The sequence below is a fragment of the Bacillus cereus group sp. Bc010 genome, assembly GCF_027716745.1.
GTDB classification, from domain to species: Bacteria; Bacillota; Bacilli; order Bacillales; family Bacillaceae_G; genus Bacillus_A; species Bacillus_A pacificus.
This window is the reverse complement of sequence record NZ_JAQFUY010000002.1, coordinates 1-56,811: the sequence shown is the minus strand read 5'-3', so window position 1 is coordinate 56,811 and position 56,811 is coordinate 1. Positions and strand designations below refer to the sequence as shown.

Below are 56,811 nucleotides of genomic sequence, written 5' to 3'. Positions count from 1 at the left end.
GTGCTGTAACAAGTACGGATTTAATAATCATTGGCATTGTAGCAATTGTTGTTATTGTAACGATTACTTTATTATACAAAGAGCTATTTTTACTATCGTTCGATGAGGAATACGCTGTATCAACCGGTTTGAGTGCAAAGTGGATTCACTTTATTTTCATTATATTGGTTGCGCTTGTCATTGCGGTATCAATGCGTGTAGTAGGGGTTCTTCTCGTATCATCATTAATGACGTTACCAGTTGCAGCAAGTATTCGTATTGCGAATGGATTTAAACAAACAATTTTCTTCTCCATTTTATTTGGTGAAATTGCAGTAATTGGTGGAATGTTTGCTTCGTATCAACTTGATTTAGCACCAGGTGGTACAATTGTTATGATAGCGGTTCTTATTTTAATTGGTGCGATTTTATGGAAAAAGAAAAAAACTGCATAAAGTAGGGATAGATATGAATCTAACAGAAGCTTTACGCCTAATGAAAGATAAAGGATACAAACATACTGGGAAAAGGGAAGAAATGCTCAGGTTATTTGCAGCTCACAATCGTTATTTAACGGCGAAAGACGTTTTAGAGCATATGAAGGATGATTATCCAGGTCTTAGTTTTGACACGATTTATCGTAACTTAACGGTGTTTGCTGAAATCGGTGTTTTAGAACAAACGGAATTAAACGGTGAAAAACATTTTCGTTTTACATGTTCTATTATGGAACATCATCATCATTTTATTTGTTTAGATTGTGGAGGGACGAAAGAGATTACTTCTTGCCCGATGGATTTTATGAATAAAGATTTTAACGGTTATGAAGTAACTGGTCATAAGTTTGAAATATATGGCCGTTGTCCAAAATGTGCAAAGTAAAAGCTCGTCAGTTCTATAACTGACGAGCTTTTTTACGTAGAAAAGAAGGTTGCTCACAAATGTTGTGGGCAACCTTCTTTTTATTTTATTGTTCTTGTGTTTCTTTTTCTTTTTCTCGTTCAGCAGCCATTTCAGCAGCAATTACGTCGATTTCTTTTTTCAGTTCTTCTACCATTATTTCTTCTGGTACTTTACGAACGACTTGCCCTTTACGGAATAATAGTCCTTCTCCGCGCGCGCCGGCAATACCGATATCAGCTTCACGAGCTTCACCAGGACCATTTACAGCGCAGCCAAGTACTGCAACTTTAATTGGTACTTGTAGTGTAGAAATATACTCTTCCACTTCGTTAGCGATACTAATTAAATCAATTTCAATACGACCGCAAGTTGGACAAGAAATAAGTGTTGCTGCATTAGATGCAAGGCCGAATGACTTTAATAGTTCACGCGCAACTTTTACTTCTTCAACTGGGTCAGCACTTAATGAAATACGTAGTGTATTTCCGATGCCTTTACTTAAGATTGCTCCAAGACCAGCGGCACTTTTTACAGTTCCGGCAAATAACGTTCCAGATTCTGTGATACCTAAATGTAGTGGATAATCAAAAGCACGTGCAGCTTTTTCGTATGCTTCAATTGCCAAGTTAACATCAGAGGCTTTCATAGATACGATAATATCATGGAAATCTAAGTCCTCTAAAATTTTAATGTGATGTAGGGCGCTCTCAACCATACCATCTGCAGTTGGGTATCCGTACTTTTCCAAAATGTGACGCTCTAATGAACCTGCGTTTACACCGATACGGATTGGAATACCACGTTCTTTTGCTGCATTTACAACAGCTTCTACTTTATGGCGACGACCAATGTTACCTGGATTGATACGTACTTTATCAATGCCGCCTTCAATTGCTTTTAAAGCAAGGCGATAATCAAAATGAATATCAGCAACAAGTGGAATGTTGATTTGTTTTTTAATATCAGCAATAGCATTTGCTGCGCGTTCGTCTGGAACAGCAACACGCACGACTTGACAGCCAGCTTCTTCTAAACGTTTAATTTCAGCAACTGTTGCTTCAACATCATGTGTTTTTGTTGTTGTCATACTTTGTATAATTAATTCATTATTACCGCCAATTGTTAAATTACCGACTTTAACTGGACGTGTTTTTGTACGATGAGTCATTTCATTCACGAATAGATCGCTCTCCTTATAAAAGAAGTTTCTTATTTAGTCCCTTATATCAATGATAGTATACGTGATACAGGGCTATAGAAACCGAAGTGCTCGGTTTCACTTTTACTATTGTATCAGCGCCTTTATGTAATTGACAAGGATTAAGTGATTGCTTATTGATATAACGGGAATTTATAAGACTTTCCAAGTTGTATTTTTGTAGCAGGTGTATTTTTATTTAATTGTTTAAAATCATCAATTACTTTTTCGATAGAAGGAATTTTTTTCTTATTAATCGCTTCTGTAATGGAAAGAACCGTATCACCTGTTTTGACTTCAATTGTTTTATAAGTGACATCTGTTTCTTTTTCCGCTTTGTTTTCTTTTTTTTGTTTTGTATTTGTACTTTCTTGTTTTATCGTTTCGGCCGCATTTGTCTTTTTATATGAACTTAACATCGGCAAAGTGCCAATCTTTATATCGTAATAAAATATATAACCAAGAACAAGCACAAATAAGAATATACCTAATCTCTTCATATTCTTCACTCCTTTGCTAGGAATATATGCTTGTCCAAAAAAAAAATGCCTATTTAGACATTTTTTTCGTTCGGTTTTGGAATTTCTTTAATTGTTAAGTATAGAACAATTAAAACAACTGCGATATAAATGAATGTTGAACCAGGTACAACGATTTTGAATAAATCCATAATCATAAAGAAGATTGTTGGAATTGTGTAGCTGTAAGCAGTTAACGTCCATACTTGCTTATAAGATAATTTACGTTGACCACTCATAGCAGAACCGATAAACGCAAGTAAAGTAATTCCTAAGAAAGTAATGAACAATTGGAATAGATATACTAACACGCCGATAACAGCTAGTAAAATTGGATAAATACTATCGAATACTGAAATGAAATCTTGCAAATCTTTTTTCTCAAGAGATGTGCCTAATAAATCATTGTAGGAGTATGTTTGCGTCTGGCCATTTCCTATAGAAACTACTTTATCTTTTAAAATAAATAAACCAGTTTTATTTTGATACTTTTCGATATCTGTTGTATTTGGATCAAATACGAAAAGAGCATCTCCCTCTTCTTTTTGAATAGGTTGTTCAATATCAGCTTTTAGTTCACCATTTTCGATTTTAAAATCAGGTAAATCTTTTTCAATTGCTTGATTTACCATAGTAACACTATCTTGGATAAAGCTACCGTAAAAGAATGTTCTTGGAATAGTAGTGATTAGACAAAGTAGCATAATATACAAAATGGTTTTTCCGATTTTTTGAAAACGGAATAGCGCCATATCTTTAGGCGAATATACGCTTTTGACTAATTGGGTAAATATGGACATAGATTCACTTCCTTTATGTATGTATAAAATCATTGTAACGTAGGAATCTAGGGAATCTCAAGATATATTATATTTACATATAGTAGAGACAACTAAATTTCTTTTTATTAATTTTCTTCTTTTAAATGAGAAAAATACAATTGACACTTTTCTTTTCTATATGGTAAATTTATCTTACATTTCTTAAAGGATATATCCGATAGGAATTCCTTTATTTGATGTATTGTTACATACATAATTGTGGACCCTTAGCTCAGCTGGTTAGAGCAGACGGCTCATAACCGTCCGGTCGTAGGTTCGAGTCCTACAGGGTCCATATCCATTTCACGTGTTTATTATGTCAGTAGGAAGCTTCCTTGTAGAAGGGGGCTTTTTTTATGAAATATATGAGCATTTTAATTGAAAAGAAGTGGGAATTTTGCTACTTTAATGATAGCAAGACAATGTGATTTATTTGTTTGCACCCTATGGCAATTAGGGTAGAATGTAGTTGTATGTCACTTAAGTGGCAATACATAAACTGGGAGGAATATAACAATGGCAAAACACGAATTACCAAATTTACCTTATGCGTATGATGCTTTAGAGCCTCACTTTGACAAAGAAACAATGAACATCCATCATACAAAACACCATAACACGTACATCACAAACTTAAACGCTGCTTTAGAAGGTCATGCAGAATTAGCTGACAAAAGCGTAGAAGAATTAGTTGCAAACTTAAACGAAGTACCAGAAGCAATTCGTACAGCAGTACGTAACAATGGTGGCGGACATGCTAACCACACATTCTTCTGGACGATCTTATCTCCAAACGGCGGTGGACAACCAGTAGGCGAACTTGCAACTGCAATTGAAGCGAAATTCGGTAGCTTCGATGCATTCAAAGAAGAATTCGCAAAAGCTGGCGCAACTCGCTTCGGTTCTGGTTGGGCTTGGTTAGTAGTAAATAATGGTGAGTTAGAAGTAACAAGCACGCCAAACCAAGATTCTCCTCTAACTGAAGGTAAAACTCCAGTTATCGGTTTAGATGTTTGGGAACATGCTTACTACTTAAATTATCAAAACCGTCGTCCAGACTACATCGGTGCATTCTGGAACGTTGTAGATTGGAACGCTGCTGAAAAACGTTACCAAGAAGCAAAATAATTGTAATAACGATAGAAAAAGCTAGGAGAATGCTCCTAGCTTTTTTCTATGCTTTCCTTTTACATAATTGGGCTTGTCTTTGGAAGACTAGAACATGAAGTAAAGGAGAGTTGTGTATGAAGTGGAAACATATAATTGGTGATGTTGAAGTGAATCGGGATTTAGTGTTATTACTCCTTATTGGAGGTTTATACACGCTCGCAATTTCTTTATCGAATACGTTTGTTAACATTTATTTATGGAAACAAACACAAAATTATGTGAATCTCGGCTTGTATAATTTGGCCAGCGTTGTATTGCAGCCCCTCACATTTCTTATAGGTGGGAAATTAGCGAAGCGTATTGATCGCTCGATCTTGTTACGAATAGGCGTAGGCACGTTAGCAATTTTTTTTATCGTTGTTTTAGTAGCGGGAAAAAGCGCTTCTCACTATATTTTATTAATGGGGGCTCTTTTAGGAGTCGGATATGGTTTTTACTGGCTCGCGTTTAATTTATTAACATTTGAGATTACAGAACCAGAAACAAGAGATTTCTTTAACGGGTTTCTTGGGCTTCTTACATCCTTCTCTGGCATGATTGGACCGATAGCAGCTGGATACACAATTTCACGTATGGAAAAGTGGAGTGGTTATACGGTCGTATTCTTCCTCTCGTTACTGTTATTTGCAATTGCTGTCGTTTTAAGCTTTTTTGTATCTAAGAGAGAATGTGAAGGTCGTTATGAGGTTACACAAGTTTTGAAAGAGCGACGGATTGATAAAAATTGGGGGAGAATTACACGTGCTCATTTTTTCCAAGGATTGAGAGAGGGAACATTCATTTTTGTTATTTCAGTATACGTGTACTTAGCAACCGATAGTGAGCTTGCATTAGGGAAATATAGCTTAGTAAATTCTGCTGTATCATTTGTATGTTACTATTTAGTTGCTCGTATGTTAAAGAAAGAGTGGCGAAAAAAAGCAATTTTACTTGGAGGCATTATTTTATATGCTGTCGTATTTTTAGTTATATTCAATGTTACATACACAAAATTACTTATTTATGCAGCATGCATTGCGATTGCATACCCTATTTTACTCGTTCCATATGGATCGATGACATATGATGTAATTGGTAGAGCGAAAAATGCGAGAGAGTGGCGTGTAGAGTATGTTGTTGTCCGAGAATTATGGTTAAATGCTGGGAGAATTTGTTCAGTTTTAAGTTTTTTATGTGCTGTATTATTCTTTCCGCCTGAAAAGAGTTTACCTTTCTTACTATGTATTTTAGGTGCTGGACATTTTCTTATTTATTTTGCAGTTAAAAATGTCAAATATGATGAAGGAAATGCAGGGAACACAAGTGTTGTAGCACAAGGAACCACGCAGAATCAAACAGAACCAGAAGGTTAACTTATCGTTTGTTTTATGCTAGAATAGAAAAAGATGTAAGACAGCAGTGAGGACACCTGTATGAAGGTGTCCCTTTCAAATTACATAGCTGTTGGTAGAGGGGGTTTGTATGGGTAAGAAGCAGAAACAACAAAAGAAAAAGACTCACGTTCCTTTTCGGTTAAACGTGCTGTTTTTCTGCGTGTTTTTAATGTTCTCCGCGGTTATTGTAAGGCTTGGATATGTACAAATTGTTCGCGGTGAGGAATATAAGAATGAAGTGGAGAGGAAAGAAAACTCGACGATAAGTAATCCTGTACCACGTGGGAAAATATTTGACCGTTATGGGCGACCTGTAGTAGATAATGCAGCTGTACGTACGATTACATTTACAAAAATGAAAGGATCAACTGCAGAGGCTCGCTTAGAAACAGCGAAAAAATTAGCAGATTTGATTGAAGTACCGACAGATAAATTAACAGATCGCGATAAAAAAGATTATTGGCTTGCTATTCATAAAGAAGAAGCGCAAGAAAAAATTACGAAAAAGGATCGTCAAGAGTTTAAAGATAAAAAAATTGACGATAAAGAATTAGATGAGCGTCAACGAAATCGCGTGACGGAAGAAGAAGTGAATCAATTATCTGCAAAAGATTTAGAAGTGCTAGCGATTAAAAGCAAAATGGACGGCGGATATGCGATGACGCCACAAGTCATTAAAAAGGATGCTACAGATGAGGAATATGCGATTATTAGTGAAAATTTAGCGCAATTGCCGGGAGTAGATACAAGTGTCGATTGGGAACGAAAATATGCATATGATGGCGATTTGTTCCGAAGTGTACTTGGAGGTGTAACAACTTCTGACGAAGGTTTACCGAGAGAAAGACTAGATTACTATCTTGTTCGTGATTATAATCGAAATGACCGCGTAGGGAAAAGCTATCTTGAGCAGCAATATGAAGATAGTTTGCACGGTAATAAAGCGGAAGTGAGAAATATTACGGATAAAAACGGTAATATTTTAGAAACGATTAATGTATCAAAAGGGCAAAGTGGTAACAATCTGAATTTAACAATTGATATGGAATTACAAAAGCGTGTAGAAGAAATTATCACGAAAAATTTATTGAGATATAAAGGGGGACAACCTCTTTTAGATCGCGCATTCGTTGTAATGATGAATCCAAAAAATGGTGAAGTTTTATCTATGGCAGGGAAACAGTTAGTAGAAGAAAATGGCGAGACGAAAGTGCAAGATTTCGCATTAGGAACGATGACAAGTTCTTATCCGATGGGATCAACTGTAAAAGGTGCGACAGTACTTACTGGGTATCAGACAGGTGCCATTCAACCAGGTTCAGTTCAACTTGATGAACCAATCAGATTAAAGGGAACGCCACAAAAATCTTCTTGGAAGACGATGGGATACATTAATGATTTAACAGCATTAAAAATGTCTTCTAACGTATATATGTTTAAAACAGCGATGAATATCGCAGGTGTTCAATATGTAAGAGGTGGTACGTTAGATATACCACAAAAAGCATTTGATACGATGCGTTATTATTTCGGACAGTTTGGACTTGGTGTAAAAACAGGTATCGATTTACCAAATGAATCTGCGGGTCAAACAGGTAGAGGAAATCAGCCAGGTTTCTTATTAGATTTATCAATTGGGCAGTATGACACGTACACACCACTTCAATTAGCACAGTATGTTTCAACAATTGCAAATGGTGGTTACCGTATGCAGCCGCAAGTTGTAAAAGAAATTCGTCAACCGGAAGCGAAACAAGGCGAAGTTGGAAAAGTCGTTCACTCAATGGAACCGAAAGTACTAAACCGTATTGATATGCCTGAATCACAAATTAAACGTGTTCAGGAAGGATTTAGACAAGTATTTAATGAGTCTGGTGGTACAGCTGCGAAATACTTTACAGGCGCATCATATAAAGCTGCTGGTAAAACAGGTACAGCTCAAACTGTGTATGGCGGAGATAAAGAGATTGGTAGAAAAGCAAACGGTGAGCGTAAAGAAACATATAACTTAACATTAGTAGGTTATGCGCCACTTGAAGACCCTGAAGTAGCATTTTCTGTTGTTGTACCTTGGGTAGATGATAAATCAGGTATTAACGGTTATATTAGTCGTGACATTATGGACGCGTACTTTGATTTGAAAAAGGTAGAAAATGGCGAAGCTACACAAGAGGAAATAGATAAGAAAAATAAAAAGCAAGATGATGAATAAAAAAGTTGTAAAAAAAGCACACTATCTGAAAAGATAGTGTGCTTTTTTTTATGGTTCATGCATACGTTTTAATAAAGTGGACAAGCAGATTATATCGGAATTTTAAGGGACCTCGCAAATAATACGTATGCATTCACTATGGGAGTTATGGACCAATCCTTAGTGAAGATGAACGGTGGCTACAGATTAATAATTTACCTAATGTTGATTCTTGTGGAACTTTACAAAACTTTTACAAACAATTAAAACCGAATTAATAGTTTAGCAGTATTCTTATATCTGTAATCCTGTTATTTCCGGTTACTTCTAGGAGGAAGAACACGTGAAATGGATAAGTGCATCGATTAAAGTTTTCATACTGTCGACATGTTTCTGTTATGTTGGCACGTCTACTGCATTTGCTGTGAATGAAATGGGAGAAGTGAGAGTTGATGGATCCTCAACGGTTTTTCCTATTATAGAAGCAGTAGCGGAGGAATATACAAAGGTGCATCCGAACGTGAAAATTTCCATCAGTGTTTCTGGAACAGGAGGAGGATTTAATCGTTTCAGTAAAGGAGAAGTGGATATAAATAATGCTTCGAGGGTAATGAAACAAGTGGAAGAAAATGAAATGAAGAAAAACTCCATTCAGTTTACACCGTTTGAAGTTGCCTACGATGGTCTTACAATCGTTGTGAATCGCCAAAATACTTGGGTAGACAATATGACGGTAGACGAGTTACGTCTATTATGGAGTGAAGATGCAAGTGAAAAGCGATGGTCACAAATTCATTCATCATGGCCACGTGAACAGGTAAAGTTTTATGCGCCAGGTGTAGACTCTGGCACGTATGATTATTTTCAAAACGTCATCTTACAAAATAATCGCATTGTAAAAAAAGTCTCTTTGTCTGAAGATGATCAAGTTATTATGCAAGGGGTAATGAATGATAAAAATGCCATTGCTTTTGTAGGATATGCTTATTATATGGCCAATCGAGATAAGGTGAGAGCAATAAAAGTAAATGGTGTACTTCCGACGAAAGATACGATTCAATCAGGTGAGTATAAGCCGTTATCTAGGTCGCTATTTGCTTATGTGAATCATGCATCTATCCGAAATAAAATGAATGTAGCAAACTATATTGAGTTTATGATTCAGCATGTTGGCAATCTTGCTGAAGAGGTTGGATATGTAAAATTACCAAAAGAAAAATACAATGAACAGCTGCGGATGTTAACAGAAATAAAAAGGTAATGTCAGGGTGGAAAGGGGTTTTCATCTTTGGCTTATAATGACAAAAGTCAAACTACATTTTCTGTACAACATTTGATTGAAAGAAATACAAAACATAGAAAAAAAACGCAGCGAATCAATCGAATCGTTCCATTATTACTAAAAATAATTGCTAGCGTGTCGATTGTGACGACACTTGGAATTATTTTCACGCTTTCTAATGAAACAATAATGTTTTTTCAAAAAATACCATTACACTCCTTTTTGACGGGAAAAGAATGGTTACCTTTTTTTGAAGATTCTAAATTCGGTATATTACCACTTATATGTGGAACGGTACTTGTAACAGCAATCGCTATGTTCGTAGCAATTCCTATCGGTTTAGCGTGTGCCGTATTTTTAAGCGAATATGCTTCAAACAGTGTGAGAAAAGTATTAAAACCGATGTTAGAACTATTAGCAGGTATCCCGACAATTGTATATGGCTTTTTTGCATTAACAGTTGTTACACCGCTTTTACAACGGATTATACCTGATTTACAGTTTTTTAATGCGATTAGTCCAGGTATTGTGATTGGCTTTATGATGATACCTACAATTGCATCTCTGTCTGAAGATGCAATGAGAGCTGTAGCAAAAGGAACGAAAGAAGCTTCGTTGGCACTTGGAGCAACTCGGTTTGAGATGGTAAAACAAGTCGTGTTTCCTTCAGCTTTCGCAGGGATTATGGCAGCAATTATATTAGCTGCTTCCAGAGCAATCGGTGAAACGATGATCGTTGTAATTGCAGCAGGGTCCACACCGAACGTATCGCTCGATCCGACACACTCTATTCAAACGTTAACAGCTTATATTGTGCAAGTGAGTTTAGGTGATGCTCCGCATGGAACACTTACTTATTACAGCATGTACGCTGTAGGCGCAACGTTATTCTTGTTTACTTTTATAATGAACATCATTTCGCAGTTTATTATGCGCCGCTTTAGGAGGGTGACATAATATGCGCATGTTGAATCATAAAAAAATACAAGAAAATATGGCATCACGTTTTTTAAAAGATCGAATTTACAAATTGTTATTTTATATGGCAATTTTGTTTTCAATAGTAATTCTGCTTATTTTACTTTTTCAAATTTTTGAAAAAGGTGTCAGTTACCTTTCGTTAGATTTCTTTACAAACTTCGCTTCGCGTAATCCGAAAGAAGCTGGGATTGCTGCAGCTTTGTCAGGAACAATATTATTTATGAGTATTGTTATACCACTCTCCTTTATATTTGGGGTCGGAACTGCTCTTTATTTAGAGCAATATGCGAAGGAATCTATATTTAAAAAGGTAATAGAAATTAATAATCAAACGTTAGCGGGAGTACCTTCCGTCGTATTTGGATTACTCGGCTTAACCATTTTTGTATACGCTCTTCATTTAGGTGAGAGTATTATTGCAGCGGCACTGACGATGAGCTTACTCGTCTTACCGACAGTTGTTGTAGCGAGTCAAGAAGCGATACGATCTGTACCGAGGTCATTATTAGAAGCTTCTTACGGGTTAGGTGCTACGAAGTGGCAAACGATGTATCAAGTTGTATTGCCATATGCGTTCCCAGGAATTATAACAGGTTGTACGTTAGCGATATCAAGAGCGATTGGAGAAGCGGCACCGTTATTAGTTATCGGGGCACTTGCATTTGCAAATTATGTTCCGTTTAGTATGTTTGATAGATTTACAGTTTTACCAATTCAAATTTTTAATTGGATGAGTAGACCACAGGAAGAATTTCAGTATGTAGCAGCTGCTGGGATGATTGTTTTGTTAGGTTTGTTGCTCTTGATCAATATAGTTGTCCTATGGTTACGAAATCGAAAATAAGTTGGAAATGGATGAAAGGGGAATTCAAATGGTAGCAACAGTAGTAAATGTACAGGTGAAAAACGAGGAGAAAATTGAGACTGCGCCAAAGAAAGTAGTATTTGATACGAAAAACTTAAATTTATGGTATGGAGAAGACCATGCTTTAAAAGATATTAACTTAAGTATTCATGAGAATGAAGTTACAGCAATTATCGGGCCAAGTGGTTGTGGTAAATCAACGTACTTAAAAACATTAAATCGTATGGTAGAGTTAGTACCAATCGTGCGAACTACAGGCGTAATTGAATATAGAGAGCGCAATATATTTGATAAATCATATCCAGTTGAAGAATTACGAACACATGTAGGAATGGTGTTCCAAAAACCAAATCCATTTCCAAAATCTATTTATGAAAATGTAGCATACGGCCCGAAAATTCATGGTATTAGCGACAAGAAAACGTTAGATGAAATTGTTGAAAAAAGTTTACGTGGAGCAGCGATTTGGGATGAGTTAAAAGATCGTTTGCATGATAATGCATACGGTTTATCTGGTGGACAGCAACAGCGTCTATGTATCGCACGTTGTTTAGCGATTGAACCAGACGTTATTTTAATGGATGAGCCAACATCGGCACTAGATCCAATTTCAACATTAAAAGTAGAAGAATTAATTCAAGAGTTAAAGAAAGATTTTAGTATCGTTATCGTAACGCATAACATGCAACAAGCTGCGCGTATTTCAGATAAAACTGCTTTCTTCTTAAGTGGAGAAGTTGTGGAGTATACAGATACAAATAAATTATTTACGACACCTTCAGATAAGCGTACAGAAGATTATATTACAGGCCGATTCGGTTGATGTCGCTAGCAAGGCTAAGAGCAAATACCCTCTTAACAGAGGGTATTTCTTATTTTTACCTCATTTAAATTAGAGAAGTAATACTTCTCCTATCTTAAGGCTTATTATAAGTAGGCTAGGTAGGAGAGTTATATATAGTGGCACATAATATTGAGGGGGAAGAAACAATGGTACGAGAACAATTTCAATGTGATTTAAAAACGTTACAGCAAAAGGTGATTGAGCTTGGTGAACTAGCGAGAGAAGCTTTATTGCTTGCTATGGAAGGGCTTCATAAAAAGGATGTAGAGAAAGCGTTAGAGGTAATAGATGGTGATTATCGTATGGATAATTTAGAAGAGGAAATAAATGATCTTGCGCTTATGCTCATTACGAAGCAGCAACCTGTAGCAAGTGATTTAAGAAGGATTTTCATTTCAATTAAAACAGCGACAGATTTAGAACGTATTGCAGATCATGCTGTTAATATTGCGAAATCAACCATTCGTCTCGGGGAAAAAGACGTGTCTGTTAGTTTGCACAATCTTGATGAGATGTTTGCGATTGCAAATAAGATGTTACAGTTAGCGCTAGATGCATATGAGCAAGAAAATTTAACTTTTGCGAAGCAAATTGCCGAAATGGATGATTCTGTTGATGAAATATATGGGAAAGCGATTCGTGAATTTATATCTTCAGTTCCAGAACAACCAGAAGCAATTACACAAATTACACAATTATCCTTTGTAGCGAGATATATCGAACGTGTAGCAGACCATATTACAAATATTGCTGAAAATGTTTTTTATTTAGTAAAGGGAAAGCATTACTTATTAAATGAATAAAGAAAAAAGCAGGTGAAACATCACCTGCTTTTTTTAGTCAAAACATGACAAAAAAAGCTCGTTGTTTCCTTTAGTTTATGATGATAAGATGTATCATAATATAATGGAAAAAATAGGGCGTATATGTTATTCGCTTATTAAGTAATATTTTAAAAGTTAATAGTAAGCGCTTTCTTCAGTTGTTGAAAGGTGAATGTATATAAGGGGAACTTTACTGCCTGTCGGCCCGATTGGTCAAGGCTAATAATCAGTAGGGGATGAAGAAAACCCCCACTGATTAAAGTTTCACTTTATTTTATACTGCTAGTTAATGCTGGGTAGATAATATACATATCGTATATGAAGTTACTGAACATTATATAAGTGGAGGCTGAAGTATATGAAGGGGGTTATTTTAGCTGGAGGAAAAGGACGACGCCTTAGACCATTAACATGTAATACTCCAAAGCCGATGTTGCCATTATTAGAAAAGCCAGTTTTAGAATACAACATTGAATTATTGCGTCAGCATGGTATACGTGAGATTGCAATTACTGTTCAGTATATGAGTACGGCTATTAAGCAATATTTTGGTGACGGTAGCAAATGGGGCGTTAACTTGTACTACTTTGAAGACTCTCCACCGCTTGGAACTGCAGGGAGTATTAAACAAGCGGAAAAATTTTTGGATGAACCGTTTGTTGTCATAAGTGGGGATGCGTTAACTGATTTTCAATTATCAGAAGGAATTACGTTTCATGAACAAAAGAAAAGAATGGTAACTATGTTTGTAAAGGAAGTAGAAAATCCACTCTCATTTGGTTTAGTTGTAATGAACAAAGAACAAGAGGTTACACGATACATAGAAAAACCGAGTTGGAATGAAGTAGTCTCTAATATTGTGAATACAGGTATATATATTATGGAGCCAGAAATTTTTTCTTACATACCGCCCCGAGAATTTTTTGATTTTAGTCAAGATGTGTTTCCGTTATTGGCAAATAAGAACGCATTATTTGCATATTTGTCAGAAGGTTACTGGTTAGATATCGGTACATTTGATCAATATCGACAAGCACAATTTGATTTGTTAACGAAAAAATTGCAAGTACCTATTCCATATACGGAAGTATTACCGATGGTATGGATGGGAGAAGGGGTAACGATTGGAAAAGGAACGAAAATTCACGGTCCTTCTTTTATTGGTGAAGGAGCAAGAATTGGTGCTGGATCTGTAATTGAGCCATACTCTATTATCGGGAAAAATAGTGTTGTTTCAAGTTATTCTCATCTTCAAAAGAGTATTATTTTTGCAAATGCGCACATTGGGAAATATTGTGAGTTACTAGAAACGACAATAGGAGAACATACAATGGTGGAAGATGACGTTACATTGTTTCAAAAAAGCATTGTAGCGGACCATTGTCATATAGGGAAAAGTACGGTAATTAAGCAAAAGGGAAAACTATGGCCATATAAGGCGATTGATAGTCATTCGGTAGTCGGATCGGCTGGTGTTCAAGAAAGTGAGAAGAGTGCAGGATGGTTGCAAAAAAGCCGCATTGTAGGAAGAGGTAATGTGGAGATTACGCCTCAATTTATTGTAAAGGTTGCGATGGCGTACGGATCTCTTTTTGCCAAAGGGGAAAGTATATTAATCGGGAGTCAAGAACATATAGAAACGACTTCTTATAAAAATCTTTTTCTTCATGCAATTCATGGTATTGGGATTCATACGATGGAATGCAAAGAAATGAACGAATCACTTTTTCAGTACAGCATTCAAGATTTGCAATGTGCGGGCGGGGTTTTCATTCAAGCGGAAAAAGAAAAAGAGATTGTTATAAAGTTGTATGGTAAGGATGGGGCACAGTTAACGTATAAGCAGCAAAAAGCGATAGAACAAGTGTATATGTCTGAGTCGTTTTATTACGTATGTGAGAAGGAAATGGGGCGGAATAAGCTAGTACACGTTTCTTTACATAATTATATAGAGGCTGTATTAGAGCGTATTGATATTGAGAAAATAAAAAAACAGAAGTTTCATCTTCTTATTAATAAGAGAAATGATATGTTACAACATTTGCTTATGCTCTTTTTGCAAAGGCTCGGATGCACAGTTACGTGGATTTATGCGGGCGAACAAAAGGATCATGTGAAAGCTTTGATGAAATCAAGTAAAGCAAATATGGCGCTTATGTTTTCAGAGCAAGGAAATTATTTCGAGTTATATGATAATCATAGTAATATTTACCAAGGGACGGATTTTGAAGAGATTGATATTCCAGATTTATTACTGGAATCGGCAGGAAATATTTACCCAATGTCTTTGAAATTAGGAGAATGTTATCTTCTATTTTATACGCAGGATGAAAAAAAATCGTTTCAAGCGAGATGGAAGCGAGATATTTTATATCGAATTGGAAAATTATTCGAGTTAATAGCATTGCAGGGAAAAACCTTTCTCAGCATAGTAGAGCAATCACCGCCGCTTTATTTACTTTGTGATGAAGTTGTATGTTCATGGAATGAAAAAGGGAAAGTGATGAGGAAATTATTGGCTGATATCGAAAGGAAGGAAGAAGGCATATTTGAAGGAGTACAGTTCAAATATACCGAAAAAGAGTGGTCTTATATCGTTTCTGACACAAAACAACCGAAATTTTTAGTGTATTCACATGCTAGAAACCCAGTAATAGCAAGGGAAAACATGAAAAATCTTATAGAAAAAATTAGACAATATCAAAAGGTGTAGAATTTTTATTTTAAAAGTGGTATTATAGTATAGTCTGATTTAAGTTATTAGTACTGGAGGGAAATAAGAATGCGTGTGAATATTACTCTAGCATGTACAGAATGCGGAGATCGTAACTATATCTCAAAGAAAAACAAACGTAACAACGCTGAGCGTATCGAGCTTAAAAAGTATTGCAAGCGTGACAAGAAGTCTACGTTACACCGTGAAACAAAGTAAGCAGTAGGAATATTTTCCTACTGTTTCTTTTTTTATTCGATTCCTCTCTTAAAAGTGATACACTATCATCGTAGAGCAAAGTATCACTGTGAGGGGGGAAATGTGTGAGAGAAGAGAAACTACGTTTACGTAAACAAATAATAGAGCACATGAATTCTTTATCAAAAGAACGGTATACAACTTTATCAGAGCAAATAGCATTTTCGTTGTATGAGCAAAAAGAGTGGGCTGAAGCTAAAACAATTGGAATCACTCTCTCAATGGAAAATGAAGTGAATACATATCCTATTATCGAAAAAGCTTGGGAAGAAGGAAAGAAAGTTGTCGTTCCGAAGTGTAATAAAGAAGCAAGAACAATGTCCTTTAGGAAAATTAGCAATTTTGATCAGTTAGAAACAGTGTATATGAATTTACGTGAGCCAATTCCAGCGTTTACGGAAGAAGTGAATGCAGATGAAATTGACCTTCAAATTGTACCAGGTGTAGCTTATACAGAGCGAGGAGAGCGGATTGGATATGGTGGTGGCTATTATGATCGTTATCTCATGCATTATAAAGGGAAAACGCTATCATTAGCTTATAGTTTTCAAATGGTAGACCATATTCCAATAGAGCCGTTTGATAAAAATGTAGAAAAAATTATTACAGAAAAAGGAACAATGGTTAAAAATGGGCTTGTATAGACAAATAAAAATTGACGAGACTTTTTCTTCTTGATTATAATAAAATATGTGAACGTTTTCTTATTATAATTTTTTATAGTAAGTGAGCATAGAGGGTGATGAAATGGTATCTATATATGATATTCAGCAATTGCTAAAGAAATTTGGTACGATTATTTATACGGGAGATCGAATTGCAGATTTACAATTAATGCAAGATGAATTGCGTGAATTAAATCAATCACAGCTAATCGATCCACAAGACTATCAAACAGCTTTATTTTTATTGAAGCAAGAAATTCAAAAAGAGCTAAATAAGAATTAGATAAAGGTAGGTAAGCAACATGGAAGAGAAATGGTTAGTTGGTGTTGACCTTGGTGGTACAACGATTAAATTAGCATTTATTAATGTATACGGTGAAATTTTACATAAGTGGGAAATCCCTACGAATACAAATGAGCAAGGAAAACATATTACACTTGATGTAGCGAAAGCTATTGATAAAAAGTTAGAAGAGTTAGGCGAATTAAAAAGTAAGTTAATCGGTATTGGTATGGGAGCTCCTGGCCCTGTACACGTGGCGTCTGGAATGATTTATGAAGCGGTTAACTTAGGATGGAGGAACTATCCGTTAAAAGATTTATTAGAAGTAGAAACAGGATTACCTGTGGTTATTGATAATGATGCGAACTTAGCAGCGCTTGGTGAAATGTGGAAAGGTGCTGGTGAAGGAGCAAAAGATTTAATTTGTATGACGCTTGGCACTGGTGTTGGCGGCGGTGTAATTGCCAATGGAGAGATTGTACACGGCGTAAGCGGTGCTGCTGGTGAAATCGGACACATTACAGTCGTTACAGAGAATGCTTTCCCATGTAATTGTGGGAAGTCTGGTTGCCTAGAAACTGTAGCATCTGCAACAGGTATTGTGCGTGTTGCTATGCAAAAAATACAAGAGACTGATAAAGAAAGTATTCTACGTTCTATGTTAGCAGAAGAAGGACGTATCACATCAAAAGACGTATTTGAAGCACATGGACAAGGTGATGAACTAGCAGGCGAAGTAGTAGAAAAGGTAGCTTCTTATTTAGGATTAGCTGTAGCAAACCTTTCTAGCACGTTGAACCCAGAGAAAATCGTTATTGGCGGAGGTGTTTCTAAAGCTGGAGATGCACTTTTAGAACCAATTCAACGCTATTTTGAGCAATATGCTTTCTCACGTGCTGTAAAGAGCACGAAGTTAGCTATTGCAACACTTGGTAATGATGCAGGTGTTATCGGAGGAGCTTGGCTTGTAAAAAAGCACAAATACGAAGCGAAGATGATATAAGTTGTGAAGTATGAAAAGAGGAAGGGGAAACCCTTCCTCTTTTTGTGCGAAATCTTGATGAAGACGAGCATGTAAATGAATTAAGCTGCTGGTGGGTACCCGTTATATAGAACAGTCATGATTGTAAACCATCCGAAAACGAGTACAGTTGCAATTGCAAAGCCGCCCGCGAGAAAATTCTTTTCGCGAAGTGTTCTAAGCGTAGCAAATACAGCTAACAGAGTGACAAGCGTAAAAATAATAACAAGGCCCATACAATATCCTCCTCTGTCTACCCATTCCTTAATATGAGTTTTTGGAATATTTACTCTTTTATATTGTACATGTTTTAAAAATGATTGTCGAGATAGCATCCTTTCTTTTCCTAAGAGAAAAAAATGTTGTATCATGGAAAGTAAGTTTAATAATTGGAGGAGATTTTCATATGAAATGGATACAAATGCCGTTAGGCCCATTACAAACAAATGCTTATATTTTAACGAATGAGCAAAATGAGTGTATTATCTTTGATCCTGGTCACGAAGGAGAGAAGCTCGTTACATATTTACAAGAAGAACAATTAAAGCCATTGGCTGTTTTATTAACACATGCTCACTTTGATCATATTGGTGCTGTTGATGCGGTAAGAGACGCTTTTCATATTCCTGTGTACGTACATAAAGAAGAAGCAGATTGGTTAGGCGATGCAACTGTAAATGGTTCTCAAATCTTTATGATGAATCGCAGCATTACAGCAAAACCAGCAGATCATATTATTGATGCAGAAGGTGCATTAGCAATTGGTTCATTTAACTTTGAAATTTTTGAGACACCAGGACATTCTCCAGGCAGTATTTCTTATTACTGTAAAGAGGCGAATGCTGTATTTTCTGGAGATGTATTGTTCCAAATGAGTATTGGAAGAACAGATTTACCTGGTGGAAGTTTTGCAGAATTGATTGGAAGTATTGAAGAGAAATTATTTGTATTACCTGATGAAACAGCGGTGCTATGTGGACATGGTCCAGAAACAAGCATTGGTTTTGAAAAAGAAAATAATCCATTTTTACAGTAAGGAGCTAGTGTGAAGATGGAGCTCATTTTAAAAGAATGGATGGAAAAAGAAAAGGATTATTCAATTTCATACAGTACATATATGAACCTCGCATTATACGCAGAGGAACATGGGTATTATATGAAAGAACGTGAAAAAATAGGAAGACAAGGGGACTTTTTTACAAGTAGCAACGTATCCTCTGTGTTTGCAAAAACCTTTGCTAAGTTTTTTATTCGTCTTGTTGAAAATGGTGAAGTTGTTCCACATATTTGTGAGATTGGTGGGGGGACAGGAAGGTTTGCCTATGATGTTTTACAAGAATGGAAGCAATTATCACCGGAAACCTTTATTGATTTAAACTATTCGATAATTGAAATGAGCCCTTTTCATAGAAAATTGCAGCAAAAAACTCTTTGTTCGTTTTCTAATGTGTCATATTATACGTCGCATAGTGAAATGGGAGAATCGTTCGAGGGGATTCTTTTTTCGAATGAGTTATTTGATGCATTTCCTGTTGAAGTAATTGAGAAGAGAAATGGAATATTGTATGAAGTACGTGTTACGTACACAGAGGAAGGGAAACTTGCAGAAGTATGTAGGCCGTTACATAAAAGAATTGGTCGATACTTATTGAAATATAATATTCATCTTGCTGAAGGCCAGCGTTTTGAAGTGCCAATTGCGATGGAAGAATATATAAAAGAAATTGCGAAATGGTTTCAACGAGGTGTATGTATTACAGTTGATTATGGATATACAAAAGAAGAATGGATGCATCCTGCACATCAAGAAGGGAGTTTACGAGGATATTACGAGCATAAGTTAATTCGTAATCCTTTAGCGTATCCAGGTGAAATGGATCTTACTACTCATATTCATTGGGATGAACTGAAAGAAATGTTTAGCCTGCAAGGTATGAATATGGTATGGCATAAGAAACAATCTGAGTTTTTGTTAGCAGCAGGAATACTAGAGCTGCTTACGAATCATCAAGATAGGGATCCTTTTTCTGAAATTCAAAAACAAAATCGTGCAGTTCATTCTATGATTTTGAGTGGGGGATTAGGGAGTGCATGTGATGTTGTTATACATACGAAACATATGCAACAGTTACACTTGGATCGGTATTTGAAAATATAAAAAAACAAGACACAGCATAGTTCTGTGTCTTGTTTTTCAATACGACTTATGTAGCATCATATATTTCCTCTCATGATATATATTTATATTAAAGATATGAGATGAAAAATATAAAATACGTCCTTTTTCTCTGTCTATGAGTCCCTAACCCAATAATACGCGAACGAGTTGAATAATTGTCTCGTTTTCTACTTTGTAATAAATTTCTAATCCTTTTCTTTCACTTGAAACGATTTTAGCACTTTTTAACTTTGCTAAATGCTGTGAAATTGTAGATTGTGGCATGTTTAAGCCAGTGTACATTGTAGAAACGTTGCTTGGACCACGTTCAATTAATCCTTTTACAATACATAAGCGAACAGGATGAGCAAGTACTTTCAATAATTCTGCATTGCTTTCATATAGTTCTATTTCTTTTTGAAAGGTTTCTAACATGTTCTTTTCCACCTCCGTGTGAGCTGTTATACCATATTATACATACCAAAAAATTAAAGAAAAGGAAACAGTTGTTGCAGAAAAACATTCCTAAAGTAAAGAAATTGTAAGAAAAGAGACCCTGATGTAAATAAAGTAGATAATTTAGCACGGTTTTGTAAAATGACATTTTTGGGTGAAAATTTCGATGCGTTTTAAAAATTGAAAGATATAGATATATTTGTAACACAATTTTATCATGATTTTCTTATTCTTTCAAATGAATATACAAAATTTTTAAAATAATATGACAAAGGGATTGTAATGTTATATATAGAATATAAAACAGGTTAAAAGAAAAGAAGCTGAATGTAGTCAGCTTCTTTATGGTGAAAATGAAATGTTTGAATATAGCTGATAAATCTTAGAATTACCAAGACGTTAGTTATGTATTCTAGATTTCATCTTTCATCAATTTTAAAAATCTGTGGTTCCATATATTTTCATAAAAATCAATTGTCTCTTTTGCGGACATAAATGGATTATTTAACGTAGAGGTTGCTTTCTGGAACATGAAGTTTTCGTACCCTAGTCCATGGGCAAATTTAATCGTGGTATCCATACAGTACTCTGTTTGGGCACCACAAAATTCAATACGATGTACAGATAATTGATCTAAAATCTCTTTCAAGTTTGTGTTATAAAAAGAATTGGCATGTGTTTTTCTTACAAAAAAATCTTGTTTTTGAACATCTAAATCTGAATGAATAGCCCAAAGTTCTTTTTCAGGTACTAAATCATCATCACAATGTTGAACGAAAAGAATTGGTTTATTTGATTTTCTGTATGAAGAAATTCTTTTATTTACTTTTGTAAGTAAATTTTGTAAATTAAATAAATGCTCCTCACTATAACATACTCCATTTTGTAAATCGATACGATTAAAACATCTGCACATGTATCCATTATTTTTGCCCCTTTTTTACTTCTTAATATATCAATTAACTCATTACTTGGAAATAGATAGTGATCTGTCATTTTTTATGGATTATACGAAGGGTTGACAAATATACTTATCAGCGTAAAAAAGAAGATATGATAATTTAATTTCATATCTTCTCTGCTCTCTATGCATTTACAGGTTCTTCTACATAAGAAAGGGCATTTTCAAAATCGGATATTAAATCGTCAACATTTTCAAGACCGACGGATAGCCGAAGTAATGAATTTGAAATCCCTCTTTCATCACGAGCTTCTTGCGATAGTGCTGCATGTGACATTTTAGCTGGGTAGGAAAGGATCGATTCGACAGCCCCTAAACTAACCGCAAAGACAGGTAATTTTACTTTTGATAAAAATTGGCGGAGTGCGTCTTCTGATTGTAAAGTGAAAGATAGGACAGCTCCTGCTGATGTAGCTTGAGATTGTTGAATGTTAAATCCAAGATGTGTTTGTAATCCTGGATAATAGACATTTTGAACTTTAGCGTGCTCTTGTAAATAGTGTGCAATTTTATTGGCATTAGCAGCTGAATGCTCAAGACGTACATGCAATGTTTTTAGACCACGAAGTACGAGAGAACAATCTTGCGGGCCTAGAATAGCGCCGAATGAATTTTGTAAAAAGCCAAGTTTTTGAGCGAGATCGGCATCTTTTACAACTGCTAATCCGGCAGTAACATCACTATGACCGGCAATGAATTTTGTGGCACTATGAAGAACGACATCAGCGCCAAGGTCAAGTGGTTTCTGGAATAGTGGTGTCAAAAATGTATTATCAACAAAAGTAAGGGCGCCAATAGATTTTGCAAGTTTAGAAACAGCACGAATATCTGTCACTTTTAAAAGTGGATTGGAAGGTGTTTCTACATAAAAGAGTTTTGTATTTGGCTTAATGTTTTGTTTTATTTCTTCTAAATTGGTCATATCAACAAATGTATGTGAAACACCGTAACGGGAGAGAACTTCAGTTATCATTCGATAAGTCCCTCCGTATACGTCTTCTGAAATGAGTACGTGATCACCTTGTGAAAGGAGGAGGAATGCAGTAGAAATCGCTGCAATTCCTGATGCGAAGGCAAATCCTTTTGTTCCGCCTTCTAATAAAGCAATGATGTCTTCAAGAGCTTCACGAGTTGGATTGCCTGACCTGCTATAGTCATATTTCCCGAACGTATCTACATCAAATTGGTGAAATGTTGATGTGTTATAGATGGGAACGTTAACAGCTCCTGTTTGCGAGTCATGTTTATATTGGTTGTGCAGTAAGAGTGTATCTATAGAATAACTCATATTCTTACACCTTCTTTTACAAGTTTAATGGCTTGCTGTAAATCTTGAATTAAATCGTTACTATTTTCAATACCAACGGAAAATCGAAGAAGACGATTACATACACCGTTTGCTGTTCTAATTTCTTCAGGAATATCAGCGTGTGTTTGCGTTGCTGGATATGTCATTAAACTTTCAACACCACCGAGACTTTCGGCAAATGTAATTAAGGATAAAGATTGTAAGAATGGATTAATCCATGTTTCATCTTTCAGACGAAATGAGATCATGCCGCCTCTTCCAGGATAAAATACATCTGTCACCCCATCCTCATCATTTAAATAAGCAACAACTGCTTTTGCATTTTCTTCATGTTGTCTCATGCGAAGCGCTAACGTTTTCATACCACGAATTAATAGCCATGAGTCAAATGGACTTAAGACTGCACCAGAGGCATTATGATAATGAGCGATTTCCTCACAAAGTTCCTTTCCTTTTGCAACGACAAGTCCGCTTAGTACATCGTTATGACCACCTAAATATTTCGTTGCACTATGAAGTACGATATCGGCACCTTCTGTTAATGGCTGCTGTATATAAGGTGTGTAGAATGTGTTGTCTACAATAAGAAGTAGTCCGTGTCTTTTCGCTACAGTTGCAACAGCGGCAATATCGGTAACTTGCATTAATGGATTAGTTGGAGTTTCTATGAAAATAGCCTTCGTTTTCGTTGTGATGGCTTGCTCAATTTGTTTAATAGATTGTGTATTTACGTATCTACATCGAACGTTCCACTTTTTTTCGTGCTCAGAAAATAATCGATAAGTGCCACCGTATAAATCTTCGGAAACAATAAGTTCGTCTCCAGAGCGGAATAGGGAAAGGACAAGAAGAACGGCTGCCATCCCTGAACTACAGGCATAACCTTGTTCGCCGCATTCTAAGTCTGCGATTGCCTGTTCTAATAGGCCGCGCGTTGGATTTCCAGTTCGTGAATAATCAAATCCAGTAGATTTACCAATTCCTTCGTGACGATAAGCAGTTGAAAAATAAACAGGTGGATTAACAGTTCCTGTTGTAGTTTCACTCCGGTTTCCGATTTGCGCTAATTTTGTTTCGATAGTTGACATGTGAAAATTCCTCCTTTTTAAATTGAACCATTAGTTGAATATAAAATAAAAAAAGCCTTCTAAGAAGAAGGCTTTCGGTTTGAATAGAGTCTTCTTCTCATCTGTCAAATCTTTCACAATTTGCTGGAATTAGCACCTTATTAACAAATGTTAATGGTTGCTGAGGCGTCATAGGGCCAGTCCCTCTACCTCTCTAGATAAGAATGTTCGTATGAAATTTTATTATGTTTTTAACTTTACAACAAAAGATAATTGAATTGCAACTTTATTTTAAATAATTTTTATTTTTCCGCAAGTGTCATTGACTTTTGTATTTGTGCGTGCTAAATTTATAAAAAAATTAACAAACATTGTTAAAAGGGGAACGCATTTCCTTTTAGCTACATAAATAAAATAATAAAGACAAACTCTTATTGAGAGCGGTGGAGGGAAAGGCCCTGTGAAACCCGGCAACCTTCAAACGAAATGTTTGAAACGGTGCTAATACCTGCAAAACGAATGTTTTGCATAATAAGAGGAGGATCGATTATGTCCCCCTCTTCAAAGTGAAGAGGGGGTTTTTATATTGATAGAAATGAGGGAGATTTGTGAAATTACTAGATTTATTATCAAAAGGAATTGTAATAGGTGATGGTGCGGTTGGGACGTTATTACATTCACATGGTTTACAAAGTAGTTTTGAAGAATTGAATATATCTGATCCAGATTTAATTATATCGATTCATAAGCAATATGTAGCGGCTGGGGCAGATGTGATTCAAACAAATACGTACGGAGCAAATGAAGCGAAATTACGTATGTATGGATTAGAAAATCAAGTTACTGAAATTAATAGAGCGGCAGTAAAACTGGCGAAAGCATCTGTTACAGACAGAAATGCAATTTTAGGCACAATTGGTGGTATGAAACATATCGGGGCGGTTACGACAACTGATATGGAGCGAGAATTTATGTTACTGGAACAGGCAAGTGCATTATTAGAAGAACAGGTAGATGGACTGCTATTAGAGACTTTTTATGATGAGTTTGAATTACTTCATGCTGTCCAGGTGTTACGAAAAGAAACAAATATTCCAATTGTAGCGCAATTGGCGTTACATGAGGCGGGTACGACTCAAAATGGAAATGATGTAAATGAAATATTAAAACAGCTTTTAGATTACGGTGCAAATGTTGTTGGATTGAACTGCCAACTAGGGCCACTTCATATGACGGAAGCTTTTAAAATGATATCGATTCCGAAAAATGGTTACTTGTCAGCATATCCAAATGCAGGTCTCCCAAATTATGTGGAGGGACGCTACGTATATGAGGGAAGTCCAGCTTATTTTGAAGCGATGACACCGAAATTTATTGAGCAAGGTATTCGGTTATTGGGCGGTTGTTGTGGCACGACTCCAGAACATATTGAAAGTATGAAACGTGCTACTCTAAATGTTACGCCTGTAATAGAAAAGGATACGGTTCAAAGACCGAAAGTAGTTCATACACATGAGAAACGTTCAAAAGCTCATGTCACTTTAGCAGAGAAAGCAAAAAAACAAACGACAGTAGTAGTGGAATTAGATCCACCAAAAACGTTAGATACGCAGCGGTTTTTTGAAGGCGCAAGAGCATTGAAAAGAGCTGGAGCAGATGCTATTACTCTAGCAGATAATTCGTTAGCATCGCCCCGTATCTCGAATATGGCAATGGGAGCATTATTAACGAAGCATGATATTCCGGTATTGACGCACTTAACATGTAGAGACCATAACGTCATCGGACTACAATCTCATTTACTAGGATTATCAGCGTTAGGGATGGAAGAAGTGTTAGCTTTAACTGGAGATCCAGCACGCGTTGGTGATTTTCCAGGTGCCACTTCTGTATATGATTTGTCCTCTATCGAGCTCATTAAAATGATTAAAGAAATGAACGATGGGCGTTCCGTTTTAGGGAAATCCATTGGACCGGCAACAAGGTTTTCTGTGGGCGGTGCATTTAACCCGCATGTAAGACATTTAAAAGCAGCGGTTAAGCGAATGGAACGGAAAATAGATGCTGGAGCAGAATATTTCTTAACGCAGCCAATCTATGATATCGCGTTAATTGAAGAAGTGTATGAGGCGACAAAGCATTTAGAACAACCTATTTTTATTGGGATTATGCCATTAATAAGTAAACGGAATGCAGATTTTCTTCATTTTGAGGTGCCGGGTATTACTTTACCTGAAGCAGTAAGAGAGAGAATGGATGGACATGAAACGAAAGAGGCAGCAATTGAGGAAGGGATTCGTATTTCTCAAGAATTGATCGATGCTGCGATGAAATACTTTAACGGCATTTATCTTATTACACCATTTCTAAAATATGAAATTACAGAACATCTTGTTAAATATGTGAGAGAAAAGCAAGAAGTGAAAGAAGGTATTAATTGATGAAATGTATAGAAGAAAAATTACAAAATAACATCTTAATATTAGATGGTGCAATGGGAACGATGATCCAGCAAGAGGATTTAACTGCGGAAGATTTCGGAGGAGAGGAGTACGAAGGGTGTAATGAGTATTTAGTAGAAACAAGACCAGATGTTATTTTAAAGATTCATAAAGCTTATATTGAAGCTGGAGCGGATATTATTGAAACAAATACATTTGGGGCAACCAATATTGTACTAAGTGATTATGAGTTATCTCATTTAGACGAGGAGCTAAATGAGAAGGCAGCGCGTTTAGCGAAGCAAGCAGTCGAAGAAAGCGGGAAGGAAGTATATGTTGCGGGAGCAATGGGACCGACAACGAAAGCGATTAGTGTTACTGGTGGTGTAACGTTTGAAGAATTAATTGAAGCCTATACGCGGCAGGCAAGAGGATTGTTGAAAGGAGAAGTGGATGTATTACTCGTTGAGACGAGTCAAGATATGCGTAACGTGAAGGCTGCTTATATTGGAATTCAAGCGGCTTTTGATGAACTAAATACAATTGTACCTATCATGATTTCGGGAACGATTGAACCGATGGGAACGACTCTAGCTGGGCAAACAATTGAGGCTTTTTACTTATCGGTAGAACATATGAAGCCATTATCTGTTGGATTAAACTGTGCGACTGGTCCGGAGTTTATGAGAGACCATATTCGTTCTCTATCTGATTTATCGGAGTGTTACATTTCTTGTTATCCAAATGCAGGTCTTCCTGATGAAGATGGACATTATCATGAATCTCCATCCTCGCTTGCCGAGAAAGTGAAGCGATTTGCAGAAGAAGGATGGGTTAATATCATCGGTGGTTGTTGTGGTACAACACCAGAACATATAAAAGCAATGAAATCTGCATTAACGTCTCTTAAACCTCGTGAACAGCAAGAGAGAGCGGGACATGGGGTTAGTGGATTAGAGGCACTGCAATATGATGACTCTATGAGACCGTTATTTGTTGGTGAAAGAACAAATGTTATTGGATCACGTAAATTTAAACGATTAGTAGCAGAAGGGAAATTTGAAGAGGCTGCTGAAATCGCTAGAGCGCAAGTGAAGAAAAATGCTCATATTATTGATATTTGTATGGCAGACCCGGACCGCGATGAAATAGAAGATATGGAAAACTTCTTGGCAGAAGTTACGAAAGTGTTAAAAGTACCGATTATGATTGACTCAACAGATGAACATGTGATGGAGCGAGCTCTTACTTATATTCAAGGGAAAGCTGTTATTAATTCAATTAATTTAGAAGATGGAGAAGAGCGATTTAAAAAAGTGACACCGCTTCTTCGTAAATATGGTGCTGCAATTGTAGTTGGAACAATCGATGAAGATGGAATGGCAGTAAGTGCGGAAAGAAAACTAGAAATTGCGAAAAGAAGTTATGAGTTATTGACGAAGAAATATGGTATACGCCCATCAGATATTATTTTTGATGCACTTGTATTTCCTGTAGGGACAGGTGATGAAGAGTATATTGGCTCGGCGGCTGCGACGATAGAAGGGATTCGCCTTATTAAAGAAGCATTACCAGAGTGTTTAACGATTTTAGGTGTAAGTAACATATCATTTGGTTTACCACCAGCTGGTCGCGAAGTGTTAAATTCCGTCTTTTTATATCATGCAACGAAAGCAGGGTTAGATTACGCGATTGTAAATACGGAAAAATTAGAGCGCTATGCGTCAATTCCTGATGAAGAAAAACGCCTTGCAGATGCATTGCTTTTTGAAACGACGCAAGAGACGTTAGAAAAATTTACAAACTTCTATCGCGTGGCAAAAAAGAAAGATGTTGTTGTCCAAGAAACATTAACTCTTGATGAAAGGCTCGCAAATTACATTGTAGAAGGTACGAAACAAGGTTTACACGAAGATTTAAGTCTCGCACTTACAGAAGGAAGAAAACCTTTGGATATTATTAATGGCCCACTTATGACAGGAATGGATGAGGTAGGACGATTATTTAATAATAATGAGCTTATCGTTGCTGAAGTATTGCAAAGTGCTGAAAGTATGAAAGCTGCTGTAAGTTATTTAGAGCCACATATGGAATCTAGCGATAGTGCGAAAAAAGGGAAAGTATTATTAGCAACTGTAAAAGGTGATGTGCATGATATTGGGAAAAATCTCGTTGAAATTATTTTAGCAAATAACGGATATGAGATTATTAATTTAGGAATTAATGTTCGCTCGGATCGAATTGTGCAAGAAGTACAAGAAAAGAAGCCTGATATTATAGGTCTTTCTGGTTTATTAGTAAAATCGGCTCAACAAATGGTAACGACTGCTGAAGATTTAAAAGCGGCGGATATTGATATTCCAATTGTTGTAGGCGGGGCAGCGTTAACGAGAAAGTTTACAGATAATCGCATTTCGCCATCTTATAAAGGGCTCGTATGTTATGCAAGTGATGCGATGACGGGGCTGGATATTATTAATAAGCTTCAAAAAGAAGAAGAGCGTGAGAAGATGAAGCAGGATAAAAAAGAACGTCATCTTCATATCGTAACAAAAGAAGAGAAGAAAGTAGAAATTCCAGCAGTAATTGAGCCATTACCGAAGGCTGAGGTTATCGTGCCGGATTCAACAAAACGAATTGTATTAAGAGATGTTCCTGTTTCACATCTCGCGCCATTTCTAAATAGACAAATGCTGCTTGGACATCACCTTGGCCTAAAGGGAAGTGTGAAGAAACTTTTGCGAGAGGGAGATAAAAGAGCGCATGAATTAAATGATTTAATAGATGAATTATTGCAGGAAGGACAATCTTGGTTAAAACCGAAAGCAGTGTATCAATTTTTCCCAGCGCAAAGTGACGGACAGAATATTGTAATATATGATCCAGAAGATCATACGCGTGTTATAGAACGTTTCACATTCCCAAGACAAGGAAAAGCACCATATCGTACTTTAGGTGATTATTTACGCCCAGTTGGAGATGAGATGGACTATGTTGCTTTCCTATCTGTTACGGTTGGAGAAGGTGTTCGTGACATTGCTGAAGAGTGGAAAGCGAAAGGTGATTATTTACGCAGTCATGCCATTCAATCGTTAGCGCTCGAACTAGCAGAAGGACTTGCTGAAAAGACACATATGCTTATTCGTGACCGTTGGGGTATTCCAGATTCACCAGAACTGACAATGGAAGAACGTTTTCGCACGAAATATAGAGGGATACGCGTGTCCTTCGGTTATCCAGCATGTCCAGAACTCGCGGATCAAGAAAAGCTATTTCGTCTTATTCATCCAGAAGAAATAGGCATTTCATTAACGGAAGGATTTATGATGGAGCCAGAAGCATCTGTAACGGCTATGGTATTTTCTCACCCTGAGGCAAGATATTTTAGTGTATTATAGTGTAGAAGGGGGAGACGTATGAAGAAAATAGTCTTTACAGGTGGAGGTTCGGCAGGGCATGTAACACCTAATTTAGCCATCATTCCGCATTTACAAGAACAAAATTGGGATATTTCTTATATTGGTTCTCATCAAGGAATTGAGAAAACAATTATAGAAAAGGAAGGCATTCCGTACTATAGTATTGCGAGCGGAAAGCTACGCCGTTATTTTGATTTGAAAAATATAAAAGATCCATTTCTTGTGATGAAGGGCGTTATGGAAGCGTATGTAAGGATTCGAAAACTAAAACCGGATGTGATTTTTTCAAAAGGTGGTTTCGTATCTGTACCAGTCGTAATTGGAGGATGGCTAAATAGAGTCCCTGTTTTATTACATGAATCTGATATGACGCCAGGACTAGCAAACAAAATTGCGCTCCGTTTCGCTTCGAAAATATTTGTTACATTTGAAGAAGCTGCGAAACATTTGCCGAAAGAAAAAGTAATCTATACAGGTTCTCCTGTACGTGAAGAAGTGCTAAAGGGAAATCGGGAAAAAGGTTTAGCATTTTTAGGTTTTTCACGTAAAAAGCCAGTTATTACAATTATGGGAGGAAGTTTGGGCGCGAAGAAAATTAATGAAACGGTTCGAGAAGCGTTACCAGAACTTCTGAAAAAATATCAAATTGTTCACCTTTGCGGAAAAGGTAATCTTGATGAAAGTTTACAAAATAAAGAAGGATATAGACAATTTGAATATGTACATGGAGAACTGCCAGACATATTAGCGATAACAGATTTTGTTATTTCACGTGCGGGCTCTAATGCCATTTTTGAGTTTTTAACATTGCAAAAGCCGATGGTTTTAATTCCACTATCGAAATTTGCAAGTCGTGGAGATCAAATACTAAATGCAGAGTCTTTTGAAAGACAAGGATATGCTTCCGTATTGTATGAAGAAGATGTGACTGTGAAATCTCTTATAAAGCATGTCGAAGAATTAAATCAAAATAATGAAATGTATAAAACAGCTCTAAAAAAATATAATGGAAAAGAAGCAATTCAAACAATTATTCAACATATTTCAGAGGCATGATGAAACAATCATGCCTCTTTTAATAGGGTGAAAGATTCCAAGAAACGGTGTTTTTATGTTACAATAGCAAATGGATTAGTAGGGAAATTCCAATTAAAGAAGCGTGAAAATACGAATGGATTAGGAGTGACTGTGTTGGAGCTAAGTCTCTATGAAAATACTGCACTTATTATATGCTTTGTGTTGTACGTTGGTAGTGTTATTGTTTATATTTCAAGGAAGTTTTCGCAAGAAAGAGAGCTTGAAAAATCAGAAATAACAGCTGAACTAGAAATGTTAGCTGATGAAAGTTATAAAAAACAAAAAATAAAAGAAGACCATGAGGCATCCCATCATTTAAACGCAAATAAGTTTTAAAGATGGGGATTTTTTTTGAAGTTATTCTTTATTATATTTATAGCAAATAACGCTAAAATGGAGTTTCCCCCTTATATAATGAAGGAGTGTATATAAATGAATTTTTATATCGCCTCAGGATTCCAAAATAAACACCTTGTACGTTCTATAGCAAATGAACTGAAACATGCAGGATGGCACCATACATATGATTGGACAAGAAATGAAAGAGCAGTGAATCAAGAACAATTAAGAGAAATTGGTCAGGCAGAAAAGAATGCTATTAAAGAAGCGGATGTATTTTTACTTATATTAGATGGTGGAAACGGCAGCCACACAGAGTTTGGAATGGCGATTGCGCTAGAGAAAAATATATATGTATATCATGAAGGAAATCTGCTCCAAACAACGTTCTATCATTTGCCAGAAATAAATATTTTTGAAGGAGATGCAGCAGAATTTGCATCTTATGTTATGAATCATGTGAAATAATAGTAACTGTCTACAAGGTTATAAAAGTGATCTTTTGGGTACAGTGATGATAAGAAATGTATATAAAGGAGTACATAATATGAAATTAGAAAATGGATGGGAAACGAGTTTTTTAGAAGTCGTACAAAATAGTGAATTTAAGAAAGATGCGCAGCTTAACCAATTACTTTTTGCAGATAGTGAAGAAGTAGAAGAGCTTGTTGATGATTATGGTTATGAAGAAATCATTGATCGCGAACATGATGATGAATTAGCGCATATTTTAGGAGAAGAACTTTTTAGTGAGATGGAACGACACGTATTTTTATCTTCACAGCCAGAAGAAAAACTTATTTCATTTGTAAATGGATTAGGTTTTCATGTGTTAGATTGGATCGTTCTTCTTGAAACAGAATTTAGCATTGATAGTGCAAACTTTACGTCAGACGCCGTGAAAACGTTAGAAAAGCGTTTTAGACAATTTCCATACATAGAGGACAAGACAATTTTTGATATGACATTTGGAGAAGCAATGGATGCATTAGAGTCCATTACGGGATTACAACTGAAGGAAAAGATGAACGTATAATGTAAAAAAGAACGTGAGGCTAATCACGTTCTTTTTTTACATTATAATAATTTTATCATCTAGTTTTGTTTGTCCGCTAAGAAGTGCGTTTAAATATTCCACTTTTCTTATACAGGCCTGTATATGTCTTTCAACCTCTTGTAACTCTGCTTGGTGATGCGTTTCAATAGGATGAATTTGTACGCTGAATTTTTCAAATTGACTACTATATGTTATTTCTGCATAGCCGCTCATAATATCGGTTTCGTTATGAAATAAAAATTGCTTCGTTTTGTCACAGAATGATACATTCTGAAAGCCATATACTTTTAATGCTTCAATTACTTTTTTTATCATTTTTGTATTCATTTTTTTAACCCTCTTTACGAAGTTCTACTTATACATTATAACATAAAAAATTACATAGAAAGCGCTTCCAAGTGTATTTTATTATAAACTTTACGTTTCAATCACAAAAATGAAACAAAGAAAAAATAATTGTAAAGAAGGAAGGACTCTTTTATTGTTTCGTCATATATATAGAGAAATAGTGCAATGAAAGGAAATTTTCCGAGGTGGAGATCGTATTTCCAATTTGAGCGCAGTAAAAGAGGTGAAGATCTTGAACTTTGATATTGTAGGACAAAAAGCATATATAAAAGATGGACCGCATCGGAACCGAATTGGAATTGTAAAGAAAAACGAGACAAAATTAGAATCGCAGTTTGCTATTGTAATTGGAGAACAAATCATTGATGTAGAGCTAAAGGATATCGTGTTAGTTGGAGTAGACGTAGGACAATTTCATAAATGGTGCGAACAAAATGGTTATTTGTGAAAAGGACGGGCTGTGAGATAATGAAATATATGTGAGGAAAGAGAATATGTTATTGTATTCTCTTTTTCTATGTGTAAGGAGACTGAGATGAAGTATACAGAACGAGATTTTACATTGGAGTTAAAAGAGAACATTCAATGCATGGAGAAGGAAATAGAGAGAATATCATTTAAACTGTATAAAGAGTATTCGTATTTATACATAGAAAAAAACATGGAGTTAGATATGGAATTTGCGCGGGGGAAAGAGAATCCTTTTGAGGTGGGTTATTATTCATCAGTTGCTATAGCTATATTAGATGAAGAAAAAGAGATGATTGAATTTCACGATATTCCAATTTGGAAATGCGAAAGAATCTTTTTAGGAATTTCAATTCAATCAAACATTTTTGGGAGTAAGAAAGTAGGGGAACTAGTTGATGAATCTTGTGATGAGATTGAGGAGGAGTTAAAAGAGCAACTAGAAGAGTTTTTAGTAGAAGTATAAAGCACGGTTTTTATAAAACCTTACAAAAGTGTAATTTTTATAAAGATTCGAAAAGATATATAATTTATTTATAATTATCTATTCTAATATACAGGTGGTGTTTTGCCATGGCTGAAGTAATTGGTAAAGCTTTATACATAGTGTTTGAAACAATATGTTATGCCTTATGTATAAAAGATAAAGAGGAAGATGAAAAGAAATAAAAAGGGACGCTAACAGTTTTGTTAGCGTCCTTTTTATTATGAAGCAATTTCACCAGTTTTTGTATCATCTTGATTGTACGTATCTTGATCTAATTCACCAAGCCATTTACTAGAAATAAGACCTGCTGTCATAGAACCACTTACGTTAAGAGCTGTACGCCCCATATCGATTAATGGTTCAACTGAGATAACAAGAGCGACAATACCGATTGGTAAGTTCATTGTAGATAGTACGATTAACGCTGCGAATGTTGCACCGCCACCAACACCGGCAACACCGAATGAGCTAATCGCAACGACAGCGATTAAAGTTAAAATAAATTGTGGTTGTAATGGATCGATTCCTACAGTTGGAGCGACCATCATTGCAAGCATCGCTGGATAAATACCTGCGCAACCGTTTTGTCCGATAGATACTCCAAATGATGCTGCGAAGTTTGCAATCCCTTCAGAAATACCAAGCTTTTCTTTTTGTGCTTCAATATTTAATGGCATTGCGCCAGCACTAGAGCGAGATGTGAATGCAAATGTTAATACAGGGAACACCTTTTTCAAATATTGAATTGGATTTAAACCAGATAGAGCAATTAATAATAAGTGGATAACGAACATTACGATAAGTGCTACGTAAGACGCTAACACGAAGTTACCAAGTTTTAAAATAGCATTTATGTCGCTACCAGCAACTGTTTTTGCCATAAGAGCTAATACGCCGTATGGAGTAAGACGTAAAATTAATGTTACCATACGCATTACAATTGCATATACAGCATCAAGCATTTTCTTAAATAGCTCTGCTTGTTCTGGATATTTTCGTTTTACACCTATAAAGGCGATGCCGATAAAGGCTGCAAATATTACAACAGAAATTGTTGATGTTGGACGAGCGCCTGTTAAATCAAGAAATGGATTTGTAGGCAATAGTTCTAATAATTTATCTGGAATTGTTGTTTTTTCAATAGAAGTAAATCTTTCTTCAACTAGCTTCAGACGAGCAGATTCTGCATCACCTTGTTGCAGACCAGTTGCAGATACATCAAATCCTGCACTTGCAGCGATACCGACAGCTGCAGCAATTCCTGTAGTAAGAATTAAAATTCCGATAATAAGACCACTAATTTTACCAAGGTTTTTCGTTAACTGTAATTTTGTAAATGCTGAAATAATAGATACTAAAATAAGTGGCATAACGATCATTTGAAGTAACTTCACATAACCGTTACCGATTAAGCCAAACCAAGTATTTGATTCAATAATTACTTTAGAAGTTGGCTCATAAATAAATTGTAATATAAGACCGAAGATAATTCCGACTCCTAAAGCGGTAAATACGCGTTTATTAAAAGATACATGCTTACGTTGCATATAATATAATACGCCAACTAAAATGAGCATGACTGCAACGTTAATTCCGGCAAGCAGTGTATTCATGTTGATTCCCCCTAATTCCAATCTGTTATATAGAATATAAGTCAATAAAACCTATAAGTCAACTAGGGAATTCCGGAATTAAAAAAAAGATGGCAAAATGCCATCTTTTAATGTCCAGCGCCAGGCACAAGTAAAAACGTCGTGTAGTATGTAAATCCTATGAAGAAAACAGTTAAATATGCCCCGAATACGTATATATACATACGCTCTGTTAATTTTAAATAGCTTAAAAGTACGAAGAAGCCTGTTTGTCCTAAAAATAGTAGTGCAGTCGAATGCATATCTCCTACGTAAAACATAACCGAGAAAATTCCAGTCCAAAAGCCGAGAACGCGAAACATGCGCTCCATGCCATCTCCCTCCTTTTCTAAAAAAAGTAAACCTCACTTCATTATAGTTTATTTTTCTTACTATTGTAAATATTCGTTCATATAAAAAGAAGCCAATTATAATCGGCTTCTTTTTATATGAGAGATTAAATTGTTAGTTTATAATTACAAGATTTACATCCATCTAGTAAACTATCGTTTCGTGTTAATTCCGTGTTAGGGAATAGGATTTCAAAAATCCCTTTCATCATATCTCCGTGCATATTACAAATTTCAGTTGGGTGATGGACAGCAACTTCTTTAAATGGACAATTGTGTACATCATAGAAAATTTTCGTTCCATCTGTACTTAATTCAAATGCAGGTGATAAGCCAGCTGTCGAAAAGGCTTCTTTTGCAATTTGAATTTTTTGTTCAACTGTTAAGGCATCTTCACTCACATTTAAACGCTGCATATGTTGTTGCATTAATTCGGCCCCGAATTGTTTCCCTGATTCGTAGAGCGCTTTTTCACCAGCAGCGCCAAGGCTAAGTAAAGAATTAAACGCGATTCTTGCTAACAATTGATAGTCACGGAATGGGAATTGTAATTGGATAACATCTTCAGATAATACATATAATCTGCTTGGTCGTCCGCCTTTTCCAGTTTTCTTCGTTTCAGATTTCAGCATATGAACATCTTCTAATTTAGATAAATGTAAACGCGCTACGTTTGGATGAATGTCAAACTCATCTGCAATTTCTTGTACAGTTACGTAACTATGTTTTTGAGAAATATATTTATAAATGTAATAACGAGTTGGGTCAGCTAAAACACCTGTAATTTTTAAAGCTTGTTCCATGAGGATCTCCACCTTTATCACTTTATCCAAGATAATAACATTATAATACAGATAAACATGGGTATAGGTAATTTTAGACAATAATTCGGAAATTGTTCATAATTTCACAAACATATTTTTCCTTTTTCATCTAGTGAAAATGCAAAAATACCGATTTTTCAAATGGATTTCTTCATGTTATATACATAGTGGGGAGGGAAAAATGATGAATGGAATTGAAAGCTTTGCGAATATGATTTTAAAAGAAGCGTGCAGGGTACAAGCGTCGGACTTACATATTGTGCCCCGGCAGAAGGATGTAGTGGTTCAACTGCGCATAGGAAAGGATTTAATGACGAAACAATACATTGAAAAGGAATTTGGAGAAAAACTTGTTTCACACTTTAAATTTTTAGCATCCATGGATATAGGAGAGAGGCGGAAACCACAAAACGGTTCATTATATATACAAATAGATGGACAAGAAGTGTATTTACGCCTTTCCACGCTTCCAACCGTATATCAAGAAAGTCTCGTTATTCGTCTTCATTTACAAGCGTCTATTCAGCCGTTATCTCATCTTTCGTTATTTCCAAGTACAGCGAAGAAACTACTTTCTTTTTTACATTATTCCCATGGATTACTCGTCTTTACGGGACCGACTGGTTCAGGAAAGACAACAACAATGTATGCATTATTAGAAGTAATTAGAAAAAAGAAAACACGTCGCATCGTTACGCTGGAAGATCCAGTTGAAAAAAGAAATGACGATGTATTACAAATTCAAATAAATGAAAAAGCAGGTATCACATATGAGGCTGGACTAAAGGCTATTTTGCGTCATGATCCAGATGTTATTTTAGTGGGTGAAATTCGTGATGAAGAAACAGCAAAAATCGCTATAAGAGCAAGTTTGACTGGCCATTTAGTAATGACGACACTGCATACGAATGATGCGAAAGGAGCAATACTTCGGTTCATGGATTTTGGTATAACGAGGCAAGAGATTGAACAATCTTTATTGGCTATAGCTGCACAGCGACTTGTTGAATTGAAGTGTCCGTTTTGCAAAAGAAAGTGCTCAACTGTATGTAAATCAATGAGGCAAGTAAGGCAAGCGAGTATTTATGAGTTGTTATATGGATATGAGTTAAAACAAGCGATTAAAGAAGCAAACGGGGAATGTGTCACGTACAAACATGAGACATTAGAGTCTTCGCTGCGAAAAGGATACGCTTTAGGATTTTTAGAAGAGGATGTTTATGTTTAAGAAAATATGGAGTTTAAGTGATCAAGTAATATTACTGAAACGATTAGGAGAACTATTAGAAAAAGGATACTCTCTTTTGCAGGCATTAGAATTTTTACGGTTTCAATTACCTTTAGAAAAGAAAGTACAATTGCAGCACATGATTGATGGATTAAAAAATGGAAAAAGTCTACACGATTCTTTTCATCAATTAAAGTTTCATCAGGAGATGTTAAGCTATTTATTTTATGCCGAGCAACATGGTGATATTTCTTTTGCGTTGCAACAAGGGAGTGCACTTCTTTATAAAAAGGATAAGTATAGGAAAGATATGATGAAAATAATGCAGTATCCTATGTTTTTGGCGTTCTTTTTAATAATCATGATTTTGATTTTTAACCGCATTTTATTACCACAGGTTGACATGGTATATAGTTCATTTGGTTCTACAGCACCGTTATTCACAGAACAAATATTAAATACAATTAAGCTACTACCCTATCTTATTTTTAGCACTATTTTTATTGTTATGGTGGGTTGTAGTGTATATATATTGTACTTTCGGAAACTCCCGCATATGAAGCGAGTAAAAATTATACTTCGTATCCCCCTCGTAAAAACATTTCTTATTTTAAAGCATTCGCATTATTTCGCTACTCAATTGAGCGGCTTATTACACGGAGGACTATCAGTACTTGAGGCTCTAACAATAATGATGGAGCAAAAGTATCAGCCGTTCTTTCAGTATGAAGCGGGCCGAGTTAAACACCAATTAATTGCGGGAGAACCGTTGCAATCTATTATTGCTAAAAGCGGATATTATGAGGAAGAACTTTCTTATATTATTACACATGGACAAGCGAACGGTAATTTGGCGATTGAATTAGGTGACTATAGTGATCTAATTATGGAAAAGATTGAGCAAAAAATTAAACGTATGTTAGTGATTATTCAACCGATTTTATTTACGTGTATTGGAGCAATAGTCGTTCTTATGTATTTAGCGATGATTATGCCAATGTTTCAAATGATGAATTCTATATAGGAGGCATTTACATGCAGAATGAGGAAGGGTTTACCCTTTTAGAAATGTTATTAGTTATGGTCGTCATCACTGTATTATTACTATTAATTATTCCGAATGTCGTTACGCAACGTTCATCCGTCGAAGGAAAAGGATGTAAAGCCTATGTGAAATCTATAGAAGCGCAAATACAAGTATATCAACTACAACATAATAAAATTCCCTCGCTAAAAGAGTTGATTGATGGGAAATATATTACAAAGGATGAGTGTCCGAATGGTGAAGCTATTCATATTTCTAATGATGGCACAGTAACAAGTGGGAAACTGTGAAGCAAAAAGGTTTTACACTTTTAGAAATGCTACTCGTTTTATTTGCAATTTCTGTACTAAGTATGGTCACGTATTTTCATGTACATTCATTATATGAAAAACAAAAAATTGAACAATTTTTAAGACAGTTTTCAAATGATATTTTGTATATGCAACAATTAGCCATAAACCGTCAAAAACACTATACATTACGATGGCATAAAGATAGACATATGTATTATATAGGGGAATCGAGTACGGATCTTTCTATCATTAAAAGAGAATATGATAACGATATACAATTGGATTTGAATACTTTTCCAAATCCGATGACATATAATCCGAGTGGAAATATTAATAGAGGTGGCACGATTTTACTTTCGTATCGAAGTTATAAATATGAGATTGTATTCCAGCTTGGAAGAGGGAGATTTACGTATCGTGAAATGTCAAAAAGGGTCAGTGATGGCTGAAATGCTTGTAGCATTAAGTATAGTAATGATGATGGTATCTTTACTACTTCCGCAAACAGTATTGATTATGCAAGAACGAAAAAACATACAAATTCGTTATAAGGCATTTGTATTATTAAAAAAAGAAGCAGCTTTATATATGTATGAGAATGAGGCAAAACAACAGAAAGAAAAAGTCATAAACGGAAATGTATATTACACATATTGGGGAGGAAATGAAGTTTGTGCGATGTGGAAAGATGTGAAAGGAAAAATGATGGAACAATGCTTTTATGCGGGAGAAAAAATGAATTAGAAGTTGGATTTACATTAATAGAAATGATCGTATGTTTTTTTCTGTTATCACTGTTCTTTTTACTCTTACCACGTTTAAACTTTATTGGAATAGAAAACAAGCAATCAAAAGGGTTAAATAATTGGGAATGGGATGTGTTTGTAGGACAAGTACAGTTAGAGTTTCGTGAAGTATCATTTGTGGAAAAAATAGTTCCTGAAAATAGAGAGAGTATGTTGCGCTTCCGTCTTCGCACTGGAGATGAAGTGACGTATGAAAAATTGAATAATCACCTTATAAGAAAAGTGAACATGCGCGGAAGAGAAGTTATATTACAAAATGTTGAAATGGTTTCGTATGAAGTAACACCTCATTTGCTCTTTATCAATGTGAAAGATAGGAGTGGGAAAATATATGAAGGTGTAGCTATTAGGTATAGTGAAATGGAAATAAATACATGAGAAAACAAGATGGGTTTACGATGCCAGGAACAATTATTTTTCTTGTATTATTAACTTCGTTCTTTATATACGAAACGAATATGTTGCTTATAGATAAAAAATTTTATATTGAAATAGAGCAAAAGTTTGTACTGGAGGAAATACTAAATCGATCTATTACAAATATAAAAAAAGACTTACAGCAAAAAGAAAAGGAAGGTACTTTTTTCTTTTCATATGAAAAGGGTGAAGCGAGTGGAAATTACGTATTTGAAAACGACGTTATTCTCGTTTCATTGCAGTGCAAAATCAAACAAGAAATTTTCTATAAAGTAAGCTTTCGGTATAGAAAAAAGGATGAGAAAATATTTGATTGGATAGAAGGATAGTATGTAAAATATATGGATAAAAAACCATGATTTCTCATTTAAAAATAGGCTGTGTTTTTTAAGGAAATGGATAAATAAAACAATTAAAAGTTTAAATTTTCTCAAAAAAGAGAAAGGTAGAAAGAATATGATATATTCATGCTATCCAATCATTATTTTTAGGGAGAATAGGGAAATGACAAACAACAATCAAATAGGTGAAAATAAGGAACAAACTATTTTTGATCATAAAGGAAATGCAATTATGACAGAAGATAGGGAAATACAAATTATTTCAAAATTCGAAGAACCTCTTATTGTCGTGTTAGGAAATGTATTAAGTGATGAAGAGTGTGATAAATTAATTGAATTGTCTAAAAATAAATTAGCACGTTCTAAAGTTGGTTCATCACGTGATGTAAATGATATTCGAACGAGTAGTGGTGCATTTTTAGATGATAATGAACTTACTGCGAAGATTGAAAAACGAATTTCATCTATCATGAATGTTCCTGTTTCGCATGGAGAAGGATTACACATTTTAAATTATGAAGTGGATCAACAATATAAAGCACACTATGATTATTTTGCGGAACATAGTAGATCAGCTGCTAATAATCGTATTAGTACGCTTGTCATGTACTTAAATGATGTAGAAGAAGGCGGAGAAACTTTCTTTCCGAAATTAAATCTTTCTGTGCATCCTAGAAAGGGAATGGCAGTATACTTTGAGTATTTCTATCAAGATCAATCACTAAATGAGCTTACGTTACACGGAGGGGCACCTGTAACGAAAGGTGAGAAATGGATTGCAACGCAGTGGATGAGAAGAGGTACTTATAGATAAAGCGAGTATGTTACGTTTTGTTCTTCAGTGTATAAGAAGAACAAAACGTTTTTTTATTAAATAAAGTAGCATCTTTCGTTATAATAACAAGTAATACATGACGATTGAGAGGAACGAAAATGAAATCTATATACATAACCGGCTATATGGGAGCTGGGAAAACAACAATTGGAAAAGCATTAAGTAAAGAACTTTATATGGATGTTATAGATACAGATCAAAAAATTGAAGAGAAGCAAGAGAAGGAGATTCGTGATATTTTTGCCGAAGAAGGCGAAATGGCTTTTCGGGAATATGAAAGTGAGATGTTACGTTCACTACCTGTTGAAAATGTAATCATTACAACTGGCGGCGGAATCATTGAGCGAGAGGAAAACCGAAAGTGGATGAAGGAAAATGGCACTGTTGTGTATTTATATTGTGATCCACATGTAATTGCAGAAAGGCTTCGTGAAGATACGACACGTCCACTATTTCAGAAGAAAGATATAGATGCATTTGTAATGAAATTCGAATTGCGCCGAGCTTATTATGAAGAGGCCCATATCCATATTGATACGACGAATAAGTCTGTAAAGCAAATTATGGATGAATTAAAAGAAAAGATTAATGAATAAAAAAGTGGACATACTAATCAAGTAGAGGTGATGATAATATGTCTACTAATGATTATGTTCGCTTTGTGACACAGCAGTTTGTGTCGTATATGGATGCTCCAAAAGAAGATCGTAAACAAAAGAAAGAACAACGCCGTGCTGAAAAAGAGCCATTTATGAATAAGTGGTTTGGTGTTATGCCGCTAAGTGCTGCTTTGTTTTATCAAAACGTAAAAAATAAAAGAAAAAAATCAAGTTAAAGATTTCGTAATATGTGTAGCAAAATGAAAATCCCCTAGTAGCATCATACTACTAGGGGATCTTCATTTACTGCATAGACTCTTTTTCTTCTGTAACGGCATGTATTTTATTGTTCACCCAGACAAATCCAATTCCGATACAAATGGAAATGCCCCATCCAACAGCGGTCATAATTGCTCTCATTTCACCGTAGCCATCTACACCGAAAACAGAGATGAAATAAATTTTTAAGAAGCTTTTTAATATGAATTGTAGACCGAAAAAGAGCGTTAAATATTGCAATGCTGGATAGATACGACTATCACGATACAGTTCACGACTTTTATCACGGTCATGGCCTTGCAGTGCAGCAATATCTGCTGCGAAATATAACATAAGTGGTTTTTTTATAAAAATTGTACATATAACGATAATACCGAGTACGATGTGATAATACGCATCGTTCCACAACATTCGTTCAGCCGATCCAGATAATAGATCTACCGTTGTATTAGAAATGAGTGTAATTAAAATAAAGAACCCTGTTACGTTAAACTGTTTTTCTTTTTTAAAGGTATACAGTGTATAAATAATCCCTGGAACAGAGGAAAGTAACATCGCGTAATAAGGATCGATATAAGGTTTTGCAAATTTCCAAATGAGGAATGGGATTACGAGATAAAAGACAAGATCTAATATAGCTTTTTTATTTTGATTCATATACAGCCTCCTTAAGTCATACATATATTTTATAATATAATTTCTGAAAATTGTATAAGGTTTAGTGGAAAAAGAAAAAGTATATGATTAGTAGATTGAAAAAAATACCCCTAGCGTAGTAAGTTTTTTTAGTATATAATAAAGGAAACGCTTTCATTTTTAGTTTGTTCACAAAATGGACGGAAAATCACATATTTACTATCGATATGTTGCTTTATAATGAAACTAATTAAATATACATGCATACAATATTGTGAAATAAATAACATAAATAATTTATATAAATGTAAACGTTATCAAAAGAGAGAGGTGGAGGCAATGAGTAAATTTTTCTTCAATCATAATCCAGCAACAGTAGAGGATGGAAGGCTTGTTGAATATGCTGAAATTATTTATGGAGAAGGCGGCCGTTCTGTATTAGAAAATTTAATGGTGAAGGCATCTATCAGATTGCGTGATCGTTATCCGAATAAATCTGACGAGCAGATCTCGAACCTAGTAAATAAAGGCATCCATGATATGTTTCAAAAATATGTGAGTGAGTAAGAGTAGCCATTGGCTACTCTTATTTTTTTGTATAAGGATGGTGTCTCTAGCTGAAAATAAGGGTGTATTTTGAAAAATATAAATTGTTAAAATTTGTTAAATGATAAGCGGAACTAAAAAATAGGAAGGGGTAATATAATGTTAAGAAGTTTTATTATAATTTTGGCATTTTTAGGTTTGAACTTTTCTTCCGTAGTATTTGTAGAGGCTAAAAGTAACATGACCTCACATGAGGATAATAGTACTTTTCGCTATAAACATAATTATAAAAAATTATACAAGTTCCTAAATATCCCTAAAGAAGAATATAGTAAGTCTATACAGAATGGCAAGTCATTAGGTGAAATTGCCGTAGAACAAGGGATTCACGAAAAAGAATTGATTGTTTTTTTGAAAAAGGAAGTATTAAAGCAATTACACCAACAATGGAAAACTGGAAAACTTAATACACGTACATACAAAGGGATAAAAGGACATGTAGATGACTTTGTTAAGGATGATATACATTTTAAATATAAAGAATTTAAAAGAAACTCATCTGGTTAAACCGAAAAATCATTGATGTAGGAATGTTTCTACACCAATGATTTTTCATTTTTCTTTGAATTATACTAATCAGACTGCATTGTATATAATCGATAATATTCCTTTTCTAAGATCATGAGTTCATCACGGATACCTGTTTCAATGATCTCTGCTTGTTTAAAAACTATAATTCGGTCTGCAATTTTTGTTGAAGCCATTCTATGAGAAATATATATTGTTATTTTATTTTTAGTTATTTCTTCAAATTTCTTAACTCGGAGAGCGTACCTTGTATTTATGAACAATCATGGATGCCTTTAATCATGAAATCATTAGTTATGTCATCAGCGAATCATAAACACCGATATTAGTGATGAAGACATTAAAATAAGCAATGAGAGGCCGAAAAGTAAAAGATATCCTTCTTCACTTGATATTTATACAGCGAAAAAATTTCAAGCGTATACCAAAGAAAACGACATTATCACCAGCATGTCCCGGAGAGGAAATTGTCATGATAATGCCGTCATGTAAAGCTTCTTTGGTCATTTGAAAAGTGAAGTTTCTACTCGCAAGAGATAATAAAAGTATCCAATATAACTGTGCGAAAGAGTGTGCTAGAATAAATTTATTACTACAATTGTGTGCGAATTAAAGAAAAATTAAACCACCTATCCTCTAAAGAATTTAGGGAATAGATGGTTTAGGTATTTTGATATATGTTCCGTTTTCGGGGGCCACTTCAAAAATGAAGGGGCTTTTTAAGTTAGAAAATGATTCGCGGTAACATAAAAGAGTCCACCGTTAATAATTTGTACTGTAATGCGGGGTTCATATTGTTCTTGCAGTGCTTGTTTTTCAATTTCATAGCTTTCAGGAAGTTCATCACTTTCTTCATAAAAACGATTTAAAAGGTCCAAATCGTGATTCCAGCGCACTCTTGCTTCTTTCGCCCACGTATGGTCATCTTCTGCAATAATATTTTTTAAAGCATCCTCTATGCGTTGTAAACCACTTTGCGGTTTAATAATAGGCGAGAGCGTAAAACAAAAGTCAGGTATTTTCGGTGTAAGTTTAATTTTAGTTAATGTTTCATGAAAGTTTGCAATCATTGTGCCAGAAATAAGATGAATGCCAATCGAATGAAGAATATCTTTTTTTCGATCACATTGATAGGAAACTTTTATATTTACACCGAGCCACGGATGGAGCGGTGTATGCGTTGCTCCGCTATGCCGTACTTCTTCATATAAACGTATGTAAGAACCTAATTCTTTTGTCGTTTGAAAAATTTGATGCAGGCGTGGGGAACCGTAGTGGATAAGCTCGCCATCGTTTTCTTCATTTTCTGGATTTGTAATAAGAGTAAGGCGCATCGGATTCGGTACGCCCCCTGTTTTTTCAAGATAGTGCCAATAAAAAGGGCGATTCATTAATAATTTATCCATTTCAATTGTTAACTGCACATCTAATAAATGAGGAGAACGTTCTAAAATTTCACAGTTATTCGCCTCAAAAAAATTGTATAAGTAATTATGAATTTCATGTTGCTGCATAGCCTTGCACCTCAGCTTCATTTCGTTTCGCAAAGTCGATAATAGATGTTAAGTTTTCCATCTTAATTCGGATTTCTCCTTCGCTTTTTGATTGCGCAAATATTTCTTGAATGTGTGCGTCGATGTTTTTCATATTAATTCTCGTTAAAATTTCATCAAGTTCACCGATCACACGCTCAAATAAATTAATTTTTTCATATAACAGTTTCAAAATATGTTCTTCCACAGTGTGTTTTGTAGCTAAGTTATAAATATGAACATCATTCTTTTGACCAAGGCGGTGAATACGTCCGATTCTTTGTTCAAGGCGCATTGGGTTCCATGGTAAATCGTAATTGATCATATGGCTACAAAATTGTAAGTTAATTCCTTCACCACCAGCTTCCGTTGCGATTAGCACTTGCGCATGATTTTGGAAAAGTTCCTTCATCCAATCTTTCTTTCCCCGTTTAAATCCGCCGCGGAATGGGACAGAAGAAATACCGTGCTGTTGTAAAAACCATTGTAAGTACATTTGTGACGCTCGGTATTCTGTGAAAATGACGACTTTATCGTCAATTTCTTTTATAAGCTCTAGCGCTTTATTTGCTTTTGAGTTAAAAGGAATACGGTTAATTTTGTCCATTAGCACATCAATATGCGGATCTTTTACGTAATTCTCATTTTCCTTCTGTCGTTTTTCTACATGTTTTTTTAATGAATAGTAAACGGCCTCGCGACTACTACACGCTTCCCGTTTTAAAGTTAATGATGAGAAAGCAGATGTGAAGGCGTCTTGTCCTCGCCAATTTTCGATATCATTATATAGAGCTTGCTCTTCTTCATTAAACTCAACAAAAATTGTACGTACATGTCTCTTTGGCCAATCAATCCCGGTATTATGACGCCGATTTCGGACCATTACTTTGTTAATAAGAGCTTTTAAATCTTCATCAGATTCGGCTGAACGATTTTTTGAAGCATAATATTCTTCAAAATTGGATTGATTGCCTAAGTGTCCTGGTTTTAATAAAGAAACGAGGTTGAAAATTTCATCAATCTTATTTTGGACAGGAGTAGCGGTTAATAATAAACAAAATTTCTTTTTTAATCGCTGTGCAAATTCATAGTTTTTTGTTTTATTATTTTTCAGTTTATGTGCTTCATCGATAATAATAAGGTCATATTCTAAGTTCAAAACGATATCACGATGTGGTGAACGTTTTGCAGTATCAATTGATGATACAATCACATCGGCTTGTTCCCACGAGTAGCTTTTCTTTTGAGCTACAGCTGGAATAAAAAACTTTGTATTTAATTCGTATGCCCATTGTGATACGAGAGAGGCTGGAACGAGTATAAGTACTTTTTTCACAAGGCCGCGGACCATATATTCTTTTAAAATAAGTCCAGCTTCAATCGTTTTTCCAAGTCCTACTTCATCTGCTAGAATCGCTTTACCATTCATTTGTTCAATAACATTTTGAGCAACTTCTAATTGATGAGGAAGTGGTGTGAAATGGGATAAATGTTTCGGTGCTTGTAATCCATCAAAAGTAGGAACAAGTAATGATTTTTCTGTTTCATAAGCTAAATGATATAAATCCCAGTTTGTCCAAGGACCATCTTCATCAATTCTATTTAAAAAATTGTTTTGCCACGTTCGATCTATGGAAATATCGACATTCATTACGACTCTCCCACCTTTTATAAACTAAAGTAATTATGAAAAAATCTTTAATATATAAGCCTTGTAAAAAGGCGCTATTACACTTACTGAAAGGTAAACAATAAGTAAAGATAAAGGACTAAATCTTAAAAACTGTATGTAATAAGATTAAGCGTAAAAAATTCTAAATTATTTTTTATGCTAGAATATTGATGAAATATAGCGAATAATGTTAGGATAATGGTGTGAAATGTGTGGAATCTTTCGTATTTTATCCAAGAAAGTGATTTTTTATTTACGCTTTCATAAAAAAATATAATGAGATTCCGTATATCCTATCTTTTCAGAGTGAAAATGTTTAGATAAGGGAAACAACTTTTATTGATTTGTCAGAGCATAAGGGGGAGAGAGCATGATTACATTACAACGTACACCGTTATTTGATGTATACGCGAAGTATGGTGGGAAAACAATCGACTTCGGTGGTTGGGAGTTACCAGTTCAATTTTCAAGCATTAAAGAAGAACATGAAGCTGTACGTACAGCGGCAGGTTTGTTCGATGTGTCTCATATGGGAGAAGTTGAGGTAAAAGGTGTAGATAGTTTAGCATTTTTACAACGTGTTGTTACAAATGACGTATCTACCTTAAAGGTAGGGGGCGCACAATATACAGCTATGTGCTACGAAAATGGTGGTACAGTAGATGATTTATTAATCTACAAACGTGGTGAAGAAGACTATTTATTAGTTATCAACGCATCAAATATCGAGAAAGATTACGAATGGTTAGCTAGCCATGTAATTGGCGATGCGACAGTAGTCAATGTTTCTAGTGAAGTTGCACAGCTTGCAATTCAAGGACCAAAAGCAGAAGGCATTTTACAAAAAGTTGTGTCAGAAGATTTGAAAGAAATTAAGTTCTTTAAATTTAAAAACGATATTCTTGTAGATGGAATTCCAGCACTTGTATCTCGTACAGGTTATACAGGTGAAGATGGATTTGAAATTTACTGTAAGAGTGAAGATGCTGCAAAACTTTGGGAGAAACTTCTTGAAGTTGGAGCAGAAGAGGGCTTAAAACCATGTGGTTTAGGTGCTCGTGATACACTTCGTTTCGAAGCAACATTACCACTTTACGGTCAAGAATTATCAAAAGATATTACACCGGTTGAAGCTGGAATTGGCTTTGCGGTAAAACCAAATAAAGAAGCAGACTTCTTTGGGAAAGCGACTTTAAAAGAGCAAAAAGAAAACGGTGCGCCTCGTAAGTTAGTCGGCATCGAAGTAATCGAACGTGGAATTCCTCGTACGCATTACCCTGTATTTATTGGAGAAGAAAAAATCGGGGAAGTAACGAGTGGTACACAATCTCCAACGTTAAAGAAAAGCATTGGTTTAGCACTAATTGATGTAAAATACGCAGCAGTTGATACAGAAGTAGAAATTGAAATTCGTAATAAACGCGTCAAAGCAGTAGTTGTTCCAACACCATTTTATAAACGTTCAAAGTAACGGGGAGAGGGGTAGATTTCATGTTGCATCGTTATCTTCCAATGACAGAAGAAGACAAAAAAGAAATGTTACAAACGATCGGCGTTCAAACGATCGATGAGTTATTCTCTGATATTCCAGAGAGTGTTCGTTTTAAAGGGGATTTAAAAATTAAAGAAGCAAAATCAGAGCCAGAGCTTTTAAAAGAGTTATCTCAAATGGCTAGTAAAAATGCTAACTTAAAAGAGTACGCTTCTTTCTTAGGAGCAGGCGTATACGACCATTACGCTCCAGTAATCGTAGATCATGTTATCTCTCGCTCAGAATTTTATACAGCTTACACGCCATACCAACCGGAAATTTCACAAGGGGAATTACAAGCAATTTTTGAATTCCAAACAATGATTTGTGAATTAACAGGAATGGATGTAGCAAACTCTTCTATGTACGACGGAGGTACAGCTTTAGCTGAAGCGGCAATGCTAGCAGCTGGCCATACTTGTAAAAAGAAAATTCTTGTATCTAGCGCAGTTCATCCAGAATCAAGGGCTGTACTTGAAACATATGCAAAAGGTCAACACCTTGAAGTTGTTGAAATTAATCATAAAGATGGTGTAACAGATTTAGACGTATTACAAAGTGAAGTAGATGATACAGTTGCTTGTGTAATCGTTCAATATCCAAACTTCTTCGGACAAGTTGAAAAATTAGCTGAGATTGAAAAAATCGTTCATCAACAAAAATCATTATTTATCGTTTCTTCAAATCCATTATCATTAGGCGCATTAACACCACCAGGAAAATTTGGTGCTGATATTGTCATCGGTGATGCACAACCATTTGGTATCCCAACGCAGTTTGGTGGACCACACTGTGGTTACTTTGCAACGACGAAAGCATTCATGCGTAAAATTCCAGGACGTCTTGTCGGACAAACTGTAGATTCAGATGGTAAACGTGGATTTGTATTAACGTTACAAGCACGTGAACAGCATATTCGCCGTGACAAAGCGACATCTAACATTTGTTCCAACCAAGCGTTAAATGCATTAGCAGCATCAGTTGCAATGACGGCACTTGGTAAACAAGGTGTGAAAGAAATGGCACGTCAAAACATTTCTAAAGCACAATATGCAAAACGTCAATTTGAAGCGAAAGGCTTCACAGTTACATTTGCTGGACCATTCTTCAATGAGTTCGTTGTAGATTGCAAGCGCCCAGTGAAAGAAGTAAACGATGCATTATTACAAAAGAATATTATCGGCGGTTACGACCTAGGCCGTGATTATAAAGAGCATGAGAACCATATGCTTGTAGCAGTAACTGAGCTTCGTACAAAAGAGGAAATTGACACACTTGTAAACGAAATGGGGGCTATCCAATGAAGAACCAAGACCAAGCACTTATCTTTGAAGTAAGTAAAGAAGGACGCATAGGATATAGCCTACCAAAATTAGATGTAGAAGAAGTGAAACTAGAAGATGTATTTGAGAGCGATTATATTCGAGTAGAAGATGCAGAGCTACCAGAAGTATCTGAACTTGATATTATGCGCCACTATACAGCACTTTCAAACCGTAACCACGGTGTTGATTCTGGTTTCTATCCACTTGGATCTTGTACGATGAAATATAATCCGAAAATTAATGAGAGTGTAGCTCGTTTCGCAGGATTTGCAAATATTCATCCGTTGCAAGATGAAAAGACAGTACAAGGTGCAATGGAATTAATGTACGATTTACAAGAGCATTTAATTGAAATTACAGGTATGGATACTGTTACATTACAACCAGCAGCTGGTGCACACGGAGAATGGACAGGCTTAATGTTAATTCGTGCATACCATGAAGCAAATGGTGACTTTAACCGTACGAAAGTAATTGTTCCTGACTCTGCTCACGGAACGAATCCAGCATCTGCAACTGTAGCTGGTTTTGAAACAATTACGGTAAAATCAAATGAACATGGTTTTGTTGACTTAGAAGACTTAAAACGTGTTGTAAATGAAGAAACAGCAGCACTTATGTTAACAAACCCTAATACATTAGGTTTATTCGAAGAAAATATTTTAGAAATGGCAGAAATCGTCCATAACGCAGGCGGTAAATTATACTATGATGGTGCAAACTTAAATGCAGTATTAAGCCAAGCGCGCCCAGGAGATATGGGATTTGACGTTGTGCATTTAAACCTTCATAAAACATTTACAGGTCCTCACGGCGGCGGTGGCCCAGGTTCTGGTCCAGTAGGTGTGAAAGCTGATTTAATTCCGTACTTACCAAAACCAATTTTAGAGAAAACGGAAGATGGCTATCGCTTTAACTATGATCGTCCAGAGGCAATTGGGCGCGTAAAACCATTCTACGGTAACTTCGGAATTAACGTTCGTGCATACACATACATTCGTTCTATGGGTCCAGATGGCTTGCGTGCAGTAACGGAGTATGCGGTATTAAATGCGAACTATATGATGAGAAGATTAGCACCATTCTATGATCTTCCATTCGATAGACATTGTAAGCATGAGTTTGTATTATCAGGTCGTCGTCAAAAGAAACTTGGTGTACGTACATTAGATATCGCAAAACGTCTGCTTGATTTCGGTTACCATCCACCAACAATTTACTTCCCATTAAATGTGGAAGAATGTATTATGATTGAGCCGACAGAAACAGAATCAAAAGAAACATTAGACGGTTTCATTGATAAGATGATTCAAATCGCTAAAGAAGTAGAAGAAAATCCAGAAGTTGTACAAGAAGCACCTCATACAACAGTCATTAAACGTTTAGACGAAACGATGGCTGCACGTAAACCAGTTTTACGTTATGAAAAGCCAGCTCCTGTACAAGTTTGATTAGAATAACAAAAAAGAACTCGCTGCGGCGGGTTCTTTTTTGTATGGAGAATTTGTGCAGAAGTGGTGCAGAAAATGTTAAAAATTTATATTTTTTGTTTCATAATGGTGTAAAGAAGCAGTTTTATAGGTGATTTTGTTGAAAAAGTCAGTTTGATAAAAGTATTTATTTTTGTTAGAATTTTATTGAAATTAAGAAGATGTGATGAGGCAAAAATTACTCATTTTTATGTATATGTGAAAAAACGAGCAAGACGGGGGTGAAAGTGTGGGATATCGATGTTATAGAATGGTATACCATTTAGAAAATGGAGAAACAATTAAAGATGTAAAAGAATTTTGCTATCGAGACCAAGGAAAAGTGTTAGAAAGAGTAGCGCATCGTGTAATGGATAATAGAGAAGTGACGGCAATTGATAAGCAAGGAACGATCATTTCAATAGCATGTGAGGACATTGTAAAGGTGGAACTTGATTACATAACAGAAAGTTAACCTTGAGTCATATCGAATTATTCGATAAAATATACTGTTGAATGGTGAAGTGAGAAGAGAGGAGTTTATCATGGGTAGTACAAGACACTTTTATATGTTTATCTTAGCGTTTGTTCTTGTTGTGGCATTAACGATTTATTTAATTGTTGATAGCACTTGGTACAACACAGTTCATCCGGCGTTCCTTCTGTTTATGTATGTAGGAATTGCGGTAGTGAGTTTCGGAATGAGAGATGAGATGTTAGATCGCTTTGAAAAGTGATACATATACGAAAGACCAACAGGAAAATGTTGGTCTTTTTTTCTTGCCAAAAATAGGATGGTGTGTATATACTGTATATATAAGGTATATACAGTATATACACACTGGAGGAAAACATGAATATTATTATTTCGAATTCTTCCCAAGACCCTATTTATGTACAAATAAGAAAACAATTAAGCCAGCTTATTTTAAATGGTGGTTTAAAGGGTGGAGACCAATTACCGTCTATTCGTAGCTTAGCGAAGGAATTGCAAATTAGTGTAATTACAACGAAGCGTGCGTACGAGGAGCTTGAGAAAGAAGGATATATAGAAACTGTTGCTGGGAAGGGGACTTATGTTTCACGTAAAAATAATGAACTATTAAAAGAACAGCGGCTTCGCCTATTGGAAAGTAAAGCGGAAGAGATTGTGAATGAAAGTAAAGCGTTACAGCTTTCACTTGAAGATTTACAGCAGATGATAGCGTGTTTATATGAGGGGGAATAAAGGGTGTTAGAGCTAAAAAACGTATGTAAAAGTTATGAAGATTTTGCAGTGAAAAATATAAGTTTTACATTACCACGCGGATATATTATGGGATTTGTCGGACCGAATGGAGCCGGGAAAAGTACGACGATTAAAATGATTATGAATTTAATTAGAAAAGATAGTGGAGATATAAAAATTTTTGGCAAGGACAATAAGAAAGCCGAAAAGGAAATAAAACAAAATATCGGCTTTGTATATGATGAAAATCATTATTACGAAGATTTAACGTGTGAACAAATGAAGCGTATTATTGCACCGTTATATAAAAAATGGGATGAAGAGCAGTATCAATCGTATATGCATAGATTGCAAGTTCCAAAGTATAAAAAAATTAAAGAACTATCAAAAGGGATGAAAATGAAATTTGCGATTGCCATCGCGCTCTCGCACCACGCAGAATTTATCATCATGGATGAACCAACAGCAGGATTAGATCCAGTTGTTCGAAGTGAATTACTTGATATGTTGCAAGAAATTGTAATGGAAGATGAAGTATCCGTATTATTCTCAACGCACATTACAACAGATTTAGAGCGCATTGCAGATTATATTACGTTTATCAACGATGGAGAAATTATATTTACTGGTGAAAAAGAAGACTTAATGGAGAACTACGTAATCGTAAAAGGAAGTAATGATTTATTAGATCGAGAAGGAAAAGAACTGTTTGTTGGATTACGAAAAAATAAATTTGGTTTCGAAGGTTTAGCGAAGGATAAACAAGCAATTATAGACTGGTTTGGAAATGAGGTTGTACTAGAAAAGCCTACATTAGATGATATTATCGTTTACACGGCGAAAGGGAGAGGTGCCTATGCGTCAGCTCGTATATAAAGATTTGTTCTTTTTTCGGGGGATATGGCCAGTGTATCTTATTATACCCTTTATATTCTTTTTATTTGAACCCGGTGAGGGAATGCTGTTTCCTATGAGTTGTTTATTTATAACTCTTTCCTCAGTTATTATATTAATCATAATAGATGAACGGAATACAAGTGACATTATGATTAATAGTTTACCGCTAAGTAGAAAGGGTATCATAATTGCTAGATATATTTCCTGTGCAATATTCATTGTAGGGGGCATGATTTCTACTATGCTAGTTGTTTTTCTTATAAGGTGTATCGCTGTTATTGGTGATATCGGTGCATACTATCCTAAGCTTTATATTGAGATTTCATGGTATGAAGTAATAAATGGAATTGTTTATGCCGTATTTTGGATGGTCACTTTTTTCCCTATTTATTATGTTACAAAATCAAAGGCGGTAATAAGTATAATAGCAGCAGCTTCAATAATAGTTAGCGGGATACTTTGGATATTTATTAGTGATGGACTGAAGGAAGTAGCACCTTCATTCCTTGATTGGATTATGAATCCTCTGCATATTGGTATATTTATAGTTGGATTCATTGCATTAGTCAGTATTTATATCGCTTCTATGTTTCTTACAATTAAAATTTATGAAGCACGTGATTTGTAGAGAGGGGAATTCATATGCAACAGTTGATTTTGAAGGAGCTTTTTTTACAGAAGAAGATGTTTCCTTTCTATTTTTTAATCCCTATTTTATCTATTTTTAAGAATTCCGTCGACCCGATGGGGATTGCAATAGGGTTATTTATAACATGTAGTACGATTATATATATTTCTTTTTATTATGACGAGAAAAGTAAAGCAGAAAAAGTATTAGTGAGTTTGCCTATAACGAGACAAGAGATAGTTATAGCTAAATATATTTCAAGCACAGTATTTATTATGGGTGGTTTGAGTGTAACTTTTATAGTCATAATATTAAAAAATATTTTGTTGGACGGGGATATAGTTATGCCTGGATATGCAGTGTTTTCAGCAATAGTAGCAACTTTGATTTATTGTGTAGTAACGATACCTGCTAATTACATTGGAGGATATAAAGCTATTACTGTCTTGAATTTAATTATGCTTTTTCCTTTAATGGGTATGATTGGTCTTATGTGCAATGTTTTTGGTGATAAAATAATTATGTTAAAAGTACTTCAATCTGAAGATGCTACGCTAGCAATGGGTGTTCTTGGAATCGGAGTGTTAGTAAGCATATTCATATCAATGATTCTCTCAATGAAAATGTTTCAGGAGGTAGAGTTATAGAAGGGACATTTTCATATTAGGAGGTGTAATACATGATCAAGCAACTAGTTTTAAAAGATATGATGTTGCAAAGAAAGTTAGGGTTTGTTTATCTTATATGTTTCTTGTTCCTACTCATTGTTGATTTTCGCAGTGATAGTTTTTTGATGACATTTAGCATGTTTGTACCTGCTCTTGGCATAATACTCTCAATGAGTTATGAGGGGAAAAATAAAAGTGAAACGATAGTAAATAGTTTACCGTTTGAGCGTAAAGATATTGTAATAGGGAAATACATATTTGTAAGTGTTTTAGTTGCTCTAGGTGGATGTTTCTCACTAGTGGTTGGTTTCATACAGTTACAAAATGAACATATGACTGGATTTATGCTGTGGGGACAAATTCTCGGTGGTATAACAGGTGGGGTTGTTTGTAGCATAATTGTACTTCCGATTGAATTCTCAGTAGGATATAGCAGTGCCAAACAAATTGCTCCGTTCGCCGGACTTGCATTGGGGTATTTAAGTGGACTGATTGTCAGTAACGTCTGGTTAGATGTAGAGAATGTTTGGAACACGAGTCTAGTCGTAAATGTTTGTTTTATAGTAGGACTCATTCTTTTGTATATTATGTCCATGTTGCTTTCAATTAGCTTATATAATGAGCGTGATCTATGAGGGGAGGAGTAATCGTGAGGCAACTCATAATAAAGGATTTTATCATGCAATGGAAGCATTTAATATGGTACTTAATATATCCTCTTTTCTTGTATATGACATTAACAGATATTAAAAGCTTTTACGTAATTATGTCAGCTATAATTCCAGTTATAGCAATTTTAAAAACATTTAATGATGATAAAAAATATGATGGTGAAGTAATGTTAAATAGTTTACCGCTAGCAAAAAAAGAAATTGTAGTAGCTAAATACATAATGGCACTTATTGTTTTTATTATAAGTATGATAGTGTCTAGTCCTTTAGTAATCAATCAGTTTGAGGGTGGAACTTTTGAATTTATAACGAAAACATTAGTTACGATTACTGGCTTTGTTTTTATATATTTAAGTCTTGTCTTACCGATATCGTTTTGGTTAGGATATAAAAAATCTATTTTTATTACGCTTTTTATACTAATGGCACCGATTGTTATTGTAGAAATGTTCTTTCAAGTTAACATAGAACAAATTCATTTACATAATGGAGTATTGTTAATTTGTTCTATTTGTATGTTGCTTTTATCTGTACTTGCTTCAGTAAAGCTATATGAAAAAAGAGAATTTTAAAAGGTGCCCTATAAAAGGCACCTTCTTCAATAACGACAATAGGAAAGTAAAAGTTTATAAACAGAGAGATTACTCGGTACAACATCTTTCGGAGTATGTAATATAAAGCTGAAAACGATAACGAGAATGAGAAAGAGGAAAAATAAAAATAGGATCTGCTTATGTACGGAATTTTGCATATTATTCACTCCTTTTTTAGGTAGTATGTCCAAAAGAAAGGAGTGTATGAAACATTTTAGGAGGGGAGAATGATGAACAAAAGAAAATGGTTATATAGAATAGGGGTATTTTTCGTTTCAATCGGTCTCATATTAGCAAATGTTTATTCAGATATACCACCGTTATTTCCTAGTTTGCATAAAGGGGTTGGTATAAGTATTGTCATAGTTGGTCTATTTTGTCTTATCACATCAAACTTCTACAGAAAGTCTGAATGAATATAAAAAAGGACAGTTACTCTTTTTCAGAAGAACTGTCCTTTTTGAATAACTTATTCCATAGCTTGGCGATACTCCATATAATGACAAGTGCAATGGAGGCAATAATGGACCAAACGATTGATATTATTTCAAGTGTCATGTTAGCAAGGAATGTGAGAATGGATACTATTTTATGAAACAATGATTCTATTATGTGAAAACTGATTTTTGACACTCCCACGGCTAAAGCCGCAAGCTGACTAACGTCAGTGGGATTCTTGCTACCAAAGGCGACGTCTATTTCT

General features: G+C 35.3%; 65 protein-coding genes, 1 tRNA gene, 2 pseudogenes and 2 riboswitches (1 of these 70 only partly in view). Of the genes and pseudogenes, 51 read left to right on the top strand and 17 right to left on the bottom strand.

Features of this window, described 5'->3' with window-relative positions; translation table 11 throughout:
- Both PDQ68_RS03330 and PDQ68_RS03325 read left to right on the top strand, forming a co-directional pair.
- Positions 1-434: the 3' portion of a metal ABC transporter permease gene (locus PDQ68_RS03330; RefSeq protein WP_000613827.1), read on the top strand. It extends 400 nt beyond the left edge of the window; the window shows 434 of its 834 coding nt (coding positions 401-834); the start codon falls outside the window, past its left edge; the stop codon is at positions 432-434.
- Positions 435-447: 13 nt separating this feature from the next.
- Positions 448-861 (top strand): Fur family transcriptional regulator, encoded by a 414-nt coding sequence (locus PDQ68_RS03325; protein ID WP_001054512.1) that lies wholly within the window; start codon positions 448-450, stop codon positions 859-861.
- A gap of 85 nt (positions 862-946) precedes the next feature.
- Here PDQ68_RS03325 and ispG read toward each other — a convergent pair whose 3' ends face one another.
- The 3 genes from ispG to PDQ68_RS03310 all read right to left on the bottom strand — a co-directional run bounded on the left by ispG (position 947) and on the right by PDQ68_RS03310 (position 3,398).
- Entirely contained in the window at positions 947-2,050 is a 1,104-nt protein-coding gene (ispG, locus tag PDQ68_RS03320; protein WP_011040674.1) for a flavodoxin-dependent (E)-4-hydroxy-3-methylbut-2-enyl-diphosphate synthase, read from the bottom strand.
- A gap of 164 nt (positions 2,051-2,214) precedes the next feature.
- Positions 2,215-2,580: a hypothetical protein gene (locus PDQ68_RS03315; RefSeq protein ID WP_000825406.1), complete on the bottom strand. Its 366-nt coding sequence runs from the start codon at positions 2,578-2,580 to the stop codon at positions 2,215-2,217.
- Between the two features lie 53 nt (positions 2,581-2,633).
- Complete coding sequence (locus PDQ68_RS03310; protein ID WP_061184075.1) at positions 2,634-3,398, bottom strand: DUF1189 domain-containing protein; 765 nt, start codon at positions 3,396-3,398, stop codon at positions 2,634-2,636.
- A 242-nt stretch (positions 3,399-3,640) separates the two neighbouring features.
- Between PDQ68_RS03310 and PDQ68_RS03305 the strand changes: the two genes are divergently transcribed.
- The 14 genes from PDQ68_RS03305 (at position 3,641) to glcK (ending at position 17,871) form a co-directional block, all read left to right on the top strand.
- Positions 3,641-3,714 (top strand) — tRNA-Ile (locus tag PDQ68_RS03305).
- Positions 3,715-3,935: 221 nt separating this feature from the next.
- Positions 3,936-4,547 carry a superoxide dismutase [Mn] gene (gene sodA / locus PDQ68_RS03300; protein ID WP_001052031.1) on the top strand — a complete coding sequence of 204 codons (612 nt, stop codon included), beginning with the start codon at positions 3,936-3,938 and terminating at the stop codon, positions 4,545-4,547.
- 116 nt (positions 4,548-4,663) lie between these two features.
- Entirely contained in the window at positions 4,664-5,941 is a 1,278-nt protein-coding gene (locus tag PDQ68_RS03295; RefSeq protein ID WP_016718490.1) for an MFS transporter, read from the top strand.
- Positions 5,942-6,050: 109 nt separating this feature from the next.
- Positions 6,051-8,174 carry a peptidoglycan D,D-transpeptidase FtsI family protein gene (locus PDQ68_RS03290; RefSeq protein ID WP_000516829.1) on the top strand — a complete coding sequence of 708 codons (2,124 nt, stop codon included), beginning with the start codon at positions 6,051-6,053 and terminating at the stop codon, positions 8,172-8,174.
- Positions 8,175-8,496: 322 nt separating this feature from the next.
- The gene (phoX, locus tag PDQ68_RS03285; RefSeq protein WP_016718489.1) at positions 8,497-9,414 is read left to right on the top strand and encodes a phosphate ABC transporter substrate-binding protein PhoX; all 918 of its coding nucleotides are present in this window, start codon (positions 8,497-8,499) and stop codon (positions 9,412-9,414) included.
- A 27-nt stretch (positions 9,415-9,441) separates the two neighbouring features.
- On the top strand, positions 9,442-10,392 hold the full coding sequence (gene pstC / locus PDQ68_RS03280; RefSeq protein ID WP_061184073.1) for a phosphate ABC transporter permease subunit PstC: 951 nt from the start codon (positions 9,442-9,444) through the stop codon (positions 10,390-10,392).
- Position 10,393: 1 nt separating this feature from the next.
- Positions 10,394-11,260: a phosphate ABC transporter permease PstA gene (gene pstA / locus PDQ68_RS03275; RefSeq protein ID WP_001242545.1), complete on the top strand. Its 867-nt coding sequence runs from the start codon at positions 10,394-10,396 to the stop codon at positions 11,258-11,260.
- A 28-nt stretch (positions 11,261-11,288) separates the two neighbouring features.
- Positions 11,289-12,104 carry a phosphate ABC transporter ATP-binding protein gene (gene pstB / locus PDQ68_RS03270; RefSeq protein ID WP_000226683.1) on the top strand — a complete coding sequence of 272 codons (816 nt, stop codon included), beginning with the start codon at positions 11,289-11,291 and terminating at the stop codon, positions 12,102-12,104.
- A gap of 167 nt (positions 12,105-12,271) precedes the next feature.
- Complete coding sequence (gene phoU, locus PDQ68_RS03265) at positions 12,272-12,928, top strand: phosphate signaling complex protein PhoU (RefSeq protein ID WP_000251231.1); 657 nt, start codon at positions 12,272-12,274, stop codon at positions 12,926-12,928.
- 379 nt (positions 12,929-13,307) lie between these two features.
- Positions 13,308-15,662 (top strand): sugar phosphate nucleotidyltransferase, encoded by a 2,355-nt coding sequence (locus PDQ68_RS03260; protein ID WP_061184072.1) that lies wholly within the window; start codon positions 13,308-13,310, stop codon positions 15,660-15,662.
- A gap of 69 nt (positions 15,663-15,731) precedes the next feature.
- Positions 15,732-15,881: a 50S ribosomal protein L33 gene (gene rpmG / locus PDQ68_RS03255; protein WP_001265616.1), complete on the top strand. Its 150-nt coding sequence runs from the start codon at positions 15,732-15,734 to the stop codon at positions 15,879-15,881.
- 104 nt (positions 15,882-15,985) lie between these two features.
- Entirely contained in the window at positions 15,986-16,564 is a 579-nt protein-coding gene (locus PDQ68_RS03250; RefSeq protein ID WP_061184071.1) for a 5-formyltetrahydrofolate cyclo-ligase, read from the top strand.
- A 103-nt stretch (positions 16,565-16,667) separates the two neighbouring features.
- A complete protein-coding gene (locus tag PDQ68_RS03245; protein WP_000253699.1) occupies positions 16,668-16,868 on the top strand; it encodes a YqgQ family protein in 201 nt (66 codons plus the stop codon).
- 19 nt (positions 16,869-16,887) lie between these two features.
- A complete protein-coding gene (gene glcK, locus PDQ68_RS03240; protein ID WP_061184070.1) occupies positions 16,888-17,871 on the top strand; it encodes a glucokinase in 984 nt (327 codons plus the stop codon).
- Positions 17,872-17,951: 80 nt separating this feature from the next.
- On the opposite strand, the gene PDQ68_RS03235 is transcribed toward glcK, so the two are convergent.
- Positions 17,952-18,125, bottom strand: a complete 174-nt coding sequence (locus PDQ68_RS03235) for a DUF2759 domain-containing protein (RefSeq protein ID WP_000524853.1) — start codon at positions 18,123-18,125, stop codon at positions 17,952-17,954.
- Between the two features lie 170 nt (positions 18,126-18,295).
- Between PDQ68_RS03235 and PDQ68_RS03230 the strand changes: the two genes are divergently transcribed.
- On the top strand, positions 18,296-18,925 hold the full coding sequence (locus PDQ68_RS03230; protein WP_000871248.1) for an MBL fold metallo-hydrolase: 630 nt from the start codon (positions 18,296-18,298) through the stop codon (positions 18,923-18,925).
- Between the two features lie 9 nt (positions 18,926-18,934).
- Positions 18,935-20,047, top strand: coding sequence for a class I SAM-dependent methyltransferase (locus tag PDQ68_RS03225; RefSeq protein ID WP_041184701.1), 1,113 nt, complete (start codon positions 18,935-18,937; stop codon positions 20,045-20,047).
- A 144-nt stretch (positions 20,048-20,191) separates the two neighbouring features.
- On the opposite strand, the gene PDQ68_RS03220 is transcribed toward PDQ68_RS03225, so the two are convergent.
- The 4 genes and pseudogenes from PDQ68_RS03220 to metI form a co-directional block, all read right to left on the bottom strand.
- Positions 20,192-20,482 (bottom strand): ArsR/SmtB family transcription factor, encoded by a 291-nt coding sequence (locus tag PDQ68_RS03220; RefSeq protein ID WP_000894375.1) that lies wholly within the window; start codon positions 20,480-20,482, stop codon positions 20,192-20,194.
- Positions 20,483-20,915: 433 nt separating this feature from the next.
- A pseudogene (locus PDQ68_RS03215) lies at positions 20,916-21,427 on the bottom strand (cysteine hydrolase family protein).
- Positions 21,428-21,588: 161 nt separating this feature from the next.
- On the bottom strand, positions 21,589-22,752 hold the full coding sequence (gene metC / locus PDQ68_RS03210) for a cystathionine beta-lyase (protein WP_016718483.1): 1,164 nt from the start codon (positions 22,750-22,752) through the stop codon (positions 21,589-21,591).
- Positions 22,749-23,861 carry a cystathionine gamma-synthase/O-acetylhomoserine thiolyase gene (gene metI, locus PDQ68_RS03205; protein ID WP_016718482.1) on the bottom strand — a complete coding sequence of 371 codons (1,113 nt, stop codon included), beginning with the start codon at positions 23,859-23,861 and terminating at the stop codon, positions 22,749-22,751. Before metI ends, metC begins: the two co-directional genes overlap by 4 nt.
- Before the next feature lie 94 nt (positions 23,862-23,955).
- Positions 23,956-24,065, bottom strand: a riboswitch (SAM riboswitch).
- Between the two features lie 203 nt (positions 24,066-24,268).
- Positions 24,269-24,378, top strand: a riboswitch (SAM riboswitch).
- 70 nt (positions 24,379-24,448) lie between these two features.
- Between metI and PDQ68_RS03200 the strand changes: the two genes are divergently transcribed.
- The 6 genes from PDQ68_RS03200 (at position 24,449) to PDQ68_RS03175 (ending at position 32,152) form a co-directional block, all read left to right on the top strand.
- Positions 24,449-26,281, top strand: a complete 1,833-nt coding sequence (locus PDQ68_RS03200; protein ID WP_000770334.1) for a bifunctional homocysteine S-methyltransferase/methylenetetrahydrofolate reductase — start codon at positions 24,449-24,451, stop codon at positions 26,279-26,281.
- Positions 26,281-29,679, top strand: a complete 3,399-nt coding sequence (gene metH / locus PDQ68_RS03195) for a methionine synthase (RefSeq protein ID WP_061184069.1) — start codon at positions 26,281-26,283, stop codon at positions 29,677-29,679. The genes PDQ68_RS03200 and metH overlap by 1 nt, the downstream gene beginning before the upstream one ends.
- 18 nt (positions 29,680-29,697) lie before the next feature.
- Complete coding sequence (murG, locus tag PDQ68_RS03190) at positions 29,698-30,756, top strand: undecaprenyldiphospho-muramoylpentapeptide beta-N-acetylglucosaminyltransferase (RefSeq protein ID WP_016718480.1); 1,059 nt, start codon at positions 29,698-29,700, stop codon at positions 30,754-30,756.
- 63 nt (positions 30,757-30,819) lie between these two features.
- Positions 30,820-31,113 (top strand): DUF3966 domain-containing protein, encoded by a 294-nt coding sequence (locus PDQ68_RS03185; RefSeq protein ID WP_046648288.1) that lies wholly within the window; start codon positions 30,820-30,822, stop codon positions 31,111-31,113.
- A gap of 96 nt (positions 31,114-31,209) precedes the next feature.
- Positions 31,210-31,584: a nucleoside 2-deoxyribosyltransferase gene (locus PDQ68_RS03180; RefSeq protein WP_001012337.1), complete on the top strand. Its 375-nt coding sequence runs from the start codon at positions 31,210-31,212 to the stop codon at positions 31,582-31,584.
- A gap of 79 nt (positions 31,585-31,663) precedes the next feature.
- Positions 31,664-32,152 carry a hypothetical protein gene (locus tag PDQ68_RS03175; RefSeq protein ID WP_061184068.1) on the top strand — a complete coding sequence of 163 codons (489 nt, stop codon included), beginning with the start codon at positions 31,664-31,666 and terminating at the stop codon, positions 32,150-32,152.
- A gap of 36 nt (positions 32,153-32,188) precedes the next feature.
- On the opposite strand, the gene PDQ68_RS03170 is transcribed toward PDQ68_RS03175, so the two are convergent.
- On the bottom strand, positions 32,189-32,500 hold the full coding sequence (locus PDQ68_RS03170; protein ID WP_061184067.1) for a hypothetical protein: 312 nt from the start codon (positions 32,498-32,500) through the stop codon (positions 32,189-32,191).
- A gap of 253 nt (positions 32,501-32,753) precedes the next feature.
- Here PDQ68_RS03170 and PDQ68_RS03165 point away from each other — a divergent pair, with 253 nt between their 5' ends.
- Both PDQ68_RS03165 and PDQ68_RS03160 read left to right on the top strand, forming a co-directional pair.
- The gene (locus PDQ68_RS03165; RefSeq protein ID WP_001008330.1) at positions 32,754-32,969 is read left to right on the top strand and encodes a DUF3912 family protein; all 216 of its coding nucleotides are present in this window, start codon (positions 32,754-32,756) and stop codon (positions 32,967-32,969) included.
- A gap of 87 nt (positions 32,970-33,056) precedes the next feature.
- Positions 33,057-33,455, top strand: coding sequence for a hypothetical protein (locus PDQ68_RS03160; protein ID WP_061184066.1), 399 nt, complete (start codon positions 33,057-33,059; stop codon positions 33,453-33,455).
- A 239-nt stretch (positions 33,456-33,694) separates the two neighbouring features.
- On the opposite strand, the gene PDQ68_RS03155 is transcribed toward PDQ68_RS03160, so the two are convergent.
- The 3 genes from PDQ68_RS03155 to PDQ68_RS03145 form a co-directional block, all read right to left on the bottom strand.
- Positions 33,695-35,089, bottom strand: a complete 1,395-nt coding sequence (locus tag PDQ68_RS03155) for an L-cystine transporter (RefSeq protein ID WP_061184065.1) — start codon at positions 35,087-35,089, stop codon at positions 33,695-33,697.
- A 107-nt stretch (positions 35,090-35,196) separates the two neighbouring features.
- Positions 35,197-35,439, bottom strand: coding sequence for a DUF2626 domain-containing protein (locus PDQ68_RS03150; RefSeq protein WP_000440713.1), 243 nt, complete (start codon positions 35,437-35,439; stop codon positions 35,197-35,199).
- Positions 35,440-35,564: 125 nt separating this feature from the next.
- Positions 35,565-36,260, bottom strand: coding sequence for a helix-turn-helix transcriptional regulator (locus PDQ68_RS03145; protein ID WP_061184064.1), 696 nt, complete (start codon positions 36,258-36,260; stop codon positions 35,565-35,567).
- A gap of 205 nt (positions 36,261-36,465) precedes the next feature.
- Between PDQ68_RS03145 and comGA the strand changes: the two genes are divergently transcribed.
- The 10 genes from comGA (at position 36,466) to PDQ68_RS03095 (ending at position 42,081) form a co-directional block, all read left to right on the top strand.
- Positions 36,466-37,509 carry a competence protein ComGA gene (gene comGA / locus PDQ68_RS03140; RefSeq protein ID WP_001013195.1) on the top strand — a complete coding sequence of 348 codons (1,044 nt, stop codon included), beginning with the start codon at positions 36,466-36,468 and terminating at the stop codon, positions 37,507-37,509.
- Complete coding sequence (gene comGB, locus PDQ68_RS03135) at positions 37,502-38,533, top strand: competence type IV pilus assembly protein ComGB (protein ID WP_016718476.1); 1,032 nt, start codon at positions 37,502-37,504, stop codon at positions 38,531-38,533. The genes comGA and comGB overlap by 8 nt, the downstream gene beginning before the upstream one ends.
- 11 nt (positions 38,534-38,544) lie before the next feature.
- Positions 38,545-38,844: a competence type IV pilus major pilin ComGC gene (gene comGC, locus PDQ68_RS03130; RefSeq protein WP_001178694.1), complete on the top strand. Its 300-nt coding sequence runs from the start codon at positions 38,545-38,547 to the stop codon at positions 38,842-38,844.
- Positions 38,841-39,296 carry a comG operon protein ComGD gene (comGD, locus tag PDQ68_RS03125; RefSeq protein ID WP_016718475.1) on the top strand — a complete coding sequence of 152 codons (456 nt, stop codon included), beginning with the start codon at positions 38,841-38,843 and terminating at the stop codon, positions 39,294-39,296. Before comGC ends, comGD begins: the two co-directional genes overlap by 4 nt.
- Entirely contained in the window at positions 39,289-39,591 is a 303-nt protein-coding gene (gene comGE, locus PDQ68_RS03120) for a competence type IV pilus minor pilin ComGE (protein WP_000829518.1), read from the top strand. The genes comGD and comGE overlap by 8 nt, the downstream gene beginning before the upstream one ends.
- Positions 39,561-40,031: a competence type IV pilus minor pilin ComGF gene (gene comGF / locus PDQ68_RS03115; RefSeq protein ID WP_000923056.1), complete on the top strand. Its 471-nt coding sequence runs from the start codon at positions 39,561-39,563 to the stop codon at positions 40,029-40,031. The genes comGE and comGF overlap by 31 nt, the downstream gene beginning before the upstream one ends.
- Complete coding sequence (comGG, locus tag PDQ68_RS03110; RefSeq protein WP_061184063.1) at positions 40,028-40,399, top strand: competence type IV pilus minor pilin ComGG; 372 nt, start codon at positions 40,028-40,030, stop codon at positions 40,397-40,399. The genes comGF and comGG overlap by 4 nt, the downstream gene beginning before the upstream one ends.
- A gap of 175 nt (positions 40,400-40,574) precedes the next feature.
- Positions 40,575-41,225 (top strand): 2OG-Fe(II) oxygenase, encoded by a 651-nt coding sequence (locus tag PDQ68_RS03105; protein ID WP_016718474.1) that lies wholly within the window; start codon positions 40,575-40,577, stop codon positions 41,223-41,225.
- Positions 41,226-41,344: 119 nt separating this feature from the next.
- Positions 41,345-41,842 carry a shikimate kinase gene (locus tag PDQ68_RS03100; protein ID WP_016718473.1) on the top strand — a complete coding sequence of 166 codons (498 nt, stop codon included), beginning with the start codon at positions 41,345-41,347 and terminating at the stop codon, positions 41,840-41,842.
- 38 nt (positions 41,843-41,880) lie between these two features.
- Positions 41,881-42,081: a YqzE family protein gene (locus PDQ68_RS03095; protein ID WP_000106079.1), complete on the top strand. Its 201-nt coding sequence runs from the start codon at positions 41,881-41,883 to the stop codon at positions 42,079-42,081.
- Positions 42,082-42,148: 67 nt separating this feature from the next.
- Here the strand turns inward: PDQ68_RS03095 and PDQ68_RS03090 are convergent, their stop codons facing one another.
- Together PDQ68_RS03090 and PDQ68_RS03085 are read right to left on the bottom strand one after the other, a co-directional pair.
- The gene (locus tag PDQ68_RS03090) at positions 42,149-42,781 is read right to left on the bottom strand and encodes a VC0807 family protein (RefSeq protein ID WP_001073109.1); all 633 of its coding nucleotides are present in this window, start codon (positions 42,779-42,781) and stop codon (positions 42,149-42,151) included.
- 128 nt (positions 42,782-42,909) lie between these two features.
- Entirely contained in the window at positions 42,910-43,026 is a 117-nt protein-coding gene (locus tag PDQ68_RS03085) for a hypothetical protein (RefSeq protein WP_003279814.1), read from the bottom strand.
- 73 nt (positions 43,027-43,099) lie between these two features.
- Here PDQ68_RS03085 and PDQ68_RS03080 point away from each other — a divergent pair, with 73 nt between their 5' ends.
- The 3 genes and pseudogenes from PDQ68_RS03080 to PDQ68_RS28965 form a co-directional block, all read left to right on the top strand.
- Positions 43,100-43,327 carry a hypothetical protein gene (locus tag PDQ68_RS03080; protein WP_000032699.1) on the top strand — a complete coding sequence of 76 codons (228 nt, stop codon included), beginning with the start codon at positions 43,100-43,102 and terminating at the stop codon, positions 43,325-43,327.
- A 138-nt stretch (positions 43,328-43,465) separates the two neighbouring features.
- Positions 43,466-43,873 carry a hypothetical protein gene (locus tag PDQ68_RS03075; protein WP_016718472.1) on the top strand — a complete coding sequence of 136 codons (408 nt, stop codon included), beginning with the start codon at positions 43,466-43,468 and terminating at the stop codon, positions 43,871-43,873.
- Between the two features lie 462 nt (positions 43,874-44,335).
- Positions 44,336-44,550 (top strand): annotated as a pseudogene (locus tag PDQ68_RS28965) (IS3 family transposase); the annotation flags it as partial.
- A gap of 63 nt (positions 44,551-44,613) precedes the next feature.
- Here PDQ68_RS28965 and PDQ68_RS03065 read toward each other — a convergent pair.
- Complete coding sequence (locus PDQ68_RS03065; RefSeq protein ID WP_001183969.1) at positions 44,614-45,408, bottom strand: YqhG family protein; 795 nt, start codon at positions 45,406-45,408, stop codon at positions 44,614-44,616.
- On the bottom strand, positions 45,395-47,077 hold the full coding sequence (locus tag PDQ68_RS03060; protein WP_001100019.1) for a DEAD/DEAH box helicase: 1,683 nt from the start codon (positions 47,075-47,077) through the stop codon (positions 45,395-45,397). Before PDQ68_RS03060 ends, PDQ68_RS03065 begins: the two co-directional genes overlap by 14 nt.
- 391 nt (positions 47,078-47,468) lie before the next feature.
- Between PDQ68_RS03060 and gcvT the strand changes: the two genes are divergently transcribed.
- From gcvT to PDQ68_RS03000, 12 genes are all read left to right on the top strand, one after another.
- Positions 47,469-48,569: a glycine cleavage system aminomethyltransferase GcvT gene (gene gcvT / locus PDQ68_RS03055; RefSeq protein ID WP_000631772.1), complete on the top strand. Its 1,101-nt coding sequence runs from the start codon at positions 47,469-47,471 to the stop codon at positions 48,567-48,569.
- Positions 48,570-48,589: 20 nt separating this feature from the next.
- On the top strand, positions 48,590-49,933 hold the full coding sequence (gcvPA, locus tag PDQ68_RS03050; protein ID WP_061184062.1) for an aminomethyl-transferring glycine dehydrogenase subunit 1: 1,344 nt from the start codon (positions 48,590-48,592) through the stop codon (positions 49,931-49,933).
- On the top strand, positions 49,930-51,405 hold the full coding sequence (gene gcvPB, locus PDQ68_RS03045) for an aminomethyl-transferring glycine dehydrogenase subunit 2 (RefSeq protein WP_061184061.1): 1,476 nt from the start codon (positions 49,930-49,932) through the stop codon (positions 51,403-51,405). Before gcvPA ends, gcvPB begins: the two co-directional genes overlap by 4 nt.
- Positions 51,406-51,694: 289 nt before the next feature.
- On the top strand, positions 51,695-51,898 hold the full coding sequence (locus PDQ68_RS03040) for a DUF3929 family protein (protein ID WP_000262495.1): 204 nt from the start codon (positions 51,695-51,697) through the stop codon (positions 51,896-51,898).
- A gap of 70 nt (positions 51,899-51,968) precedes the next feature.
- Positions 51,969-52,160: a hypothetical protein gene (locus PDQ68_RS03035; protein WP_000535935.1), complete on the top strand. Its 192-nt coding sequence runs from the start codon at positions 51,969-51,971 to the stop codon at positions 52,158-52,160.
- A 116-nt stretch (positions 52,161-52,276) separates the two neighbouring features.
- Positions 52,277-52,651 carry a GntR family transcriptional regulator gene (locus tag PDQ68_RS03030; protein ID WP_001021351.1) on the top strand — a complete coding sequence of 125 codons (375 nt, stop codon included), beginning with the start codon at positions 52,277-52,279 and terminating at the stop codon, positions 52,649-52,651.
- A gap of 3 nt (positions 52,652-52,654) precedes the next feature.
- Complete coding sequence (locus PDQ68_RS03025) at positions 52,655-53,527, top strand: ABC transporter ATP-binding protein (RefSeq protein ID WP_000891296.1); 873 nt, start codon at positions 52,655-52,657, stop codon at positions 53,525-53,527.
- The gene (locus PDQ68_RS03020) at positions 53,508-54,176 is read left to right on the top strand and encodes an ABC-2 transporter permease (protein WP_016718470.1); all 669 of its coding nucleotides are present in this window, start codon (positions 53,508-53,510) and stop codon (positions 54,174-54,176) included. Before PDQ68_RS03025 ends, PDQ68_RS03020 begins: the two co-directional genes overlap by 20 nt.
- A gap of 14 nt (positions 54,177-54,190) precedes the next feature.
- The gene (locus tag PDQ68_RS03015) at positions 54,191-54,823 is read left to right on the top strand and encodes an ABC-2 transporter permease (RefSeq protein WP_061184060.1); all 633 of its coding nucleotides are present in this window, start codon (positions 54,191-54,193) and stop codon (positions 54,821-54,823) included.
- Between the two features lie 32 nt (positions 54,824-54,855).
- Entirely contained in the window at positions 54,856-55,479 is a 624-nt protein-coding gene (locus PDQ68_RS03010; RefSeq protein WP_061184059.1) for an ABC-2 transporter permease, read from the top strand.
- A gap of 14 nt (positions 55,480-55,493) precedes the next feature.
- Positions 55,494-56,087, top strand: a complete 594-nt coding sequence (locus PDQ68_RS03005; protein WP_061184058.1) for an ABC-2 transporter permease — start codon at positions 55,494-55,496, stop codon at positions 56,085-56,087.
- A gap of 248 nt (positions 56,088-56,335) precedes the next feature.
- Entirely contained in the window at positions 56,336-56,524 is a 189-nt protein-coding gene (locus PDQ68_RS03000; protein WP_041184700.1) for a hypothetical protein, read from the top strand.
- A gap of 16 nt (positions 56,525-56,540) precedes the next feature.
- On the opposite strand, the gene PDQ68_RS02995 is transcribed toward PDQ68_RS03000, so the two are convergent.
- Positions 56,541-56,747 (bottom strand): DUF3975 family protein, encoded by a 207-nt coding sequence (locus tag PDQ68_RS02995; protein WP_062821302.1) that lies wholly within the window; start codon positions 56,745-56,747, stop codon positions 56,541-56,543.
- Between the last annotated feature and the right edge of the window lie 64 nt (positions 56,748-56,811).

Excerpts from the sequence above, each read along its gene's own strand:
- PDQ68_RS03325 (WP_001054512.1), top strand. The coding sequence starts at position 448 with ATGAATCTAACAGAAGCTTTACGCCTAATGAAAGATAAAGGATACAAA.
- ispG (WP_011040674.1), bottom strand. The coding sequence starts at position 2,050 with ATGACTCATCGTACAAAAACACGTCCAGTTAAAGTCGGTAATTTAACA.
- PDQ68_RS03315 (WP_000825406.1), bottom strand. The coding sequence starts at position 2,580 with ATGAAGAGATTAGGTATATTCTTATTTGTGCTTGTTCTTGGTTATATA.
- PDQ68_RS03310 (WP_061184075.1), bottom strand. The coding sequence starts at position 3,398 with ATGTCCATATTTACCCAATTAGTCAAAAGCGTATATTCGCCTAAAGAT.
- sodA (WP_001052031.1), top strand. The coding sequence starts at position 3,936 with ATGGCAAAACACGAATTACCAAATTTACCTTATGCGTATGATGCTTTA.
- PDQ68_RS03295 (WP_016718490.1), top strand. The coding sequence starts at position 4,664 with ATGAAGTGGAAACATATAATTGGTGATGTTGAAGTGAATCGGGATTTA.
- PDQ68_RS03290 (WP_000516829.1), top strand. The coding sequence starts at position 6,051 with ATGGGTAAGAAGCAGAAACAACAAAAGAAAAAGACTCACGTTCCTTTT.
- pstA (WP_001242545.1), top strand. The coding sequence starts at position 10,394 with ATGCGCATGTTGAATCATAAAAAAATACAAGAAAATATGGCATCACGT.
- pstB (WP_000226683.1), top strand. The coding sequence starts at position 11,289 with ATGGTAGCAACAGTAGTAAATGTACAGGTGAAAAACGAGGAGAAAATT.
- phoU (WP_000251231.1), top strand. The coding sequence starts at position 12,272 with ATGGTACGAGAACAATTTCAATGTGATTTAAAAACGTTACAGCAAAAG.
- PDQ68_RS03260 (WP_061184072.1), top strand. The coding sequence starts at position 13,308 with ATGAAGGGGGTTATTTTAGCTGGAGGAAAAGGACGACGCCTTAGACCA.
- rpmG (WP_001265616.1), top strand. The coding sequence starts at position 15,732 with ATGCGTGTGAATATTACTCTAGCATGTACAGAATGCGGAGATCGTAAC.
- PDQ68_RS03245 (WP_000253699.1), top strand. The coding sequence starts at position 16,668 with ATGGTATCTATATATGATATTCAGCAATTGCTAAAGAAATTTGGTACG.
- glcK (WP_061184070.1), top strand. The coding sequence starts at position 16,888 with ATGGAAGAGAAATGGTTAGTTGGTGTTGACCTTGGTGGTACAACGATT.
- PDQ68_RS03235 (WP_000524853.1), bottom strand. The coding sequence starts at position 18,125 with ATGGGCCTTGTTATTATTTTTACGCTTGTCACTCTGTTAGCTGTATTT.
- PDQ68_RS03230 (WP_000871248.1), top strand. The coding sequence starts at position 18,296 with ATGAAATGGATACAAATGCCGTTAGGCCCATTACAAACAAATGCTTAT.
- PDQ68_RS03220 (WP_000894375.1), bottom strand. The coding sequence starts at position 20,482 with ATGTTAGAAACCTTTCAAAAAGAAATAGAACTATATGAAAGCAATGCA.
- metC (WP_016718483.1), bottom strand. The coding sequence starts at position 22,752 with ATGAGTTATTCTATAGATACACTCTTACTGCACAACCAATATAAACAT.
- metI (WP_016718482.1), bottom strand. The coding sequence starts at position 23,861 with ATGTCAACTATCGAAACAAAATTAGCGCAAATCGGAAACCGGAGTGAA.
- metH (WP_061184069.1), top strand. The coding sequence starts at position 26,281 with ATGAAATGTATAGAAGAAAAATTACAAAATAACATCTTAATATTAGAT.
- murG (WP_016718480.1), top strand. The coding sequence starts at position 29,698 with ATGAAGAAAATAGTCTTTACAGGTGGAGGTTCGGCAGGGCATGTAACA.
- PDQ68_RS03180 (WP_001012337.1), top strand. The coding sequence starts at position 31,210 with ATGAATTTTTATATCGCCTCAGGATTCCAAAATAAACACCTTGTACGT.
- PDQ68_RS03175 (WP_061184068.1), top strand. The coding sequence starts at position 31,664 with ATGAAATTAGAAAATGGATGGGAAACGAGTTTTTTAGAAGTCGTACAA.
- PDQ68_RS03170 (WP_061184067.1), bottom strand. The coding sequence starts at position 32,500 with ATGAATACAAAAATGATAAAAAAAGTAATTGAAGCATTAAAAGTATAT.
- PDQ68_RS03160 (WP_061184066.1), top strand. The coding sequence starts at position 33,057 with ATGAAGTATACAGAACGAGATTTTACATTGGAGTTAAAAGAGAACATT.
- PDQ68_RS03155 (WP_061184065.1), bottom strand. The coding sequence starts at position 35,089 with ATGAATACACTGCTTGCCGGAATTAACGTTGCAGTCATGCTCATTTTA.
- PDQ68_RS03150 (WP_000440713.1), bottom strand. The coding sequence starts at position 35,439 with ATGGAGCGCATGTTTCGCGTTCTCGGCTTTTGGACTGGAATTTTCTCG.
- PDQ68_RS03145 (WP_061184064.1), bottom strand. The coding sequence starts at position 36,260 with ATGGAACAAGCTTTAAAAATTACAGGTGTTTTAGCTGACCCAACTCGT.
- comGA (WP_001013195.1), top strand. The coding sequence starts at position 36,466 with ATGAATGGAATTGAAAGCTTTGCGAATATGATTTTAAAAGAAGCGTGC.
- comGB (WP_016718476.1), top strand. The coding sequence starts at position 37,502 with ATGTTTAAGAAAATATGGAGTTTAAGTGATCAAGTAATATTACTGAAA.
- comGC (WP_001178694.1), top strand. The coding sequence starts at position 38,545 with ATGCAGAATGAGGAAGGGTTTACCCTTTTAGAAATGTTATTAGTTATG.
- comGE (WP_000829518.1), top strand. The coding sequence starts at position 39,289 with ATGGCTGAAATGCTTGTAGCATTAAGTATAGTAATGATGATGGTATCT.
- comGF (WP_000923056.1), top strand. The coding sequence starts at position 39,561 with ATGCTTTTATGCGGGAGAAAAAATGAATTAGAAGTTGGATTTACATTA.
- comGG (WP_061184063.1), top strand. The coding sequence starts at position 40,028 with ATGAGAAAACAAGATGGGTTTACGATGCCAGGAACAATTATTTTTCTT.
- PDQ68_RS03105 (WP_016718474.1), top strand. The coding sequence starts at position 40,575 with ATGACAAACAACAATCAAATAGGTGAAAATAAGGAACAAACTATTTTT.
- PDQ68_RS03100 (WP_016718473.1), top strand. The coding sequence starts at position 41,345 with ATGAAATCTATATACATAACCGGCTATATGGGAGCTGGGAAAACAACA.
- PDQ68_RS03095 (WP_000106079.1), top strand. The coding sequence starts at position 41,881 with ATGTCTACTAATGATTATGTTCGCTTTGTGACACAGCAGTTTGTGTCG.
- PDQ68_RS03090 (WP_001073109.1), bottom strand. The coding sequence starts at position 42,781 with ATGAATCAAAATAAAAAAGCTATATTAGATCTTGTCTTTTATCTCGTA.
- PDQ68_RS03085 (WP_003279814.1), bottom strand. The coding sequence starts at position 43,026 with ATGCATGTATATTTAATTAGTTTCATTATAAAGCAACATATCGATAGT.
- PDQ68_RS03080 (WP_000032699.1), top strand. The coding sequence starts at position 43,100 with ATGAGTAAATTTTTCTTCAATCATAATCCAGCAACAGTAGAGGATGGA.
- PDQ68_RS03075 (WP_016718472.1), top strand. The coding sequence starts at position 43,466 with ATGTTAAGAAGTTTTATTATAATTTTGGCATTTTTAGGTTTGAACTTT.
- PDQ68_RS03065 (WP_001183969.1), bottom strand. The coding sequence starts at position 45,408 with ATGCAGCAACATGAAATTCATAATTACTTATACAATTTTTTTGAGGCG.
- PDQ68_RS03060 (WP_001100019.1), bottom strand. The coding sequence starts at position 47,077 with ATGAATGTCGATATTTCCATAGATCGAACGTGGCAAAACAATTTTTTA.
- gcvT (WP_000631772.1), top strand. The coding sequence starts at position 47,469 with ATGATTACATTACAACGTACACCGTTATTTGATGTATACGCGAAGTAT.
- gcvPA (WP_061184062.1), top strand. The coding sequence starts at position 48,590 with ATGTTGCATCGTTATCTTCCAATGACAGAAGAAGACAAAAAAGAAATG.
- gcvPB (WP_061184061.1), top strand. The coding sequence starts at position 49,930 with ATGAAGAACCAAGACCAAGCACTTATCTTTGAAGTAAGTAAAGAAGGA.
- PDQ68_RS03040 (WP_000262495.1), top strand. The coding sequence starts at position 51,695 with ATGGTATACCATTTAGAAAATGGAGAAACAATTAAAGATGTAAAAGAA.
- PDQ68_RS03035 (WP_000535935.1), top strand. The coding sequence starts at position 51,969 with ATGGGTAGTACAAGACACTTTTATATGTTTATCTTAGCGTTTGTTCTT.
- PDQ68_RS03030 (WP_001021351.1), top strand. The coding sequence starts at position 52,277 with ATGAATATTATTATTTCGAATTCTTCCCAAGACCCTATTTATGTACAA.
- PDQ68_RS03020 (WP_016718470.1), top strand. The coding sequence starts at position 53,508 with ATGCGTCAGCTCGTATATAAAGATTTGTTCTTTTTTCGGGGGATATGG.
- PDQ68_RS03015 (WP_061184060.1), top strand. The coding sequence starts at position 54,191 with ATGCAACAGTTGATTTTGAAGGAGCTTTTTTTACAGAAGAAGATGTTT.
- PDQ68_RS03010 (WP_061184059.1), top strand. The coding sequence starts at position 54,856 with ATGATCAAGCAACTAGTTTTAAAAGATATGATGTTGCAAAGAAAGTTA.
- PDQ68_RS03000 (WP_041184700.1), top strand. The coding sequence starts at position 56,336 with ATGATGAACAAAAGAAAATGGTTATATAGAATAGGGGTATTTTTCGTT.